Source organism: Cupriavidus sp. AU9028 (genome assembly GCF_019795295.1).
Classification (GTDB): domain Bacteria; phylum Pseudomonadota; class Gammaproteobacteria; order Burkholderiales; family Burkholderiaceae; genus Cupriavidus.
Window position 1 is genome coordinate 55572 of the sequence record NZ_JAIMCG010000006.1, and the last position, 57671, is coordinate 113242.

General features: G+C 64.7%; 45 protein-coding genes (2 of these 45 cut by a window edge). 21 read left to right on the forward strand and 24 right to left on the reverse strand.

All coding sequences use genetic code 11. From position 1 onward, the window contains the following. The 3 genes from K6V06_RS08640 to K6V06_RS08650 all read right to left on the reverse strand — a co-directional run. Positions 1-474 carry the 5' portion of a TetR/AcrR family transcriptional regulator gene (locus K6V06_RS08640; RefSeq protein WP_222242182.1) on the reverse strand. The gene continues 153 nt to the left of window position 1, outside the view, so 474 of the gene's 627 nt are visible here — the first part of the coding sequence; its start codon is at positions 472-474; its stop codon lies beyond the left edge, outside the window. 168 nt (positions 475-642) lie between these two features. Further along, the gene (locus tag K6V06_RS08645; protein ID WP_222242184.1) at positions 643-1794 is read right to left on the reverse strand and encodes a thiolase family protein; all 1152 of its coding nucleotides are present in this window, start codon (positions 1792-1794) and stop codon (positions 643-645) included. Continuing rightward, the gene (locus K6V06_RS08650) at positions 1791-2249 is read right to left on the reverse strand and encodes a Zn-ribbon domain-containing OB-fold protein (RefSeq protein ID WP_222242187.1); all 459 of its coding nucleotides are present in this window, start codon (positions 2247-2249) and stop codon (positions 1791-1793) included. Before K6V06_RS08650 ends, K6V06_RS08645 begins: the two co-directional genes overlap by 4 nt. Before the next feature lie 146 nt (positions 2250-2395). Here K6V06_RS08650 and K6V06_RS08655 point away from each other — a divergent pair, with 146 nt between their 5' ends. The 8 genes from K6V06_RS08655 (at position 2396) to K6V06_RS08690 (ending at position 11058) form a co-directional block, all read left to right on the forward strand. Further along, positions 2396-3943 carry a class I adenylate-forming enzyme family protein gene (locus K6V06_RS08655; RefSeq protein ID WP_222242189.1) on the forward strand — a complete coding sequence of 516 codons (1548 nt, stop codon included), beginning with the start codon at positions 2396-2398 and terminating at the stop codon, positions 3941-3943. After that, complete coding sequence (locus K6V06_RS08660; protein WP_222242191.1) at positions 3940-4728, forward strand: SDR family NAD(P)-dependent oxidoreductase; 789 nt, start codon at positions 3940-3942, stop codon at positions 4726-4728. The genes K6V06_RS08655 and K6V06_RS08660 overlap by 4 nt, the downstream gene beginning before the upstream one ends. Positions 4729-4735: 7 nt before the next feature. Continuing rightward, on the forward strand, positions 4736-5506 hold the full coding sequence (locus K6V06_RS08665) for a crotonase/enoyl-CoA hydratase family protein (protein WP_222242193.1): 771 nt from the start codon (positions 4736-4738) through the stop codon (positions 5504-5506). Positions 5507-5611: 105 nt separating this feature from the next. Further along, the gene (locus K6V06_RS08670) at positions 5612-7189 is read left to right on the forward strand and encodes an ABC transporter substrate-binding protein (RefSeq protein WP_222242195.1); all 1578 of its coding nucleotides are present in this window, start codon (positions 5612-5614) and stop codon (positions 7187-7189) included. Between the two features lie 2 nt (positions 7190-7191). Further along, positions 7192-8148: an ABC transporter permease gene (locus K6V06_RS08675; protein ID WP_222242197.1), complete on the forward strand. Its 957-nt coding sequence runs from the start codon at positions 7192-7194 to the stop codon at positions 8146-8148. Next, entirely contained in the window at positions 8145-9041 is an 897-nt protein-coding gene (locus tag K6V06_RS08680; RefSeq protein WP_222242199.1) for an ABC transporter permease, read from the forward strand. Before K6V06_RS08675 ends, K6V06_RS08680 begins: the two co-directional genes overlap by 4 nt. Further along, positions 9038-10042, forward strand: coding sequence for an ABC transporter ATP-binding protein (locus K6V06_RS08685; protein ID WP_255581715.1), 1005 nt, complete (start codon positions 9038-9040; stop codon positions 10040-10042). Before K6V06_RS08680 ends, K6V06_RS08685 begins: the two co-directional genes overlap by 4 nt. A gap of 11 nt (positions 10043-10053) precedes the next feature. Then, complete coding sequence (locus K6V06_RS08690) at positions 10054-11058, forward strand: ABC transporter ATP-binding protein (RefSeq protein WP_222242201.1); 1005 nt, start codon at positions 10054-10056, stop codon at positions 11056-11058. Positions 11059-11275: 217 nt separating this feature from the next. Here the strand turns inward: K6V06_RS08690 and K6V06_RS08695 are convergent, their stop codons facing one another. Continuing rightward, positions 11276-12364, reverse strand: coding sequence for an ATP-binding protein (locus tag K6V06_RS08695; RefSeq protein WP_222242203.1), 1089 nt, complete (start codon positions 12362-12364; stop codon positions 11276-11278). Further along, the gene (locus K6V06_RS08700; RefSeq protein WP_255581716.1) at positions 12361-13059 is read right to left on the reverse strand and encodes a response regulator; all 699 of its coding nucleotides are present in this window, start codon (positions 13057-13059) and stop codon (positions 12361-12363) included. Before K6V06_RS08700 ends, K6V06_RS08695 begins: the two co-directional genes overlap by 4 nt. A 165-nt stretch (positions 13060-13224) precedes the next feature. On the opposite strand from K6V06_RS08700, the gene K6V06_RS08705 reads away from it, so the two are divergent. The 4 genes from K6V06_RS08705 to K6V06_RS08720 are packed head-to-tail and all read left to right on the forward strand — an operon-like array spanning position 13225 to position 20295. Next, complete coding sequence (locus K6V06_RS08705; protein WP_222242205.1) at positions 13225-14412, forward strand: efflux RND transporter periplasmic adaptor subunit; 1188 nt, start codon at positions 13225-13227, stop codon at positions 14410-14412. Positions 14413-14426: 14 nt separating this feature from the next. Continuing rightward, positions 14427-17573: a multidrug efflux RND transporter permease subunit gene (locus tag K6V06_RS08710; protein WP_222242207.1), complete on the forward strand. Its 3147-nt coding sequence runs from the start codon at positions 14427-14429 to the stop codon at positions 17571-17573. 3 nt (positions 17574-17576) lie between these two features. After that, positions 17577-18977 carry an efflux transporter outer membrane subunit gene (locus K6V06_RS08715; RefSeq protein ID WP_222242209.1) on the forward strand — a complete coding sequence of 467 codons (1401 nt, stop codon included), beginning with the start codon at positions 17577-17579 and terminating at the stop codon, positions 18975-18977. A gap of 22 nt (positions 18978-18999) precedes the next feature. Then, positions 19000-20295: an MFS transporter gene (locus tag K6V06_RS08720; protein ID WP_222242211.1), complete on the forward strand. Its 1296-nt coding sequence runs from the start codon at positions 19000-19002 to the stop codon at positions 20293-20295. 5 nt (positions 20296-20300) lie between these two features. Here the strand turns inward: K6V06_RS08720 and K6V06_RS08725 are convergent, their stop codons facing one another. From K6V06_RS08725 to acnA, 8 genes are all read right to left on the reverse strand, one after another. After that, the gene (locus K6V06_RS08725; protein ID WP_222242213.1) at positions 20301-21365 is read right to left on the reverse strand and encodes an isocitrate/isopropylmalate dehydrogenase family protein; all 1065 of its coding nucleotides are present in this window, start codon (positions 21363-21365) and stop codon (positions 20301-20303) included. Between the two features lie 129 nt (positions 21366-21494). After that, positions 21495-22496 (reverse strand): tripartite tricarboxylate transporter substrate binding protein, encoded by a 1002-nt coding sequence (locus K6V06_RS08730; RefSeq protein WP_222242215.1) that lies wholly within the window; start codon positions 22494-22496, stop codon positions 21495-21497. Between the two features lie 69 nt (positions 22497-22565). Next, positions 22566-24065 carry a tripartite tricarboxylate transporter permease gene (locus tag K6V06_RS08735; protein ID WP_222242217.1) on the reverse strand — a complete coding sequence of 500 codons (1500 nt, stop codon included), beginning with the start codon at positions 24063-24065 and terminating at the stop codon, positions 22566-22568. Between the two features lie 11 nt (positions 24066-24076). Next, positions 24077-24595 carry a tripartite tricarboxylate transporter TctB family protein gene (locus tag K6V06_RS08740; RefSeq protein WP_255581728.1) on the reverse strand — a complete coding sequence of 173 codons (519 nt, stop codon included), beginning with the start codon at positions 24593-24595 and terminating at the stop codon, positions 24077-24079. A gap of 5 nt (positions 24596-24600) precedes the next feature. Next, positions 24601-25584, reverse strand: coding sequence for a tripartite tricarboxylate transporter substrate binding protein (locus tag K6V06_RS08745; protein WP_222242221.1), 984 nt, complete (start codon positions 25582-25584; stop codon positions 24601-24603). Between the two features lie 82 nt (positions 25585-25666). Beyond that, the gene (locus tag K6V06_RS08750; protein WP_222242223.1) at positions 25667-26407 is read right to left on the reverse strand and encodes an ABC transporter substrate-binding protein; all 741 of its coding nucleotides are present in this window, start codon (positions 26405-26407) and stop codon (positions 25667-25669) included. Continuing rightward, a complete protein-coding gene (locus K6V06_RS08755) occupies positions 26397-27314 on the reverse strand; it encodes a GntR family transcriptional regulator (RefSeq protein WP_222242225.1) in 918 nt (305 codons plus the stop codon). Before K6V06_RS08755 ends, K6V06_RS08750 begins: the two co-directional genes overlap by 11 nt. A gap of 29 nt (positions 27315-27343) precedes the next feature. Next, on the reverse strand, positions 27344-29968 hold the full coding sequence (gene acnA / locus K6V06_RS08760; protein ID WP_222242227.1) for an aconitate hydratase AcnA: 2625 nt from the start codon (positions 29966-29968) through the stop codon (positions 27344-27346). A 240-nt stretch (positions 29969-30208) separates the two neighbouring features. On the opposite strand from acnA, the gene K6V06_RS08765 reads away from it, so the two are divergent. The 3 genes from K6V06_RS08765 to K6V06_RS08775 all read left to right on the forward strand — a co-directional run bounded on the left by K6V06_RS08765 (position 30209) and on the right by K6V06_RS08775 (position 33844). Continuing rightward, on the forward strand, positions 30209-31270 hold the full coding sequence (locus tag K6V06_RS08765; protein ID WP_222242229.1) for a lactonase family protein: 1062 nt from the start codon (positions 30209-30211) through the stop codon (positions 31268-31270). Between the two features lie 57 nt (positions 31271-31327). Next, the gene (locus K6V06_RS08770) at positions 31328-32650 is read left to right on the forward strand and encodes an MFS transporter (protein WP_222242230.1); all 1323 of its coding nucleotides are present in this window, start codon (positions 31328-31330) and stop codon (positions 32648-32650) included. Positions 32651-32764: 114 nt separating this feature from the next. Further along, the gene (locus K6V06_RS08775) at positions 32765-33844 is read left to right on the forward strand and encodes a porin (protein ID WP_222242232.1); all 1080 of its coding nucleotides are present in this window, start codon (positions 32765-32767) and stop codon (positions 33842-33844) included. A gap of 73 nt (positions 33845-33917) precedes the next feature. On the opposite strand, the gene K6V06_RS08780 is transcribed toward K6V06_RS08775, so the two are convergent. From K6V06_RS08780 to K6V06_RS08790, 3 genes are all read right to left on the reverse strand, one after another. Next, positions 33918-34511: a TetR/AcrR family transcriptional regulator C-terminal ligand-binding domain-containing protein gene (locus K6V06_RS08780; protein ID WP_222242234.1), complete on the reverse strand. Its 594-nt coding sequence runs from the start codon at positions 34509-34511 to the stop codon at positions 33918-33920. Between the two features lie 150 nt (positions 34512-34661). Further along, entirely contained in the window at positions 34662-35675 is a 1014-nt protein-coding gene (locus K6V06_RS08785) for a carboxylesterase (protein ID WP_222242236.1), read from the reverse strand. Positions 35676-36066: 391 nt separating this feature from the next. Further along, on the reverse strand, positions 36067-36723 hold the full coding sequence (locus tag K6V06_RS08790; protein ID WP_222242246.1) for a TetR/AcrR family transcriptional regulator: 657 nt from the start codon (positions 36721-36723) through the stop codon (positions 36067-36069). A gap of 386 nt (positions 36724-37109) precedes the next feature. On the opposite strand from K6V06_RS08790, the gene K6V06_RS08795 reads away from it, so the two are divergent. The 5 genes from K6V06_RS08795 to K6V06_RS08815 all read left to right on the forward strand — a co-directional run bounded on the left by K6V06_RS08795 (position 37110) and on the right by K6V06_RS08815 (position 46366). After that, positions 37110-38084 carry a tripartite tricarboxylate transporter substrate binding protein gene (locus K6V06_RS08795; RefSeq protein WP_222242248.1) on the forward strand — a complete coding sequence of 325 codons (975 nt, stop codon included), beginning with the start codon at positions 37110-37112 and terminating at the stop codon, positions 38082-38084. 94 nt (positions 38085-38178) lie between these two features. Continuing rightward, on the forward strand, positions 38179-38655 hold the full coding sequence (locus K6V06_RS08800) for a cupin domain-containing protein (protein WP_255581717.1): 477 nt from the start codon (positions 38179-38181) through the stop codon (positions 38653-38655). A gap of 315 nt (positions 38656-38970) precedes the next feature. Next, the gene (locus tag K6V06_RS08805) at positions 38971-40704 is read left to right on the forward strand and encodes a phage integrase family protein (protein WP_222242252.1); all 1734 of its coding nucleotides are present in this window, start codon (positions 38971-38973) and stop codon (positions 40702-40704) included. 355 nt (positions 40705-41059) lie between these two features. Further along, complete coding sequence (locus K6V06_RS08810; RefSeq protein WP_222242254.1) at positions 41060-44146, forward strand: TrlF family AAA-like ATPase; 3087 nt, start codon at positions 41060-41062, stop codon at positions 44144-44146. Between the two features lie 855 nt (positions 44147-45001). Further along, positions 45002-46366, forward strand: a complete 1365-nt coding sequence (locus K6V06_RS08815; RefSeq protein ID WP_370637430.1) for an ISNCY family transposase — start codon at positions 45002-45004, stop codon at positions 46364-46366. Positions 46367-46546: 180 nt separating this feature from the next. Here the strand turns inward: K6V06_RS08815 and K6V06_RS08820 are convergent, their stop codons facing one another. The 4 genes from K6V06_RS08820 to K6V06_RS08835 form a co-directional block, all read right to left on the reverse strand. Further along, positions 46547-47545: a tripartite tricarboxylate transporter substrate binding protein gene (locus K6V06_RS08820; protein ID WP_222242258.1), complete on the reverse strand. Its 999-nt coding sequence runs from the start codon at positions 47543-47545 to the stop codon at positions 46547-46549. Positions 47546-47694: 149 nt separating this feature from the next. Next, positions 47695-49470, reverse strand: coding sequence for an NEL-type E3 ubiquitin ligase domain-containing protein (locus K6V06_RS08825; RefSeq protein WP_222242260.1), 1776 nt, complete (start codon positions 49468-49470; stop codon positions 47695-47697). A 188-nt stretch (positions 49471-49658) separates the two neighbouring features. After that, positions 49659-52229: a hypothetical protein gene (locus K6V06_RS08830; protein ID WP_222242262.1), complete on the reverse strand. Its 2571-nt coding sequence runs from the start codon at positions 52227-52229 to the stop codon at positions 49659-49661. A 170-nt stretch (positions 52230-52399) separates the two neighbouring features. Continuing rightward, positions 52400-53281: a LysR family transcriptional regulator gene (locus tag K6V06_RS08835; RefSeq protein ID WP_222242264.1), complete on the reverse strand. Its 882-nt coding sequence runs from the start codon at positions 53279-53281 to the stop codon at positions 52400-52402. Between the two features lie 112 nt (positions 53282-53393). On the opposite strand from K6V06_RS08835, the gene K6V06_RS08840 reads away from it, so the two are divergent. Continuing rightward, positions 53394-54263: an SDR family oxidoreductase gene (locus tag K6V06_RS08840; RefSeq protein ID WP_222242266.1), complete on the forward strand. Its 870-nt coding sequence runs from the start codon at positions 53394-53396 to the stop codon at positions 54261-54263. A 63-nt stretch (positions 54264-54326) separates the two neighbouring features. Here K6V06_RS08840 and K6V06_RS08845 read toward each other — a convergent pair whose 3' ends face one another. The 4 genes in view from K6V06_RS08845 to K6V06_RS08860 are tightly spaced (at most 32 nt apart) and all read right to left on the reverse strand, a layout consistent with a single transcriptional unit that may run on beyond the window. Next, positions 54327-55403, reverse strand: a complete 1077-nt coding sequence (locus tag K6V06_RS08845; protein WP_222242268.1) for an ABC transporter ATP-binding protein — start codon at positions 55401-55403, stop codon at positions 54327-54329. A 32-nt stretch (positions 55404-55435) separates the two neighbouring features. Beyond that, complete coding sequence (locus tag K6V06_RS08850) at positions 55436-56338, reverse strand: carbohydrate ABC transporter permease (RefSeq protein WP_370637420.1); 903 nt, start codon at positions 56336-56338, stop codon at positions 55436-55438. Further along, a complete protein-coding gene (locus K6V06_RS08855) occupies positions 56322-57254 on the reverse strand; it encodes a carbohydrate ABC transporter permease (RefSeq protein WP_222242272.1) in 933 nt (310 codons plus the stop codon). Before K6V06_RS08855 ends, K6V06_RS08850 begins: the two co-directional genes overlap by 17 nt. Then, positions 57254-57671, reverse strand: partial view of an ABC transporter substrate-binding protein gene (locus tag K6V06_RS08860; protein ID WP_255581718.1) — the 3' end only. The gene runs 986 nt beyond the window's last position; only the last 418 of its 1404 coding nucleotides appear in the window; its start codon lies off the right edge, out of view; the stop codon is at positions 57254-57256. Before K6V06_RS08860 ends, K6V06_RS08855 begins: the two co-directional genes overlap by 1 nt.

A 57671-nucleotide genomic window follows, 5' to 3' on the forward strand; every position in this document is an offset into this window, starting at 1 on the left:
CACGTCGCCGGCCGCGATGCCGATACGGATTTGCGCTGCGTAGAACTCCAGCGTCATGCGGGTGAATTCGGTCATGTCCGCCTGCAGGCTGCCGCCGAACAGCACGGCCTCGGTCAGCATGGCATTGATCGCGCGCGAATGCTCGCCCGGCTTGCTCAGATAGAGCTCGACACTCGCAATCAGCCGCTCCACGCCGGAGGGGCGCTTTGACTGGCCCTGTTCCGCATCGAGGAAGCGTTGGCGGACATGATTGGCCAAAGCCCTGACGAACAGTTCCTTGCTGCCGAAGTGATGGGCGACAATGCCGCGACTGTACCCCGCCAGCGTGCCGACGTCGTTCAAGGTCATGCCACTGACGCCCTTTTGCGCTACCAGTGCCAGCCCGGCATCGAGCAGGCGGCTCTCCGCTTCCTTGCGCCTTTCCTCCTGGGTGCGGCGGGTGGAGGCGGCGTTCTCGTTGGTACGGTTGGACATCGGCGTGGCTGGATCGGTCGGTGCGTGGTATCGAAGCGCGTGTGCGTTGCCCAGGGGTGCCAGGGTCGGCCCTGCACGCAAGCGGCAGGGGTGCGAGATGCCGCCCCTGCGGCTGAGCATTGTAATGGCAGCACCGCCGTCCCGACAGCGGACGTTTACGCGCCGCGCTCACTCCACGCGCTGCAGCACGTGACCAAAGCAGACCGCGCCGAGCCCGACCATATGCGCGAGCCCCGTGCGCGCACCCGGCTGTTGGCGCACGCCGGCCTCGCCGCGCAGTTGCTGTGCGATCTCGGCGATCTGCCCGATGCCGGTCGGCCCGATTGGATGGCCCATGCCGATCAGCCCCCCGGAGGGACTGACCGCGCAACGGCCGCCGATATCGAAGGCGCCATCGCGCAGCAAGCCCGCCGCCTCGCCCTCGGCGCATACGCCGATTGCCTCAAGATACTCGAGCTCTTCCACCGTGAAGGCGTCGTGCAGTTCGATCACGTCGAGATCGGCTGCGGCGATGCCGGCATCGCGCAACGCGCACTGGACCGTCTCCTGCGTCAGGCGGGTGTCATAGCGGGCAGGGTCGTCATAGACGCGCTGGCTTCGCGCCGCCGATGACATCACCCGCACCGCGCGGTCCTGGTCCAGACCGAGCCGGCGCAGCCCCTCGGCGGACGCCACGATCACCGCGGCCGCGCCTTCGCCGATCGGCGTGCATTGCAGGGCGGTGAATTGGCCGGACACCTTCTTGCCGCCCATCACCGCCTCCAACGTTTTCGCCTCCTGGCGCTGCGCGTGCGGATTCAGGCTGGCATTGTGCAGGTTCTTGACCGCGACCCGCGCGATGTCCTGGAACGAACAGCCGGTGCGGGCCACATAGGCATCGGCCAGCAGGGCGAAGTGCGTGAAGGGCACGATGGCGTCGTCGGCAAGGCTCGGAATCCCTGTCAGCGTTTCGGCTCGTGTGGTGACGGCGGGCTTGTCCACGCCCAGGGCGAGCGCGACGTCGCTGATCCCCGATGCGACCTCGATGCAGGCCTGCCGGAAGGCGGCCGATCCCGAGGCGGAGGCATTCTCGACATGGGTGATGGGCACGCCGGTAGCGCCGAGGTGGCGCAGCATCGGCCTGCCGATGGCCATCGGCAACAGCGCCCGCGCGACATAGGCGGACTCGACCGCCTCCCACGGCAGCCCCGCGTCGGCCAGCGCCGCCCGTGCGGCCGTGAGCCCCAGCGCCACATAGCTGGTCTCGCTCAGCGGCTGATAGCGGTGCAGCCCGACACCGACCACATAGACGGGCCTCAGCGCCCCCAGTGCGATGCTCATGCCAGTCCTCCTCGTGCCGATGCGCCGGCCGGCCCGGCGTCGATGGCGGCGAAACGCAGGTCGCGCACCAGGACCGCCGGCTCCGTCCCCGGCACTTCCACCAGCATTGCCCGCATGCGCGTTCCACAGGAGGGCGGCGCCGTGGGCGAGGCATCCAGCAACGTGCGCACGACCGGGCCATCGTCGAGCCGAACCGTGCCGATCACGAAGGGCGCGGTCCGCTCCGGCCGCGCGTGCATATGGACTGTCGCGCGCGCCAGCAGCGTTCCCGTCCCCGCCAGGGTGGCGGGGGCCAGGGCGTCGCCATGCGCTCCGCATTGCTCGCAGCCATAGCGCTGCAGCGGGAAGAAGACGTAGCCGCAGGCCAGGCAGCGCCCGCCCTTGAGGCTGGCGCTGCCGGTCGCGCCGGGGCCGCCAGCTTCGTACAGGGACGGCTTCAACAGAGGTGTCGTCATGTGGGGTTCCTTGTCACGGTGCTCCCATCGTAGGCGCGCACGTGGGCGACGCGAATACGGGAATCCACCAACTAGCTTGTCAACCAGCAAGTAAGTAGATTGCATTCCATCGACGTTATGCGGCCTCGGGCCGCGGGCACTTCCCCATGACGCAAGCACGCATTGGCGGCATCGAATACTGGGCGCAACACAAGCCCCATGAGGTGGCCTTTATCGAAGGCGAACGCGCGCTGACGTGGTCGCAACTGGACGAGCATGCCAACCGTCTTGCCGAGGGATTGCACCGGCGCGGCATCGGCGAGGGCGATATCGTCGCGGTCCGCACCCTGGTGCGGCTCGAGTGGGTCGTGACCGCCGGCGCGCTGGCAAAGCTGGATTGCGCGCTGCTCGGCGTCAACTGGCGCCTGACGGCCTCGGAGGCACAGCACTTGCTGGACGACAGTGGCGCCACCGCGCTGATCTGCGACGGCGCCGAACTGACCGAGGCGGCGATGGCCGTGCAGCGCGCCGGACTTAGCCTCGCCGTGTCGATCGACGCGCCGCATCCGGCTTTCGTCAGCTACGCCGACCTCATTGCGGCACCCGCCGTGCCACGCCAGTCGCAAGCCGAGCCGCGGCTGCTGATCTATACCTCGGGCACTACCGGCGTACCCAAGGGCGTGGCGATGGGGCAGGGGGACGGAACCGATCCCGCCGTGCTGCGCGAATACCGCGAAAGCATCGAGGCGGCGGCCGGCGTGGGAGAAGTGGGCGTCCAGCTCGTGACCATGCCGATGCACCATGCATCAGGGCCCAGTCAGGTCTGGGGTGCGATCCGCAAGGGTCGCCGTGTCGTGCTGATGCGCCGCTTCGAACCCGAAGCCGCGCTGCGGGCGATCCAGGACCATCGCGTGGAGATGTGGGCAGGCGTCCCCACCATGTTCAAGCGCCTGGCCGGGCTGCCGCCAGAGACCCTGAAGGGCTACGACTTGTCGTCGATCCGCCGGGTATCGGTGGGCGCGGCGCCGGTCCCCTATGCGCTGAAGCTATGGATGCTCGACACCTTCGGCCGCCATGCGCTGCAGGAGAACTATGGCGCGACGGAAGTCGGCATGGTGTGCGCGCTGACGCCGGAAATGCAGGAACGCAAGCCGGGCTCGAGCGGCAAGTTGTTCCGCCACGCGCAGGTGGAGGTGCGCGACGCGCAGGGCGGCTTGCTGCCGCGCGGCCAGATCGGCGAACTGTGGGTGAGGACCCCGGTGACCATCGCGCGCTATCTGAACGCTGGTCCGATGGACGCCGAGACCATGGACGCGCGCGGCTTCTTTCGCGTGGGCGACGTGGGCTACCTTGACGACGAGGACTATCTGTTCATCACCGATCGCGTCAAGGACATGATCATCTCCGGCGGCGTGAACATCTATCCGGCCGAGATCGAGGCTGCGCTGATGCGCCACGGGGCAATCGAAGACGTGGCCGTCATCGGCATTCCCCACGACGAGTTCGGCGAGCAGGTCATGGCCTTCTGCCAACTCAAGCCGGGCCGCTCGGCCCACGCCGCCGAACTGATGGCGCATTGCGCTCAGCACCTGGCCTCGTACAAGCGGCCACGACGATTCGAATTCGTCGCGGATCTGCCGCGCAACGGCATGGGCAAGGTGCTGAAGCGCGAATTGAGAGACCCCTACTGGATCGGAAAGGAACGCAAGGTATGAACGACATCCTCACTTTGACAGGCCGCGTGGCGCTGGTGACCGGCGCGGGCCAGGGCGTGGGACAGCAGGTGGCCGAGCATTTCGCCGCGCATGACGCCACCGTGATTGTCAACGACTATTTTGCGGAGCGCGCGCAGTCGGTGGCGGACGCGATCACCGCACGGGGCGGCAAGGCCTTCGCGGTACAGGCCGACGTGACGAGCCTGGAGAGCGTCAAGGCGATGTTCGCGCAAGCCCGCGAACTGGCCGGTCCCATCGATATCCTGGTCAATAACGCCGGCAATCTCGGCGCCACGCCGTCGCCCGATGCGCGCAAGCCGTTCTGGGAGCATGGCCCCGAGGTATGGGCTGGCGCCATCGACGTCAATCTGTACGGCGTGATCAATTGCACCAGCGCCGCCACGCCCGACATGATCGAGAGGCAGCGCGGTCGCATCATCACCATCATCTCCGATGCGGGGCGTGTGGGGGAAGCCGGCCTGGAGGTCTACTCCGCGGCGAAGGCGGGCGCTGCGGGCTTCATGCGCGCGGTTGCCCGATCGCTGGGACGCTATCAGGTGACGGCCAACTGCGTGGCGATCTCCGCGACCTTCACGCCGGCAATCGAGAAACGCCTGAAGGACAACCCCGAAATGCTGAAGAAGATGATGTCGAAGTACGTGATCCGCCGGCCGGGGAAGCCGACCGATGTGGCGAATATGGTGCTGTTCATCGCATCGGACGCGAGCGAGTGGATCACCGGGCAAACCTACCCGGTCAATGGCGGCTACGCCTTTGCGGTGTGAGGGAGCCATGAGCGAACAAGGCAGCATTCTTACCCGCCGCCAGGGAAATCTGCTGGTGATCACCATCAACCGTCCCGCGGCCCGCAATGCCTTCGACCGCGAGACCGCCGAGGGCATGGCGGCGGCGATGGACCAGCTCGATGCGGACCCAAGCCTTTTCGTCGGCATCATCACCGGCGCGGGCGGCACCTTCTGCGCCGGCGCCGACCTCAAGGCCGTAGCCCGCGGCGAGCGCGCCTCGGTGCCCGAACGCGGTGGCTTCGGCATGTTCGCGCGGCCGTCGACCAAGCCGCTGATTGCCGCGGTCGAGGGCTTTGCGGTCGGCGGCGGCCTGGAGCTGTGCCTCAGTTGCGATCTGGTGGTGGCCGCCAGCGACGCGCGCCTGGGCCTGCCCGAAGTGCGGCATGGCGTTGTCGCCATCGGCGGCGGCCTGTTCCGCCTGCCGCGACGCATGCCGCATCACCTCGCCATGGAACTGGCCCTGACAGGCGAACTGCGCGACGCCGAATTCTTCCATCGCCATGGCGTGATCAACCGGCTGGTGGCGCCGGGCACCGCGCTGGACGAAGCCATTGCCTGGGGCGAGGCGCTGCTGGTCAGCTCGCCACTGGCGATGGCGGCCAGCAAGGCCATCGTCGCGGGCGCGGCCGACTGGACCGAGCACGAGGCATGGCAAGCACAGATGCCCATTGCCGCCAAGGCGATCCAGTCCGAAGACCGGCACGAAGGCCTGCGGGCCTTCGCCGAGAAGCGGCGGCCCGACTGGAAGGGCCGCTGATCCGACCGCACGCCGTGCCACACGATGGCCCGGCGCCACCGTGACAAGAGGCGCTGCCACCGTAGCGCGCCCGCCGCACAGGCCAGGCAAGGCCAAGGAGACGACATGCAGATTGCCAAGCGAAGCAGCCCCGCGCCGCGGGGGCTTGCCGGCGTAGCCGCCGGCCTGACCATGGCCACCGCGCTGTTGTTCGGCAGTGGCGTGGCCGCGCAACCGCGGCCCGCCGCGACACCGAAGCCGGGCGGCACACTCACGATCGGCACCGAAGCCGACCCGTCGTCGCTGGACCCGCTGCGCATCGGCTCCTATGTCGAGCGGCAGTTCGCCATCGTCGTGTACGACACGCTGTTCGATGTCGATGTCCAGGGACGCATCGTCCCGAGCCTGGCCACCGGCTATCAGGTATCGCCCGATGGCAGGAAATACACCCTGTCGCTGCGCGAAGGCGTCAAGTTCCACGACGGCACGCCCTTCAACGCCGAAGCCGTGGTCTTCAATCTCGACCGCGTGCGCGATCCCGCCAACACCTGCCGCTGCCTGGGCAACGTGGCCGCAATCGAATCGGTCAAGGCGACCGGCCCCTACAAGGTCGAGATCCAGCTCAAGACGGCCTACGCTTCCTTTCCGGCGATCCTGACCGACGCGCCGGCGATGATGGCCTCGCCCACTGCTGTGCGCGCCGACCCCAAGGGCTACGGCAATGCGCCGGTCGGCACCGGCCCCTTCAAGCTGGTCGAATGGACCAAGGGCTCGCGCTTTATCGCCGAGAAGAATCCGCATTACTGGAAGGGGGGGCAGCCGTATCTGGACCGCGTGGTGCTGCGCGGGCTGCAGAACAGTGAGACGCGGGAAGCCACGATGCAGTCAGGCGCACTGGACGTGCTGACGCAGCCGCCGCCGAAGTTCGCCGCGGCGGTACGCAAGGACAAGCGCTTCGCCTATATCGATCCGACCGGCTTCGGCTCGATGTTCGTCGCGTTCAACCTGCAGAACGAGGCGTTGAAGGATGTGCGCGTGCGCATGGCCATCGCCCATGCGACGCAGCGCGAACTGCTGGTGAAGGCGATTTACCACGGCTTGCCCAAGGTCGCGACCACACCATTCGGCTATGGCTTGCCTGGGCTGTCGCAGGTCAAGGACTACCCGGAGTACAACCTCGCCAAGGCCAAGGCGCTGCTCGCCGAGTATGGCAAGCCGGTCAGCGTCAGCATTCTCGCGGACAACCAGCCCGTTGCACTGATGACGATCCAGGCCTTGCAGCAGATGTGGCAGAAGGCGGGCATCAAGGTCGAACTCAAGCTGGTCGACCAGGCGCGTCTGGTGCAGAACATGCTGTCGCACGAGTTCGATGCCGCGCTGTTCCGGTGGTCCGGCCGGCCCGACCCGGACCTGAACGTCTACGGCTTTTTCCATTCGTCGACGGCCTCGCGCAAGGTGTCGTCCAACTACGGGCAATACGCCAGCGCGGAAATGGACCGGCTGCTCGATGCCGGGCGCCAGGAACTCGATCCGGCCAAACGCGCCGTCATCTACAACGACGTGTCCAGGCTGCTGGCGCGCGACGTGCCTTACGTCTTCCTCAGCTATATCGCGGCGCCCATCATTGCCACCCACAAGGTGCGTGGTATCGACCCCGTGCCCGACTCGCTGGTGCGCGTGGCCTCGGTCTGGAAAGAGCAGTAGCCATGTGGCGACGTCTGCTGAAGGGCTTGCCCCCGGTCGCTGGCGTGCTGCTGGCGGTGTCGATGATCAGCTTCGCGCTGGTGGCCTTTCTGCCCGGCGATCTGGCGCTGGTCATGCTCGGCGACTCCGCCACGCCGGAAACGCTGGCCATCGCGCGGCGCGAGATGGGCCTGGACCGGCCGCTGCACGAGCGCTATCTGCAGTGGCTCGGCAATGCCCTCCAGGGCGACTTCGGCCGGTCCATGCGTTCGGGGGAGCCGGTGACCGACGCCATCCTGGCCCGCCTGCCGGTCACCCTCGAACTGATGTTGCTCACCATTGCGCTGGCATTGGTGCTGTCCATCCCGCTCGGCGTATGGACCGCATATCGGCGCGAGGGGTGGGTCGATCGGGCCGCGATGAGCCTGTCGCTGGTGTTCCTGTCGACGCCGTCCTTCCTGATGGGCGTGTTGCTGGTCTACTTCGTCGCGCTGCAACTGCAGTGGCTGCCGGCCACCGGCTATATCCCCGTCAGCGAGAGCGTCACGGGCAATCTGCAACTGATGGTGCTGCCGGTGCTGGCGCTCGCGCTGCATGACGTGCCCATCTATCTGCGCGTGCTGCGCAGCGAGATGATCCAGACGCTGCAGCAGAACTTCATCCTGCTGGCGCGCGGGATGGGCCTGCCAGTCGCAACCATCCTGGTACGCAATGCCCTGCGCCCCGCCTCGCTGAACCTGGTGACCACGGTGGGTCTGACCATCGGTCGCCTGCTCGGCGGCGCGCTGACCATCGAAGTCCTGTTCGGCCTGCCCGGCCTGGGCCAGTTGCTGGTGGAGTCGGTCTACCAGAAGGAGTATCAGATGATGCAGGCAATCGTGCTCTTCGTCGCCATCGGCTTCGTGGTGATCAACCTGCTGGTGGACCTGCTGTACGTGGTACTGGACCCGCGCCTGCGCGACGACAGGACGGCATCATGAGCGCCGGTCAGACCATCGACATGGCGGCGGCTCCCGACGCCTTGCTTCCCCGTCCTCCTCGCCGGCGCGACGCGCTGACGGCCCGCAAGCTCTTCGGCCTGATTCTCCCTTGCGCATGGCTGGCCCTGGCGCTGCTCGCCGCGCTGCTGGCCCCATGGCTGCCGATCGCCGATCCAACCGAGCAGGACCTGTTGCGCATGCTGCAGCCGCCCGAAGCCGGCCTGTGGTTCGGCGCGGATTCGCTGGGTCGCGATGTGCTGGCGCGCACGCTGTTCGGGCTGCGCGTCACGTTCGCCGTGGCGGTGGGCGCGGTCGCGCTCGGCGTGGCGCTGGGTGGACTGGCGGGCATGCTGGCGGGATATTTCCGGGGCAACGTCGAGCGCCTGATCCTCGCCTGCAACAACGTGCTGATGGCCTTCCCGCCCATCGTCCTGACGGTGGCGCTGATGGCCTATCCCGGCGCGCCGCTGCCCAAGGTAATACTCGCCCTGGGTCTGGTCTTCGCCAGCGCCTTCACCCGCATCACGCGGGTCAACACCATGATGTTCGCGCAGCAGGACTTCGTGACGGCGGCGCGCGCCATCGGCATGCGCGATATGCGGATCATGGCCCAGGAGATCGTGCCCAACCTGGTCACCCCCTTGCTGGTATTCGCGCTGCTGATGGTGGCGGTGGCAGCGGTGGCGGAAGGCACGCTGAGTTTTCTTGGGCTGAGCGTGCCGCCGCCCACACCGACGCTCGGCGGCATGATCGCCTCCGAGGTGGGCAGCATGCGCGAGGCACCCCACGCCGTGTTCTTCCCCGCGGCCATCTTCTTCCTGACCATCTTTGCCCTCAACCGGGTGGGCGAGTATGTGCAGCGACAACTCGACGTTCGGGAGAGTTCGGCATGAGCACGACCATGGATGCGGTGCCGCCGCCAGCGGCTGCGCCCGCGCTCGACGTGCGCGAGCTGCGCACGTGCTTCGCCTCGCCACGCGGACTGGTGCGCGCCGTGGATGGCGTCTCCTTCGCCCTGAGGGCCGGGGAAACACTTGGCATCGTCGGCGAGTCGGGCTCGGGCAAGTCGGTGCTCGCGCGCAGCCTGATGGGCCTGTTGCCACGCGCGCCCTATACCCAGCGCAGCGGGCAGGTTCTGTTGAACGGGCGGGACCTGGCGGGCATGAGCGAGAAGGCGCTATCCCGCGTGCGAGGCCGCGATATCGCGATGGTATTCCAGGACCCGATGACCTCGCTCAATCCGGTGCTGACCATCGGCCGCCAGATCGTGCAGGTACTGCGGCAGCACGGCGAACTCGATGCCCGCGACGCCAGGGACCGCGCGATAGAGCTCCTGGAGCAGGTCAATATCCCGGCCGCGCGCAAGCGGATGGACGAGCATCCGCATCAGCTATCCGGCGGCATGCGACAACGCGCCGTGATCGCCATCGCGCTGGCCTGCGGGCCCAGGGTGCTGATTGCCGACGAGCCGACCACGGCGCTCGACGTCACGGTACAGGCGCAGATCCTGCAGCTGCTGCGCGCGCTGCAACAGAAGCACGGCATGGCGCTAGTGCTGATCAGCCATAACCTTGGCGTGGTCGCCGGCATGTGCGACCGCGTCGCGGTGATGTATGCCGGGCGCATCGTCGAAGAGGCGCCGGTGCGCGCGGTGTTCGCCGCGCCGCGCATGCGCTATACCGAGGCGCTGATGAAGTCGATGCCGCGCCTCGATGCCGCGAGCCATGCGCCGCTGCATGTGATCGGCGGCCGCCCGCCCAACCTGGCTGATCCGCCGCCCGGCTGCGGTTTCGCGCCGCGCTGCCGCGCCGCGTTGCCGCAATGCCAGCGCGAGGCGCCAGCGGTCACCTGGCAATCGGGCGAGCACCGCTTCGCCTGCTGGAACCCTTTGTAAGGAGAGACACCATGGCCGGAAGCGGGACGAGCCAGTTGCGCGAAAGCGGGCAGGCGCTGCTGCGCGTGGAACACCTGGTGCGGACCTATCGCAATGCCAGGGGCCACCGCGTGCATGCGGTTTCGGACGTGTCATTCGATGTGCAACGCGGCGAGACGCTCGGCATTGTCGGTGAGTCGGGCTGCGGCAAGTCGACCCTCGCCAAATCGCTGATGATGTTGCCGCCGCCGAGCTCGGGGGCAATCCATTTCGAGCAGGTTGACCTGACGCGCCAGCCGGCGCACGCCCTGCGCGCGCTGCGCCCGCGGGTGCAGATGGTGTTCCAGGATCCCGTGTCTTCGCTCAATCCTCGCCATACGGTGATGCGGATCGTCGAGACGCCGCTGATCGTCAACGGCATCGGTGGTGCGGCAGAGCGCGCCGCGCGCGTACGCGAGACGCTGCAGGCGGTGGGGCTGGATGCCGAAATGGTGGGCGAGCGCCGCCCGCACGAATTGTCGGGCGGGCAATGCCAGCGCGTCAGCATCGCGCGTGCGCTGGTGCTGCGGCCGGCGCTGCTGGTCTGCGACGAGCCAGTGTCGGCGCTGGACGTATCGGTGCAGGCGCAGGTCATCAATCTGCTGGAGCAGGCCAAGCTCGATTTCGAGCTTACCGTCCTGTTCATCTCTCACGACCTCGCCGTGGTCAAGTCGATCAGCGATCGGGTCATGGTGATGTATCTGGGCAAGGTCTGCGAGATCGGACCGGCGGACGCGTTGTACCGCAATCCCCGCCATCCCTATACGGCCTCGCTGCTCGAAGCCATCCCCATCCCCGATCCCGCACGCGCCAACGTGCTGCGCAGCAGCCTGAGCGGCGAAACGCCTTCGCCGCTGGATATCCCGTCGGGTTGCCGCTTCCATACGCGCTGCCCCAATGCCATCCCGCAGTGTTCGCGGCAGGAGCCGGAACTGCGCACCGAGGGCGATGGGCAGTACTTCGCCTGCCACCGCCCGATGCTGACCGCGGCGAACTGAACGAAGTCCGACCGTGGCGCGGCAGCCCGTCGCCGCGCGCCCGGGCTCTCACGATTGTTGTTGCCGTTTATGCGTTGCCATTCCCGGTGCGGTCCGGGCGAGGGAAGGTCGTCAACGTCGACATCGTGGCCCATCCACTGGTGGATGCGTTGCCGGCCGAGCTGGTCTGCTCGCTTGCCGAGCGGCTCCCCATGCGGGCTCTCAACGGAAGCTGCTCTCAGATCGCGCGTTCCGCGTCGGGAGTGGCACGGCGTTCCTCGGGCCATTGGATCTCGAAAGCGGTCCCCCCAGAGGCGGAGGCCCGGCACAACGCGCCTCCTCCGTGGGCATGCGCAATGGCGGCGACGACCGCCAGCCCCAGGCCGCTGGATCGTTCACCGCGGTCGCGGATTTCGCCTGCGCGCCGGAACGCCTCGAAGACGTGAGGAGCGAGATCCGGCGCCACTCCTGGGCCTTCATCCTCGACTCTGATGTAGTACACGCCTGCGTTGACCCCGCTCGTGACGGTGATGTTGCCCGGCACGGCGTACCGCCTGGCGTTGTCCAGTAGCGCCATCACGGCTTGCCGGATGCGGATCGGATCGCACCACACCCTCACGGAAGACAACTCTAGCGATACAGTCTGTCCCACGGCTTCGGACTGGCTCCTGAACGAATCGGCGGCATCGCCGATGTCGGGCTCGAGGTTGACGTGTTGCCACCGCATATCGAGATGGCCACTTTCGGCCAGACTGATCGCACGCAGGTCCTCGACGAGGCGGCCAAGCCCTTCAATCTGCCCCAACAGCTTGCGGAACTGGGTCTGGTCCGGTTCGAAGACACCATCGGCCAGGCCTTGCAGTCGGCCTCTGAGCACGGTCACCGGCGTTCGAAGCTCGTGTGCGATGGCAGCGTTCCAGAAGGCACGCTCCTCCGTCATGCGTTGCAGCTCCCCGGCTAGCCGGTTGAAGTCCTCGACGAGCACCGCCGCTTCGGCGAGCGGGCGATCGGTGGCAGCGGCCCGAGCGGTCAGGTCGCCAGCGGCCACGCTGCGCATTGCTTTTGCCACGGAGTTCAGCGGCAGCAGGATGCGCTTGGCCAGGTGCCCCGCCACCAGTACCGCCAGGGCAACGCCCGCGAGCGTCGTGGCAGTCAGCCAGATCCATTCGGCCAGGGTCGGCGCCAATTCTTGAGGGTACTGCCCGGGCCACAGCCTGAAGGCGAAGTAGTAAAAGACGAAAGACGTGAGCACCAGGAGCGCTGCGACTCCCAGCGCGATGGCCCCCATCGCGAACGCCAACTGGCGGCTGATACCGACGAGTTTCAAGCCTCGATCCCCAGCTTGTAGCCCACCCCTCTGACGCTCGCCGGGATGCCGTTCAAGCCCAGGTCTTCCAGCTTGCGCCTGAGCTTGCTGACGTGGCTGTCCACGGTTCTCTCCAGCGCGTCTCCTTCGGGCAGGCAGGTAGTGAGCAGCTCCGCCCGGCTGAATACCCGCCTTGGCACCCGCACCATCTCGGCCAGCAGCTTGAATTCGGTCAAGGTCAGATCGAGGGTTGCATGTTGCCCGGCAGTATTGACAGCGACGTGGTGGCGTTCCAGGTCCACCTCGAAGGGTCCGGCGCGCAGCACGGAGACTTCCGATCGCGCTGCGCGGGGCCCGGCACGTCGCAGCACCGCCTCGGCCCGCGCCACGACCTCCGCGGGATTGAACGGCTTGACGACATAGTCGTCGGCGCCGATCCGAAGACCTGTGAGCTTGTCGATATCCTGGTCCATCGCGGTGAGCATGATCACCGGCGTATCGCCCCGTGAGCGGACCGATGCCAACACTTGCCAGCCATCGACGAGTGGCATCTGCACGTCCAGCAGAAGCAGTGCCGGCTTCAACGCCAGATGCAAGTCGAGCGCCTGGCGGCCGTCCCGGGCGTGGACAGCGCGCATGCCGCTTCGTTGGAAATAGGCCGAGAGAATGTCGAAAATCTCCGGCTCGTCTTCGGCGATCAAGATCAGGTGCGTCATTGCCGTAAATGGGTCGTGCCTCTCGGGACACATGTTACTCCCATGATGGGCCGCCATATCGGCCTCCACCAAATCTCCACATTCCTGCGACGTGCACTCAACGCATCTAGGCCACAGTCCCACGTGTCCGTGGTGGCCACCGTCGCGTCGCCCGAAAGGTCCCGAATGAAACTACCGAACATAAGCGTCCATATTGGACTTGCCGCGTGCGTCCTGTCTGCGCTGGCAGGCTGTGGCCAAAGCATGCCGGACATGACCACGCCACCGCCGTCCGTAGGGGTCATGGTAGTCGCCCCGACGCCGCTGCAGCACGCCGTCGAACTTCCCGGGCGGGTGTCTGCGGTGCGCACCGCGGAGATCCGGCCGCAGGTAGGCGGCATCGTCCTGCGCCGCCTGTTCGAGCAGGGTACCGAGGTAAAAGCCGGTCAACCGCTCTTTCAAATCAACCCGGCGCCGTTCAAGGCGGAGGTCGATACCGCTGCGGCGTCGTTGCAACGTGCCGAGGCGGTGCTGGCGCGGGCCAGCACGCAAGCCGGACGTCTCAAGCCACTGGTGGAAACGGAGGCGATCAGCCAGCAGGCCTACGATGATGCCCGCTCGCAACAGGAGCAGGCCGCAGCGGAGGTCGCCCAGGCTCGCGCCGAGCTGGCGCGCCGCCGCCTCGATCTGAAGTTCGCCACCATCGACGCCCCGATCAGCGGTCGGATCGATCAGGCCCAGGTCACCGAGGGGGCGCTCGTAACCCCCAGCGACACCAATCCCCTGGCCCGCATTCAGCAGATCGACCAGGTCTACGTCGATGTTCGCCAGCCTGCCGGCTCCCTGGAGGCGTTGCACCGCGCGGTGGATGCCGGAAGGCAGAGCGGCAAAGGGGTGAAGGTCGATATCCTGCGTAGCAACGGCGAGTCCTTCCACTTGACGGGGAAATTGCTGTTCTCCGGGATCACCGTTGACGAGGGAACCGGTGACGTCCTGGTGCGCGTGCTCGTCGACAACCCGGGACGCCGGCTGCTTCCCGGCATGTTCGTGCGGGCCCGCGTCACGCTGGCCGAATACCCGCAAGCGCTGTCCATCCCGCAGCAGGCGGTCGCCAGGAAGGGCGCGCAGACGCATGCATGGGTACTCGATGCCAACCACAAGGCCCACCAGGTGGCGGTCGAGCTTGGCGAGCTGGTCGAGCGCCGCTACCTGATCCGGGCGGGCCTCAAGGCAGGCGACCGGGTGGTCGTCGAGGGCCTTGACCGCATGGCCGAGGCAGCGCAGGTGACGCCGCGCGATTGGCAGGAAGGGAAGCCGGCCCCTGGCACGGAAGCCGGGGCGGCGGCCGCGGTCCCGGTGTCGCGTCAGGACTGAGGGAGCCACTGTTCATGCCTCAGTTCTTTATCCAGCGACCGGTCTTCGCCTGGGTGGTGGCGCTGTTCATCATTCTGTTCGGCCTGATCGCCATCCCGCAACTGCCCATTGCCCGCTATCCCTCCGTTGCGCCGCCGCAGGTGACCATCACCGCCGTGTATCCGGGCGCTACGCCGCAGACGATGAACGACTCGGTGCTGGGCCTGATCGAGCGGGAGCTGTCGAGCCTGAAGAGCCTGTTGTACTTCGAGTCCTCATCCGACACGACGGGCACGGCGACGATCACCGCGTCTTTCAAGCCCGGTACGGATCCGCAGCTCGCTCAGGTGGACGTGCAGAACCGCCTCAAGACCATCGAGGCACGACTGCCCCAGTCGGTACGCCAGAACGGGTTGATCGTGGAAGCCGCCTCGTCCGGCTTCCTGATGCTGGTCAGCCTGAAGTCGGACGATGGGCGCTTCGACGAGACACAGCTGGCGGACTACATGGCCAGAAACGTGCTGGAGGAACTGCGCCGGATCGATGGCGTAGGGCGAGTGCAGCTGTTCGGTGCCGAGCAGGCAATGCGGATCTGGGTCGATCCGGCCAGGATGGTGGCCATGAACGTCTCGATGGAAGACGTCACCGGTGCCGTCGGTCAACAGAACGTGCAGATTGCCCCTGGACGGCTCGGCGACCAGCCAGCAATACCAGGACAACGGGTCTCCGTCCCGCTGAGCGCGCAGGGGCAACTCGAATCGCCAGACCAGTTCGCAGCCATCGTCCTGCGCGCCAATCCGGACGGATCGAAGGTCGTCCTCGGCGACGTTGCCCGGGTGGAACTGGGTGCCCAGTCCTACGATTTCTCCACCCGCGAGGACGCCAAGGTGGCGACCGCGGCCGCCGTGCAGCTGGCGCCGGGGGCCAACGCCGTGCGCACGTCCGCGGCCGTGCTGGAGCGCATGAAGCAGCTTCAGCAGACGATGCCAGCCGGGATGAGCTATTCCGTGCCGTTCGACACCGCCCCGTTCGCCAAGATATCGATACAGAAGGTGGTGCAGACCCTGATCGAGGCGATGGTGCTGGTGTTCCTCGTCATGTTCGTCTTCCTGCAGAACATCCGCTACACGCTGATTCCGGCCATCGTCGCGCCGATTGCGCTGCTCGGCACCTTCGCGGTCATGCTGGCCGCCGGATTCTCGATCAACGTGCTGACGATGTTCGGGATGGTGCTTGCGATCGGCATCATTGTCGATGACGCCATCGTGGTGGTGGAAAACGTCGAGCGCATCATGGCGCGCGAAGGGCTCTCTCCGCGCGATGCCACCGTCAAGGCAATGAAGGAGATCACTGGCGCGATCATCGGCATCACACTGGTGTTGACGGCGGTCTTCATTCCGATGGCGCTTGCCAGTGGCTCGGTAGGGGTCATCTATCGGCAGTTCACGATGTCGATGGCAGTGTCCATCCTGTTCTCGGCGCTGCTAGCGCTGAGCTTGACCCCCGCGCTGTGCGCGACCTTGCTCAAGCCGGTGGATCACGGGCATGCGCCACGGCGCGGCTTCTTCGGCTGGTTCAACCGGCGTTTCGACAGCATGACGGAGCGCTACGAATCCCGCGTCGGCAGGCTCGTCAAGCGCTCCGGCCGGATGATGGCCGGCTTCGCGGCAATCGTCGCGGTGCTCGCCATCGCTTTCGGTCTACTTCCTTCGGCATTTCTGCCGGAGGAGGATCAGGGCTATTTCATTACCAGCATTCAGTTGCCCGCCGACGCCACCACCGAGCGGACCCTGGACGTGGTGAAAACCTATGAGGAGCACGTCGCCTCGCGCCCTGGCATCAAGTCCAATATCTCGATTCTCGGGTACGGTCTGTCCGGTTCCGGACCCAACGCCGCCGTCGGGTTCACCATGCTGAAAGACTGGGACCAGCGCGAGGGCGCGAATGCCTGGGAAGAGGTGTACTACGCCTATATGGCGATGGCCGAGAAAGTCAAGGAGGGGAGCATCTTCAGCCTGATGCCGCCCGCGATCGACGAGCTCGGCAACTCCTCGGGCTTCTCCATGCGGCTGGTTGACCGTGCCAACCAGGGCTACGCGGCGCTGCAGGCCGCGCAGGCCAAGCTCATCGAAATGGCGGCGAAGAGCAAGGTGGTGACCGGCGTCTACGTGGACGGTTTGCCAGCGGGCTCCGGCGTCAGCCTGAAAATCGACCGGACCAAGGCGGAAGCGATGGGTGTGCCGTTTACGGCCGTCAGCGAACTGATATCCACCGCGATGGGATCCAACTACATCAACGATTTCCCCAATCGCGGCCGCATGCAGCAGGTCATTGTCCAAGCGGACGCGGCTGCCCGCATGCAGCTCGACGACGTCCTCCGCCTGCGCGTGCGCAATGCGAATGGCGGCATGGTGCCGCTGTCCGAGATGGTGACGCCCGTGTGGGGCGATACCCCGCTGCAGATGATGCGCTACCAGGGCTTGCCCGCGGTCCGCATCGCGGGCAACGCGGCCCCTGGCGCATCCAGCGGCGAAGCGATGGACGAAATGGAACGCCTGGCAGCCCAACTGCCGCGCGGGTTCGACGTCGCCTGGACCGGGCAGTCGCTGCAGGAGCGGCAATCGGCGCAGCAGGCTCCCATGCTGATGGCCTTGTCGATGCTCGTCGTCTTCCTGGTCCTCGCGGCGCTGTACGAGAGTTGGGCCATCCCGCTGTCCGTCATGCTGGTCGTGCCGCTCGGACTGCTTGGAGCAGTGGGCGCGGTGCTGCTGCTTGGCATGCCCAATGACGTCTTCTTCAAGGTCGGGATGATTACCGTCATCGGGCTGTCGGCGAAGAACGCGATCCTGATCGTCGAGTTCGCCAAGCAGCTCCGGGAGGAGGGCAAGAGCCTGCTCGAGGCCGCAGTGACCGCGTCCACCCTGCGCCTGCGCCCGATCCTGATGACATCGCTCGCCTTCGGCCTTGGTGTCGTTCCGCTCATCTTCGCCTCGGGTGCAAGTGCCGAGACCCAGGCTGCCCTCGGCGTGGGCGTCTTCGGCGGCATGGTCACCGCCACCGTGCTTGCCATCTTCTTCGTGCCGGCCTTCTTCGTATTCGTGCTAGGGATCCGCGACCGGCTCCGGACGTGGCGCAAGCCCCGGGGCCCCCGCGCCTCCGGCCCCGACGCGCTGGAGAACTGATCCATGCGACTGACCGTCATTACCTTAGCGCTCGCCTTGTCGGCATGCTCCATGACCCCCGAGTTCGTCCGTCCGGATGCACCGGTCCCATCGCGCTATCCCGACCATGCGAGCCAGGCGGACATGCCCTCGGCGGCGCTGGTCGGATGGCGCTCGATGTTCGGCGACCCCCGGCTCCAGGCGTTGATCGAGACCGCGTTGCACAACAACCGGGACCTGCGCATTGCGATGCTGAACGTGGAGGCCACCCGGGCCCAGTACCGCATCCAGCGCTCCGAGCAGTTCCCTGCGATCGGGGCGACCGCCGGCATGACGCGGGAGCGATCCCGCTCCCTCTCTCCGGATCCGACGGTCCAGCGCCAGGTCAGTGCCGGACTCGGCGTAACGGCTTTCGAGCTTGACCTGTGGGGCCGTGCGCGCTCGATGTCCGAAGCCGCCTTCTCGCGTTACCTTGCCAGCGAAGAGGCTCGCCGCGCCGCGAAGGTCTCGCTGGTGGCCAGCGTCGCGGATGCCTATTTTGCCGAACGGCTGGCCGCGGAACAGGAGGCGCTGGCGCGACGCACGCTTGCCAATTGGAAAGAGCAGCGCGACCTGGCGCTGCAGCTGAGGAAGGCGTTGCAGAATAGCGGCATTGACGTCGCGCAGGCAGAAGGACAAGTGGCGCGCGCCGAAGCAGAGGTCGAGGCGCGACATCGTGACGTCCTCCGTGCCAGGAATGCGCTCGTCCAACTGGTGGCGGCCGACCTCGATACCGTGGATCTGCCGGAGGCCATTTCGCTGGAGCGGCAACCGGTCAGAACGCAGCTACCCGCCGGTCTTCCGTCGGATCTGCTGATCCATCGGCCCGACATTCGACAGGCCGAGCAAGTATTGCGCGCGGCCAACGCAGACATCGGCGCCGCCCGGGCCGCTTTCTTTCCGCGGGTATCGCTGACGACCACGCTGGGCTTCGCCAGCCCCGACTTCGGGGGGCTGTTCCGCGGCGACAACCGCGTCTGGTCCTTTGCGCCATCGATCACGCAACCGCTGTTCGACGCCGGGCGACTCCGCGCGGAACTGAGGCTGTCGGAGTTGCGCAAGTCCGTGGCCGTGGCGCAGTACGAGCAGGCCATCCAGGTCGCCTTCCGGGAAGTCGCCGATGGACTCGCTGGATCGGAAACTTACGCATTGCAGAGCGGGGCACAGGAGCGGGTAGTCGCCGAGGAGCAACGACGTGCGGAACTGGCCGGGCAGCGCTATCGCGCGGGTGTGGACGGGCGGCTGGAATGGCTGGACGCGCAGCGCGAATTGTTTGCCGCCCAGCTCGAGCTGCTCGCGCTGCGCCGGGATGCGCTGGGGAATGCCACCGGGCTCTACAAGGCGCTGGGAGGCGGGGCTTTTCATACCGACGACACGGGATCCTGAGGTCAATTGACGATTCGAGCGCATGAACAACATCGTTCCAGTCCGGCCCGACGATGGTCTGACGCAGCCACTGCCGCAGTCCGCGGAGTACGATCCCGGCCCTGATTGGCGCTGGCGATTCTGGTCCGTGTTCAGCGGCCAAGCCCTGTCGCTGATAGGGTCCGCACTGACGCAGTTCGTGCTGCTCTGGTGGATCACCGACACGACGGGCAGCCTCTCCGCGCTGGCAACCGCCGGCATGGCCGCGTTGCTGCCCCAGGCATTGCTGGCGCCGCTGGGCGGAACGCTGGCGGACCGCTACAGCCGTCGGATCATCATGATCGTCGCCGACGTCATCAGCGCGCTGTGCATGGCCGTGCTGATCGCGCTGTTTCTCACCGGCGACGTCGATCTGACCCACGTCTACGTGATGATGGCCATTCGCAGTGCGATGCAGGCCTTCCAGTCGCCGGCGGCGGCGGCGAGTGTGGCCATGCTGGTCCCGCGCCCGTTCCTGACTCGCGCTGCGGGGCTGAATCAGGCCGTGCAAAGCATGACGGTCGTGGCAGCGGCCCCGTTAGGTGCCTTCGCGCTTGGCGTGATGCCGATCGGCTGGGCACTGGCTATCGACGTGGCAACGGCGATTGCGGGCATCGTACCGTTGCTGTTCGTGGCCATCCCGCAGCCGTCAGTGCGCACTGTTCCGCGTGGCGCACTGGCCGTGAGCCTGTGGGCAGAGTTCCGGGAGGGCGTGGCCCTCGTGTGGTCTTCGCCCGGCCTGCGCCCGCTCTATGCGGTGCTGGCGGGCGTCGTGCTGGTCATCATGCCGGCATTCACGCTCGTTCCCTTGCTGGTCAAGGATCATTTCGGCGGTGGCGCCGCCGAGGTGGCCTTGATGGAGGGGCTGTCGGGAGTCGGTATGCTGCTCGGCGGTCTGCTGGTGGCCGCGATGGCGCCGCGGCGACACATTGTGTGGATCCTGTTCGGATTCGCTGCTTCCTGCCTATCCCTTGCGCTGACCGCACTCGTACCCAGGGACATGTTCGGAGCCGCCATCACCTGGTGGTTCCTCTGCGGTGTCACCTTTGTCTTCGGCAATGCTCCCCTGATGGCGCTTCTGCAAGCCGTCGTGCCGCACCATCTTCAAGGACGCGCGCTGTCACTGCTGAACGCCATCATGGGTCTTGCCGCGCCAGTCAGTCTTGCCGTCGTATCGCCCTTGGGCGAGATCATCGACGTCAGCACGCTGTTTGTCGTCATCGGCGTGTCAGGCGCGGCGGTGAGTCTGAGCGGTTTGCTCTCGCGCCCTCTGCTGGCGTTGAGGGCTGAGCAGACATAGCCGAATCACGCGGCTTTCACGCTGGCCGCGACGGCTTGTCCGAACGCCGTGCAGCCCATCGAGCCACCAAGGTCCGCGGTGCGCGTCGCCGGGTCCGCCAGGACCTTGTCCACAGCGGCGTCGATCGCTTGCGCGGCTGCGATGAAATGAGGCATGTCGCGGTGTTCACCCAGCCACTGGACCAACATGGCGACGGATAGAATCATCGAGGTTGGATTGGCTTTGTCCTGGCCCTGGATGTCGGGGGCCGAACCATGCTGCGCCTGCGCGCAGCACAAACCGTCGCCGGCCATGATGGAGCCGCCCAGGCCCAGGCTTCCCGACAATTCGCTGGCAAGGTCGGACAGAATGTCGCCATAGAAATTGGTGGCGACGATCACGTCGAAGCGGGAAGGATCCCGTACCAGGTGGGCTGCCGACGCGTCGACAAGCATGTCGTCGAGCCGCACCTGCGGATACTCGGAGGCAACCTTCCGGACCTCGCGCAGGAACAGTCCGTCAGTCATATGAAAACTGTTGGCCTTGTGGATGGCGGTGACGTGCTTCCGGCGCTTGCTTGCCAGCTCAAAAGCCCGTCGCGCGATGCGTTCCGAGCAATGTGCGGTGATCTTTCTGATCGAGATCGCCATGTCCTTCGAAGGCATCATCTCGCCCCAACCCTCGTACATGTTGCGGTCGGGGTAGAACCCTTCCGTGGCTTCGCGCATGATGACCAGATCCATGTTCGCTGCGCCGCGGCCAAGGAAGGGGCGAGATCGCGCGGGACGCACGTTCGCGTACAGATCCAGATCGCAGCGAAAAGCCGCGGAGATGTTGCGGCCGCCCTGGCCAGGGGGCGGGTAGTCGGCATGGGACTGCGTGCCGAGAATGACGCCATCATAGGATGGTGCCTTGTCCAGAATTTCCTGGCGTAACGTGGTGCCGAACTCGGCCAGACTGGGGAAGCCCACGCTTTCGTATTCGAAGTTCAGGCCCAGATCGAACACCTTGTCGGCAGCTTTCAGGACTTCAATGGACGAAGCCACGATCTCCGGGCCGATGCCGTCGCCGGGAAGAACAAGGATGCGCATGCTGGATTCTCCGAATTCAGGTGTGGATGTGTGTCGCCGGCCGATTCCGGCCGGGGTCGTGCGGCGCGAAGCGTTGCCGTGGCGCCTTCGGTGAGCGCCGTCCGAAACGCCCGCGTTGACGTGGTACGTCTAGTTGTCCGGGGTGATATTCGATTCTTCGACAATACGCTTGAACAGCCCCGATTCATGCTGGATAAAGGTCTTGAACTGCTCGGGTGAACCGGGGCTCGGGAAGCCACCGAGATCCCGCAGCCTTGCGTCGAGCTTCGGATCCTTCAGCGCCTCGGCAACCGCCGCGTTCAGGCGCGTCACGATCTGCGGCGGCGTACCTTTCGGCGCAAACAGGCCGAACCAGTTCTCCAGGGCATAGCCCTTCAGACTGGTCGAGTCCGAAATGGCGGGAATATCCGGCGCAAGAGGGCTCTTGCCCAGCGACGTGATGCCGATGGCCCGCACCTTTCCATCCTTGATGAACGGGCGTGCGCCGGCGAGGCTCACGAAGGTCATTTCGATATTGCCGCCAATCACGTCAAGCAGTTGGTTCGAGGCGCCTCGGTAAGGTACGTTGGTCAGCTGCACGCCGGCCTTCTTTGCCATCAGCTCGCCGGACAGATGCTGCGGGTTGCCGACGCCGCTGGTGCCATAGCGCACTGCACCGGGATTGGCGCGAGCGAAGGCAATCATCTCATCGACGGTCTTGTACGGCAGCTTCGGGTTGACCACCAGGACATTGGGCACCTTGACGATCAGGCTCACCGGTACGAGGTCGGTCTGGGGCGCATATTGCATCCGGCTCTTGTAGACGAACGGGTTGATCGCCGTCTCTCCTGCCGAGCCCATCAACAGTGTGTAGCCATCGGCCGGCGCCTTGACTACAGCTTGCGCGCCGATCATGCCGCTGCCCCCTCCCTTGTTTTCCACAACGACGGGCTGGCCCAGTACCGTTCGCAGTTTTTCGGCGACGACGCGCGCCATCGCGTCGACGCCGCCTCCGGCCGAGAAGGGCACCACGATTGTGACCGGACGAGCCGGGTAACTGGGCTGCGCCAGCGCGGCCCCTGCGGCCAGGCTGGCCAACGCCGCGGCGGCGCCCTTGAACGGTAGTCCTTTGTCAAACGAAATTCTTTTCATGCTGTCTTCCTCCTGCCTGTCACGCTCTCGCGTCCGGGATGCGTAGGCCGCATCCTTATCCTGTGTCACTCATTCATCCGCGCCGCCCATCCTGCGTAGCCCCTTGAATACGAAAGGCGCGACCAAAGCCGCCGCCGCGAGCGCCAGAAGGGCCGCGGAACCCGGATGGCTGACGAACACCCATGGATCGCCGAAGCTCATCTGCATGGCGCGGCGGAACTGGCTTTCGGCCATGGGGCCCAGAATCAGGCCGACGATCATCGGTGCCACCGGGTAGTCGAGCCATCGCATGGCGAAGCCCACCAGGCCGAAGACGACCAGCATCGCCAGTTCCACGATGGAGGGATTCGCTGCCAGGGTCCCCATGGCCGCGAAGACCAGGATGCCGGCGTACAGCCAGGGCTGTGGCAGTTTGAGCAATCGCACCCAGATGCCGATCAAGGGCAAATTCAGCACCAGCAGCATCACGTTGCCGATGAAGAGGCTGGCCACCAGCCCCCATACCAGGTCCGGCTTGTCGGCGAACAGCAGCGGACCTGGTACCAGCCCGTACTGCTGAAAGCCCGCCAGCATCATCGCGGCGGTGGCCGACGTGGGCAGCCCCAGCGTCAGCAACGGCACCAGGGTCCCGGTGGCGGCGGCATTGTTGGCTGCCTCCGGTCCTGCGACGCCCTCGATGGCGCCGCGGCCAAACTCTTGCTGGTGACGCGTCAACTTGCGCTCGACGGTGTACGACAGCAGCGTGGGTACCTCGGCGCCCCCGGCAGGCAGCGCACCGATCGGAAAGCCGAGCGCGGTACCGCGCAGCCATGCCTTCCAGGAGCGCTTCCAGTCCGATCGCGTCATGTGCAGCCCGCCTTTGACCGGTTCGACCTTGTCGTGTGTCCCCGTGAATCTGGAAGCGGTGAAGAACGTCTCGCCCATTGCGAACAGGCCGACCGCTAGCGTGGTCACCTGGATGCCGTCGAGCATCTCGGGCAGGCCAAACGTCAGCCGCGCCTGGCCGGTGAGCTTGTCGATACCGATCAGCCCCAGGCCGATGCCCAGGGCCAGGCTGGTGAGCCCGCGCAGCGTGGAGTCGCCGAAAGTGGCCGACACGGTAACGAAGGCAAGCACCATCAGGGCGAAGTAGTCCCATGGTCCGAACTGCACCGCCACCTCCACGAGTACGGGCGCCAGCAGTGCCAGCCCCACGGTGGCGAGCGTGCCCGCCACGAAGGAGCCGATGGCCGCAGTCGCAAGCGCCTGGCCTGCTCGGCCGGCCCTTGCCATGCGATGGCCTTCGATAGCGGTGGCGATGGAGGCCGCTTCCCCTGGGGTGTTGATGAGGATTGCAGTGGTTGAACTGCCGTACATGCCGCCGAAGTAGATGCCGGCGAACATGATCAGGGAGCCGGTTGGGTCGAGCTTGAACGTGACCGGCAGCAATAGCGCCACGGTCAGCGACGGGCTGATGCCCGGCAGGATTCCCACCAGCGTGCCAAGCAACACGCCGATGCCGGCGAAAAGCAGGTTGCCAGGCTGTGCCGCGACGGCAAGGCCTTGTGCCAGATAGCTGAAGACGTCCATGACTACTCCGTTCAACCAAACACGAGACGTTCCAGCGGCCCGGCCGGCAGCGCCAGCGACAGGGCCTTGGCGAAGAACGCATACACCGCCAGGTTCAGTGCCACGCCGATGACAGCCGACAGAAGGAGCCGTCTCTCGCCGAAAGCCAGCGATGTTGCGATGAACAGCAGCGTCGCGCCGGCGATGAACCCCAGTTGCAGCTTCAGCACGAACATGAGCGCGAGCAGGCCACCAAGCACGAGGCTGACGGGCTTCCAGCGCATGAGCGGCGTCGCGGCCGGCTCTGACGGCGCCGTCGCGCCGGGGCGGCGCGCGGCGGTGATCAGATGCACGGCGCCGAGGACGGCGAGCAATCCAGCAACAAACAGCATCCCGGCGGACGGACCGATACCCGCCGCCGGCCCCGGCCGCAGTTGGCCGGCATCGGCGAACACCACGAGGGCCAGCAGCAGCAGAAGGGCGCCCACGACAATCCTGGGCATATCCAAACGTCCCGCCGCGCCCGCCTTGCGTTGAACATGTGAAGTCATGGCGTTCACTTCGCGAGGCCGATCGATCCGAGAATGTCACGCACCCGCGCCTGCTCGGACTTCAGGTATGCCCCGAACTTTTCGGCGGGCAGGTAGGCGTCATCCCAACCGCGCGCCTTCAGGATCTTTTGCCATTCTGCGGATTTCACCGCCTTTTCCACCGCGCCGGCCAATGCCGCGGCCTGCTGTGGCGACACGTTGGGCGGCGCAACGATGCCGCGCCAATTGAGCAGTTCCACATCGAGCCCTTGCTCCTTCAGCGTCGGCACCGCAATGCCTGGCATGCGCTGCGAGGATGAAATCGCCAACGCGCGCAGCTTGCCGGTCTTGATCTGGCTTTCGAACTCGTTGTAGCCGGATACGCCGGCGGTGACGCGCCCGCCCAGCATTTCGGCCAGCGCCTCCCCACCGCCGGAGAACGGCACGTAGTTCAGCCGCGCCGTGTTGCCGCCAGCTGCCTTTACCACCAATGCCGCCAGCATATGGTCGGCACCGCCGGCCGAGCCACCGGCCCATACCACCTTGCCGGCATCGGCCTTCAGCGCGGCTGCAAGGTCCTGAATGGTCTTGTGCGGCGAATTGGCCGGCACCACCACCACCAGGGCGTCGGCCGTCAGACGCGCGATCGGCGTGACCGTGTCGAGGCTGACCGGCGCCTTGTTGGTGACGACTGCACCGAGCATGGTGATGCCCATGGTCATCAATTGGCTACCATCTCCCTTGGCGTTGTTGACGAACTGCGCCAGCCCAACCGTGCCGCCCGCTCCGGGAATGTTGTTGACCTGCACGCTCTTGGCCGCACCGCTGGCGACCATGGCCTGCTGTAGCGAGCGTGATGCGCCGTCCCAGCCGCCACCGGGCGCCGCAGGTGCAGTGATCTTGAGCTCGAGTGGGGCTGGCGCCTGTGCATGGGCATGGTGCAGGGGAGCGGCGGCGCCCAGCAATGCCAGCGCAGCCGTGGCAGCAATACGGTTCAGAGTGGTCAGCATGTTGTCTCCTGTTGTCGATATGTCTGCGGCGCCGCGCAAACGATGCTGCGACGCGCGCTGGGTCAAGCGGTCGTTACGGTAGTCAGTCCGCGGTTTCCTGCGGCGCCACCGACGCACCAGTGATCCCGTGGCGCTTCAAGGACTGGGCAACGAACCCATTGGCCTTCATGTCCTCCACGAAGGCATGCAGGTACGCAGCGGCGGCGCTGCCTCGGCTCTGCGGCAGGCCCATCGCCTGCCGAATCACCATGAAGCGCTCGTTCAGCAGACGCAGGCCGTCGTACCTTGTGGCATCGGCTTCCAGCTGCTGGCGTACTCCCGCGGCGACCTCCAACTCCTGCTCGATGAAGGTCTGCACCACGGTCGGGGAAGTCGGCGCCCGCACGATCTGCGCGGCTTTCAGTTCCCGCGTCAGATACAGGTCGTAAGCACTGCCGTGGCCCACGGCGACCCGAATGCCGGGCGCGTCCACGTCGGCATTCGATCGAAGCGGCGACGTGTCCCGCACCATGTACCAACCTTCGATCAGCACATATGGCGGCGTGAAATGGATCGTTGCGGCGCGCTTGGGATCGATGGCGAAGAAGCCGACGTCTGCCTCTTCGTTGGACACCACTTCAACGGACTTGCCCGCGGCGTCTACCACCACCAGCTGCAACGGCAGCTCGAGCCGCTGCGCCAGCGCGCGCGCCAGGTCCACGGACACACCGCCCGGCTGGCCGTCTTCCCCGCGGTTGGCGAGAATGGGATTGCCAAGATTGATCGAGGCACGGAGAAGCCCGGTCGGGGCGAAAGCTGCGATGATGTCTGGGTCAGGGCGCATGTTGGTTCGCTTCAGGATTCAGGATGTTTGCAATGCTGGCCAGCGCGTCCAGCGTATGGCGCAAGTGCTCTCGCATGAAGTCCGCCGCCTCCTCGTTCTTCTCGCGCTCCAGCAGTGCGAGAATGTGCAGATGCTGGCGGGCGTGTTCCGGATAGCGCTCGCGATCGCGCATCGAGCGGTATGACAGCAGGCGGCGCACACGGTTGACACTCCGGATGGCGTTGGCGAAGAATGGGTTGTTCGATGCCTCCACCAGCGATTCATGGAAGCGCACCCCACGATCGTGCAACTGGTCGGCGGTGTCGGTCGCAATGCCGCCGTCAAGCAAATGCAACTCGGCCGCGCGCAGGCGCTGCAGCACGTTCGGCTCCAGTCGATAGCCCGGTTCGAGCAACGCCGCGGGCTCCAGCGCCAGGCGCATGCGGTACGACTGCAGCAGGCTGCCTGGCGTGGTCAGCATCGCGGAGAACTCCCAGCCGTAACCGGGCTTGCGCTCGGCCCAGCCTTCCTGGGCGATTCTCTTGAGCACGGCATTCAGCTGCGTCGCGGTCAGTCCGTATTGCTGGCGCAGTGACTGCTCGGTGATTTCATGAGGCAGTACGCCCTTGAGCAGGTCGTCTGCGATCTGAAAGTAGGCTTGCGTTACCGGGTCCGCCTCGGCGAGCCCAAGCTGTCGTGCGATATCCCCGGCGAGTGTGTCGATCGGTCGGGCCACGAAGAAGCCGCGGTTTCGCTCACGCGCGAGCACGCCTTTTTCATGCAGCAGTGCCAGCGCATCGTTGACAGGAGTCCGGGACACCCGCAAACGGTCCGCCAGCATCTGGGCCGGCAAGTGCGTACCGACGGCCATGCCCTCGGCCTGGATCAGTTCGACGATGCGGGTCGCGATCGACTTGTCGTATGGCATGGCGCTTGAGGTTGTAGCGATTGGCAATGTCAGGCGGTCGCCTGACCGAGGGTCTTGTGCAGGATCATCGGAATCACACCACCGTGGCGCAGCAGTTCCACTTCGAGCTGTGTTTCAACCGCCGCCGTCGCATCGATGTCTTCCATCGCGCCGCTGGCCCGGACGATACGAAGGGGGATCCGGGCGCGCGGTGCGATCGCATGCGCCGGCGCCTCTATCTGAATACGGTCGCCTGGCTTGATGTGCAGGGAGTGCGGTCCGCTGCCACGGGGCAGCCGCACCGGCAGGATGCCCATGCCGATCAGATTGGAGCGGTGAATGCGCTCGAAGCTGGGTGCGATCACCGCGCGAACGCCGAGCAGACGCTGCCCCTTCGCGGCCCAGTCGCGCGATGAGCCGGTGCCGTAGCGCTCGCCGGCGACAATCACCACGGCGTCGCCGGCAACGCGATAGCGCTCCGCGACTTCGAATATCGTCTGCACATCGCCGCTGGGGACATGCAGCGTGTGTCCCACCGGCGCGCCGGGATGCAGCAGATTGACCAGAGACTTGTTGTAGAACGCGGCTCGGACCATGACTTCCCAGTTCCCGCGCCGGGAGGCGAACACGTTCAGATCGTCGCGGTCGTCGCCGCATGCGACCAGGAAATCCGCGATGAAGCTGTCTTTCGGGATCGCGCTGGCCGGCGAGATATGATCGGTGGTGATGTCATCGCCGAGGACCATCAGCGGAAAGGCCGTATAGCTGCCCAGCTGACTGCCCTGGTCGGCGGAGGCGAATGGCGGACGACGCAGCGCGGTCGACGCCGGGTCCCACGGGTAACGGGGGCTGTCTGCAGACGGAAGGGCGTGCCACAGCGGATTGGCCGTCGCCACGCGAAATGCGTCGCGGTAGTCGCCAGCGTCAGTACCGCGCGCCACCAGCGCATCGATTTCTTCACGGGTGGGCCATAGATCTTTCAGGTAGACGGGAGTGCCGTCCGGAGTCGTCTGTACCGGATCGCGGCTCAGGTCCGCTGCGGCATTGCCGGCCAACGCGAATGCCACCACGAGGGGGGGCGACATGATGAAGCCCAGGCCAAGGTCTGGATGGACCCGGCCCGGGAAGTTGCGGTTGCCAGAGAGAATCGCCACCGGCTGTGCGCTGCCGTCGGCAATGGCGTCCGCGATCGGTTGCGTAAGCGGTCCCGAATTGCCGATGCACGTTGTGCAGCCGTAACCGACGATGTCGAAGCCGACGGCCGAGAGGTCATCGATCAGTCCGGCGCGTTCCAGGTAGCGGGCCGCGGCCGGTGACCCGGGCGCCATCGAAGTCTTGATCCAGGGGGGCACGCGCAACCCCAGGGTGCGTGCCTTGCGCGCGACCAGTGCGGCGGCCACGAGCAATGCCGGGTCGGTAGTGTTCGTGCAACTGGTGATCGCCGCCAATGCGACGCGATGCTTCGGCATTGCCGGATGCGCATGCGAGGGCGTGAAAGCCGTGGCACCCAGTGCCAGGGCAGTGTCGGCATAGTCGAGAAGATCTTGCGGCCGACGCGGACCTGCCACGTGCATGCCGACGGTACCCAGGTCCAGCTCCAGCACGCGGGTGTAGCGCGGCCGCGCCGCGGGGTCGAACCAAAGCCCCACCCGACGCGCGTAGGCCTCGATCAGCTCGATCGCGGCGTGGTCGCGGCCGGTGCCACGCAGGTACTGCAAGGTGTTCGCATCCACAGGGAAATAACCGGTGGTCGCGCCGTACTCGGGCGCCATGTTGGCGACCACCGCACGTTCGCCGGCTGTCAGCGTGGCCACGCCCGGCCCGAAGAACTCCACGAATTCCCCCGAGACCCCCAGATCGCGCAGGCGCTTGGTAACCGTCAGCGCCAGGTCCGTCGCGAGCACGCCAGCCCGCAGCTTCCCGGTCAGACGTACGCCGATCACATCGGGAATGCGCTGCATCACGGGCATGCCGAACATCACCGTCTGCGCTTCCAGCCCGCCGACGCCCCAGCCGAGCACACCGATGCCGTTGACCATCGGCGTATGGCTGTCAGTGCCAATCATCATGTCCGGCACCACCCAATCTTCCCCTTCGCGACGCTCGTGCGTGACCACGGTCGCCAACTGTTCGAGGTTGATGGTGTGCATGATGCCGGTGCCGGGTGGGTGGATGCGCACCCGATGCAGGGCGTTGGATGCCCACCGCAAGAAGCCGTAGCGCTCGGCATTGCGGCGCGTCTCGGTTTCCAGATTGCGCGGGACGGCGTCACGCTGCGCGTAGTACTCCACTGCCAGCGAGTGGTCGACCGACGAATCCACGGGAAGCACGGGATTGAGCAGGGCGGGATCATGGCCGGCCTCTGCGACGGCATCGCGCATGGCGGCCACGTCTACCAGTGCCGGCGTGCTGGTGGTGTCGTGCATCAGCACGCGTCCCGGCTGGTAAGCGATTTCAGCTTCGCTGGTGCCGTGCTCAAGCCACGCCAGGATGCCCGCGACAGCATCGTCGCGCTCGGCGCCGTCCGCATTGCGGACGACGTTTTCGAGCAGCAAACGCAAGACGACCGGCAAGCGCTCGAGGTCCGGACCTGCGATGGCCGGCAGATCAACGATTCGATAAGTGACGCCGCCGACGCTTAGCGTGGCCGTCAGGCCGGAGTTAGTGTTTTCCATAGGTGAATTTTTGCATGTGTTTACGCAAAAATGCAATCAAGTGAAAACCCCAACCCGGATGAATTGCGTTTGCCAAATGCCTTGAACCCGCCCATCACGGCCAGTTCGCGCCGTCGCAACCTGCTTCACTGTGCCGCGGCCGCCGTCGCATGGATCGGCCTGGGAGGTCGCCCTCGACCGGTCGGCGCGGCACCCAGGGCCACAACGGACAAACCAGTTCATCGAATGAAAGGACAGTGCATGTACGCCTATGTCGGGTCCAGGACCACCCGTGAGCGCAACGCCCGAGGAGAGGGCATCAGCGTGTATCGCATGGATACGGACAGCGGTGCTCTGGAGCCCGTGCAAGTCGTGGGCGATCTGGTCAATCCATCTTTCCTGGCATTGAATCGCCGCGGCGATCGCCTTTACAGCGTGCATGGGGATATGAGCGACATCAGCGCGTTCGCGGTGGATGCCAGCAGTGGCCGGCTGCAGTTGATCAACCGACAGAGCACAGGAGGCAAGAATCCGGTGCACCTCGCACTGGACCCCAGCGAACGCTTTGTGATCGTGTCCAACCACATTGGGGCGAGCCTTGCCGTGTTGCCGCTGCAGGCCGATGGCGCGATTGGCGAACTCACGCAGCTGGTCAAGCTGGAAGGGCCAATTGGTCCGCACCGGATCGAGCAGAAGCAGGCGAAGCCCCATTTCAATCCGTTCGATCCATCGGGCAGGTTCGTGATCGTGCCGGACAAGGGACTGGATCGCACGTTCGCGTTCCGGTTCGAAGACGGCAGGCTGACGCCCGCGATGCCGAGCTTCGTCGAGTCCCGGGAGGCGGCTGGCCCGCGCCATGTCGTGTTTCATCCCAACGGCCGGTATGCCTACGTCGTCAACGAGCTGGACTCGACGGTGACCACGTATTCCTATAGCCCGACGACGGCACAGATGCGGCCGCTGCAGGTGTTGTCCACCTTGCCCGACACCTTCACCGGCAACAGCCGGGCGGCCGGGATCCAGGTGGACCGCAGCGGGCGCTTCGTCTACGCCTCCAACCGCGGTCACGACAGCATCGCGGTGTTCAGCATCGACCCGCGAACGAGCCTGCTTCGCTTCAGCGGCGCCGACCTGTCGCTCGGCCGCACGCCGCGCTTCTTCACGGCAGACCCCACCGGCCGACTGCTGTATGCACTGAACGAGGATAGCGACACGATCGTGGCTTTCCACATCAACCAAGGCTCCGGTCGGCTCTGTCCGGCTGGCTTCAGTGTGCGCACGGGCAGCCCAGTGTGCATGGTGTTCTCGCCGCCCCAGGCTTGAGCCCGCTTTCCGCAACCAACGAGAGAACCCAGCGCCAACGGCGCCGGGCACGACTGTATGCAACCGAACCACACGCATGACGAGCGGGCCATCGTCCGCAAGATTTCCTGGCGCATCATCCCGTTTGTCTTCGTCCTGTACATCATTTCGTACCTGGATCGCGCCAATATTGGCTATGCGGCCCTGCAGATGAACAAGGAACTGGCGCTGACCAGCGAGGCCTTCGGCTTTGTATCCGGCATCTTCTTCATCGGCTATTTCCTGTTCGAAGTGCCGAGCAACGTGATGCTGAACAAGTTCGGGGCAAGGCGTTGGATCGCACGGATTCTCCTGACATGGGGAGCGGTCGCCGTAATGTCCGCGTTCGTGCAGAACGCCACGCAGCTCTACGTGCTGCGCTTCCTGCTGGGGGTGGCCGAGGCCGGGTTCTTCCCGGGCATCATCGTGTATCTGACCGCATGGTTCCGGGCGAAGGAACTGGCCACCACGGTGGCGCTGTTCACTGCGGCAATTCCTGTCTCGTACATCATCGGCGCACCGCTCAGCACCTGGATCATGGACAACGTTCACTGGTTCGAATGGAGCGGATGGCGCTGGATGCTGCTGCTCGAGGGAGCGCCGGCAATTATTGGCGGCATTCTTTGCTACGTCTTCCTGACGGACCGGCCGGCGGACGCCAAGTGGCTGAGCCCGTCGGAGAAGCAGTGGATCGCCAGTGAGCTCGAGCGCGACCGTCTGATGAGGCCGGCAGCGGCGCATCTGAGCACGCTGAAGGTCATGCGTAATCCGAAGGTGCTCTACCTCGCCTTCATCTACTTCGTCTACCAGTGCGGCAGCCTGGGCGTCGGCTACTGGATGCCGCAGATCATTCAGGGGTTCTCCGCGAGCCTGAGCCATACCCAGATCGGGCTGATCGCCATGTTCCCGTATGCCTTCGCCACCGTCGCGATGATCCTGTGGTCCCGCAGTTCGGACCGTAACAACGAGCGGCGGGTCCATTCGGCGGTGCCGCTGGCCGTCGCTGGCCTGGCCCTGTTTGGCGCGGGACTGTTCAACGAGCCCTACGTCGCGATCGCATTGATCAGCCTCAGCATGGCGGGACTGTATGCGTTCAAGTCGCCGTTCTGGGCGCTCCCCACGTTGTTCCTCACGCGCTCCACCGCTGCAGTGTCGATTGCCGTGATCAATTCCATCGGCAATCTTGGCGGCTTCGTCGGTCCCTATGCGATCGGCTATATCAAGAGCCAGACGCAACGGCCGGCCACCGGGCTGCTGTTTCTGGCGGCGCTGCTGGTAATCGCCTTCCTGATGACGTTCTTCATTCGCATCGACGAAGGCGGGCAGGGCGCCGAAGGCGAAGTCGCCGCCCGCCATCCCTGAACGCCTTCACTTCCGTTACACCAGTCGGCGCTGCTGCCGGCGAACATCACGGGCGCCACCGCTGCCAGTCGGCGGCGGATCAGAAAGCGCCCTCTCATCCAGGAGGAGTTACGAATGAATCGTACGCATTGCGCCGTACTGATGTTGCTCGCCGGTAGCGGCGTTGCACATGCACAATCCAGTGTGACGCTTTATGGCGTGGCCGACGTCGGCATCGAGTTCGTCAACAACCGGCCGACGGCACAGGGAGGGAGCGCGAGCCAATTCCGCATGCAGCCTGGCAACCAGTCCGGATCGCGCTTCGGCATTCGTGGCATCGAGGACCTCGGCGGCGGAATGAAGGCGCTCTTCCTGCTGGAGAATGGCACCAACCTCGACAGCGGCACCCTGGCGAACGGCACCGGTTCCACGTCCCGGCTGTTTGGACGCAGCGCCTACATAGGCCTGCAGCACGCCTGGGGTACCTTGACGCTGGGGCGCCAGGACGCACCCATCTATGACTTTGCAAAGATCTACGATCCCAACGGCGTCAGCGCCCGGTATTCCATCACGTCGATGGACCCGGTGTTCTCGCAGCGCATAGATAATTCGGCCAAGTACCTCGGCAAGTTCGGCGGCTTGCTGGTGGAAGCGACCTACAGCACCGGCTGGGACGCCGGCCTCGGTGGGGAAGTCGCGGGCGCCAGCCGCGCAGGTCGACAGATCGGTGGACAAGTCGGCTACTCCTTTGGCGGGACAAGCATCGCAGTGGCATACGACCAGACCCAGGGCTCGTCGGCAGTCTCGCAGGGGTTGGCCAACAAGAACGTTGCCCTTGGTGCCGTGTCGGCGTTCGGCCCCGTCAAGATGTACGCCGGCTATCGGTGGAATCGACTTCAGTATGCGAATGGCAGCACCGCGCTCGCAGCAACCACCCGCTCGGATATGTACTGGCTTGGCGCCTCCTACAACATCACGCAAGCATTGCAACTGACGGGGTCTGCGTACTACCTGAATGCCCGCGACACCAGCCAGGATCCGTGGCTGTTCATCGCGACGCTCGAATATGCGCTGTCCAAGCGCACAGACCTGTACCTGTCGACCGCCTACGCGATGAACCGCAATGGATCCGATCTGGCCGTTGGATCTGGAAACACTGTCGTGGGTGGGCGCAGCCAGGCGGGCGCCGTGCTGGGCATGCGGCACAAGTTCTGACCCCGGCAATGCCGGCAATGCCGGCAATGCCGGCAAGGCCGGCGATACCTGGCGGAGCAGGACTGGCGGGGATTCAGGGCGCTGACTGGCCGGTGGTCGCGCGAAGCAACGCGATCGCCGGCATCAGCGAAGAGGTATCCATCGAGCGGCCATGATCCGCTGCCACAGACGAAATGGAGCCGAACAGCGTGCGCCCGATAATCTCGGCCCAAACGCCCGGGTCAAGATTCGGGTCGCACTCTCCGGCAGCGCTGGCGCGTTGCAGAATTCGCCTGACCACATCGATGACCCGACGTGCCTCTTGATGGAGGGCATGTCGAGCGCCCGAACCGACTTCCGAACGACCGGCATCCATCAAGGCATTGCCAAAAGCCCGGCGCGCCAGCTCGTTGTCAAGCACCTCGGAAAGGTACCGTCGCATACAGGTCCCCAGCGGCTTCAGATACGGACCCGAGCCATTGAGCACCTGTTCGAGAGACGGGAACAGGCAGTTCCGACTGCGTTCCATGGCGGTGCGCAGGATTGCCGTACTGTTCAGGAGTTGTCGGTCGCCATTCGGAGCAACCCTTGCATGCCTCGATGTCCCCTGGGCGCCAAGGTTGAGCGGGGTTGGATCGAACTCATGGTCCAGTGCCGGTTTGGCGTCGTCCGGAGGTTGCTGTTTCATCGCTTTGTCGAACTATCTTGGTATTGAATCAGCGGATTGCCCGCCCCGCTCAGCAGCGCTCGCTTGGCCAGTGTCGCCAGGCTGGCGTGGGCGACGCGTCCACGCCGTTCGCCATCTAGTTGTCCCAGCACCAACGACGCCCATACGTATTCAGGCGACCAATGCGCCCGCGAGGCGCGTGGAGCGCGTTGTTCTGTCTGCAGCTTGCAGGAAGGAAACCACATGTTGCGCGACATCTTCATTCTCATTGTCGATGCATATCATGTGGAAACTGTCCGTCAGGACCTTCAGCCTTACCCTGGTATCGCGACGTCCGTGGTTCACCACGTCCCTGATATGGCGCGCCGACTCAATGCTGGTGAGCTCGTCGTCCAGAGCCTGAACGATCAGGGTCTTGTGTTCCAACCGCTGCAGGCCTCTTCTCACTTTTCGCCGCAGTCTGTCCAACTCCCGAATCGCAGTGAGTGGGACCCAGGCGTAATGAAACGGATCCGCATTGAGAAACTTGCGCTCGATAATGCGGCGAAGACGAGTGTTCTTGACGCCGTAGGGCTCGGATTCCTTGATCCTGATCCATCGTGGTATGAGAGGAAGCCGATAGGCCACGTGTCTTAACCATCTGAGCTTCGGGAGAGCCCAACCGTCGAGGAAGATGGGCGGCGCAAGCAGGATCAGGCAGTCCTGGCCGTTATGCTCGACGCTAAGTTCTTTGGCGATCTCGAGGGCAAGCAGGGCCCCCATGCACATCCCAACGATGTGAACAATGGCAAACTGTTCCCGAAGGCGAACGATCTCCGAGCGAACCGCGGACAACCATTCGTCGCAGTTCACGTCCTTCAGGATTTCCGGGCTCATTTCACCATGGCCGGGCAACGTCAATGTGGACGTCGCCATCCCGGCCGTCGCCAGTCGTGCCCCAAGGCGCCCCAGGTCGGCCGGCGTGCCTCCGAGACCATGGATCAATAGTACGACGGAGCTTGAGCGTCGGTCCATGACAGGGGCCCGCCCACCGGCAAGGACGAGGGGCTCCTTCCCGGCCGACAACATGCCTGCCGGACGCAAAGCTGGCGCATCGCGCGACGATCGGGTGAGGGTTCTTGCATCCATGCGTGCCCAGCGGTGAACTGACCGTTCGCCGATCGATCCCGGCAGGCTGACGGCCATATTAGGTCGGAGAGAACCCAGCCCCGAGGAGCACCTTGCTGGTGACGGCACGACCGATGCGAATGCAGACGAACGTACCGCTGAATGTTAGCCGACGGCGGTCAGGCTCCCGATCCCGGATTCCCTATGCGCGAGGGCCCGGCAAAACGCTCCCAGCCGGCCCTCACGAGTACGAAGCTTGCCGGTTCAACGTGGATGGGGAATCTACATTTCATGGAGGTTGGATGGAGATAATCGGACTCCATTCGAGCAGCATGTCGTCAGTGAAAAGCGGACCCATTTGAGAGCGATGACCCGCTATCCCGCGGGCCGACACGGCGCCCATACGCTCCGGCCGCCGCACGCCCGCCGTTCACCCCAACGGCGGCAACCAGGCGGAACTTCGGCGCCATCATGGCGTCTGCGACGAGGCGGCGGTGTCGACCGCGCGGAATGCCCCGGTCAGGAAGGTTGCAAGCAACTCTACGAGTTCCGTTATGTCGTCGGCATTGTGCCGGCCGCCTGAGAGCGTTCGTACCCGACCGGCGGGCGATATGGCCGACACCATTGCCCCGACAGCGAAAAGGTAGCACCAGGTCAATGTCTTTTCGTCCATGTGCGGCAGCGCCATGGCCAGAACTCTGATTGTTTGTCGGGCGATCGGATCCATGTGTTCTCTTGAGACCCGCCGTGCGTGGGGCTGCGGATCGTTGCTGATCTGCGCGATAAGTTGGGCATAGTGCGGCCCCCCCTGCGCCTGATCTCGGGAGAACAGCAGAGTCGGCTCGAGGAAGGCACGCAGCACGTCTTCCAGACGTGGCCTGCCAGCGTCGGAACGCTGCTCCACGGCGTCGAGGCGGCTCAAACGCTCATGATTGATTACCGCGATTCGCCGACCCAGGACCGCGCCGAACAGTTCCTCCTTGTTCGTAAAGTGGTACTGGACCAGGGAGACGGCAAGGTTCGCTTCCTGGGCGATCTGGCGCAGGGAGACACCGTGGTAGCCCCGTTGTGCAAACAACGCCTCCGCGGCGTCCAAGACCCTCGTCGGTGCTTCGCCTCGACTCATTTCGCTACTCCACGGCACGCTGTTTTGATCATCTGTCCTATTGTATGCCGGGACGGAATTTTCTTAGTCCGCGTCGTCCACTGTCGGGCGGGACAGTGTGCAGGGTTTCCCCCAGTCCGGCACTATTGGCGATCTAGTACAGTTGACCAACTCGCGGGGAGAGGCGTTGATCAGGGCGTCACGAAAAAATTGACAGGCGAGGGCCGCGGGCCAACCCGGAGCCGGTGCCGCCCGCAATGGTGTCGCCCAGACGGGGATGAGGACATGCTCTGCGGGCGGTGTCTGACTGCAGGCACTGTACCGACCGGTATTCGCGCGTGTGCTTAGCGTGTGTCCATCGCAGGTGTGACAGCACGCAGCGCACATCGTCATCAAGGAGACAACCCATGAAAACAGCGGCCGTGAGAAGCCTGCGTGCAAGCGCAACGGGCTTTATCCTCGCTATGTTCGGCACCACGTCCGCCATTGCGCAAGCCGGCGCCTACCCTGGCAAGCCTGTGGAGACGATCGTGCCCTATTCGGTCGGTGGCGGCGTTGCCGCCATGGCACGGGCGTTCGCGGCGGAAGCCGCCAAGGACACCGGACAGCAGTGGGTGGTGAGTGCGCGCGAAGGGGCGGGCGGAGTGGTGGGCTTCTCGTTCCTCGCCCGCGCGAAGCCGGACGGGTACACCGTGGTGTTTTCACCCGCGTCGCCCATGACGAATGCGCCGTTCGTCAACGCCCGCATGCCGTTCACCAACGACCAGATCGAGCCGGTCTGTCAGGTCTTCGAGAATGTTTTCGCGATTGCTGTCCGGCAGGAATCCCCTATCCAGACGTTCGCGGGGTTGATGACGATGGCGCGTCAGGCGCCCGGTGGCGTGTCGTATGGCCATGCGGGTCCCGGCAGCGTAGCCCATCTGTCGATGGCGGCGGTCGAGCGCGCCATGAAAGTCAGATTCAACGCGATCGGTTACCGTGGCGATGGACCGCTGCTGACGGACGCCATGGGTGGCACGCTGGATTTCAGCGTGCCTGCAATATCGTCATTGGCCGGGAAGAACCTCCGTATCCTGGCCGTCCTTTCTGACCGGCGACATCCCGCCTTCCCAAATGTTCCATCTATTGCGGAGCTTGGCGTCCCGCCCGTCACGCCCGGGCTGAATGGACTGTTCGTTCCTGCAGGCACACCTGCAACGATCGTCTCCCAGATGGAGCGCATCTGCGAAAAGGTCACCAACTCCAGCGCTTTCGCGGAAAGCGCCAAGGTGCTTCACCAGGTTCCCAAGTTCCTTGGCTCAGCTGCATTCAAGGAGCGCATTGCAGCGACCTACAATTTCAATGCCGCCTTGGTGCCCGACCTGAAACTCGAGAAAAACTGATCCTTCCCCGCCACCCCACGCTCATCCAGCTATGGCCGATACTCTGCCCCCCATTCGTCGAATACTGACTGGCCGCAATACGAATGGCCGCTCCATGATCGAGATCGACGGTCCGTCGCCCGCGCAAAAGATCGTTCCCGAACGCCCCGGCTACAGGGTTACCAACCTCTGGCGGACCTCACCCGGCGATGCGATCGACGCGCCGGACTCCATCGCGGAACACCGGGGAGTGCTTCCGCCCCCCGGTGGCACCGTGGTCCGGATCGTCGAGTGGCCCGCGGAGCCCCAGGATCCGGCGGAACTTCGCCGGCTGATGGACGCAACGTTCCAGTTGATGTATCCGGACGCTCACCGCGACGTGCAAGCCGGCGAGCACCCTGGCATGCACCAGACCGATACGGTCGACTACGCCATCGTGCTCGAGGGCGAAGTGGTCGCCATCATGGACGAAGGTGAAACCGTCATGCGGGCAGGCGATGTGCTGATCCAGCGGGGTACCAACCACGCCTGGGCGAACCGCTCGGGGAAGCCCGTCAAGGTCGCCTTCATTCTGGTCGATCCAACGCGCTGAAGGCGAGCAGGTAGGCGCTGGAAGCGTGTCGCGCAACCTGAAGCTCCATTGCGACCGCTTCATCGTTAAGCGGCACAGCTCATCAGCATGCGCCGGCAAACGGAAAGCTCGGGCGTCTCGGTACGAGCATGCTGAAAGTCCCACGTCGATATCGTGAAGGCCGGCACGTGGACGCAATGGTAGGGCACTTACAGTACGGATATTTCCAAACTACCGTCCTCACGCCTGATCGTTGCCGCCTCGCGTCAGCGTGGCGCGCTATTGCGATAACTAACCTTATCGTAATAGCCATTTCGGTGCGCTAAACTGGCGCCCATGAAATCGCGCTTGAGTCCATCGACACCCGCCTCCGGCACCAGCCCCCGCATTGCGCTGATCCCCGACGCGGGATCGGCAGACTTCCCGGATGCCGCCTCGCTGGCCGCATTGCGCGCCTGGCATGCTGGCCTCGGCACGCGGCGGGCTGTCGCGCAATACCTCGGAGAGCAGAGGGCGCATGGCCAATCCTCCCGCGCCATCCTCGGCCGCGTCCGGCGACAGCTCGCGGCAATCGCCCGGTTGCGGGGGCGCGAGGATCTTGCCGCGTTGTTTGAAATCCCGGCATCGATACGCGTAGAGCAGGGCAGGGCGGCGGATCACGCCGTGGAAGTGTTGCGCCGGCTCCCGGTTCCGCGGCCAGCGATCACCGACGATATCGGGCGGTGGCTGCCGGCACGGACGGCGGCAGCCCTCCGCGCCCACGGCGTCGACACGCTGGCGGCGCTCACCGTACGCGTGCCGAGGCGTCGACGCTGGTGGGCAGCCATCCCTGGCCTCGGTGCGACGGGTGCCAAGCAGGTCGAGGCGTTTTTTGCCGCGCATCCCGAGCTTACTGAACGCGCACGTGCGTTGGTCGCTCAAGAGCGCCTCAGCGTCGTCGTGCCATGGGAACAGTTGCGGCTACCGCATCAGGTCGACGGCTCCGAAGGGCGCTTCCGCGCCCCGCGCGCGACCTGCACGCTGACGGCAGACAACGACTACGAGGCGGTGCAGGCCTGGCTCGAGTTGCACGAGTCGCCGGCTACCCATCGCACCTATCGCAAGGAGGCCGAGCGGCTGATTCTGTGGGCGATCGTGGAGCAGCAGCGGCCGCTATCGTCCCTGACCACCGAAGACGCCGTGGCCTACCGCGCCTTTCTGCGCCTGCCTTCACCTCGCGACCGGTGGGTTGGGCCGGCACGCCCCCGCACGTCGCCAGATTGGCGGCCCTTTACCGGGGCACTGTCGGCACGCTCCGTAGCCCATTCATTGTCTATCCTCGGGGCGATGTTCCGCTGGCTGGTGCAGCAGCGCTACGTCCTGGCCAACCCCTTCGCCGGCATCAAAGTCCGCGGCGGTGGCCGCACCGCCGCGTTGGACAACTCGCATGCCTTCACCGACGGCGAATGGCAGCTCGTGCGAACCATCGCCGACGGGCTCGAGTGGTCCTACGGCTGGGACGCCGCGGCCGCACAGCGCCTGCGGTTCGTGCTGGATTTCGGCTACGCGACCGGACTGCGGGCCAGCGAGCTGGTCGCCGCGAGATTGAAAGATATTCGAACGGACGGGCAGGGCGACGAATGGCTCCAACTGACGGGGAAGGGTGGGCGCGCGGGAAAAGTCGCCATGCCGCCGCTGGCGCGGCGCGCTTTGGAGCGTTACCTGATGGAGCGGGGCCTGTCGGTCAGTAGGAGCCTATGGCGTCCGGACTTGCCGCTGATCGGCGACCTGACCGTCAAGTCCGATACGGGGATCACCAGTACCCGGCTATGGCATGTCGTCAAGCGGTTCTTCACGCTGGCCGCGGATGTCATTGCAGCGGACCATCCTTCGTTAGCGGAGAAATTACGCCGCGCTAGTCCGCACTGGATGCGGCATACGCATGCCACACATGCGTTGGCGCGCGGCGTGGAATTGACCATCGTTCGGGACAATTTGCGTCATGCGTCGGTGTCAACGACGTCGGTTTATCTGCATAGCGATGAGGTGAAGCGGGCTCGTCAGATAAGCGAGGCGTTTGGTGCAACGTAGCCCTGTCCCTTGCAGGTTGATTGCTTCGACGTGGCCCGCCAAACGGTAGTTCGCGACTCGCCTACGAAGGGACGAAGGCGAGCAGCCTGTTCGGCAAATGGCAACTCGCCGCGAGCAAGGCGCTCCCGCCGAGTTCATGATGGGATCTCGCATTGCAGCCTATGGCCGGTCAATGTCTTCCGAAGCTGGTGCAGAATTGCCGCCGAGGTCATCAATCCCTACGATCGTAGGGTCAGCGTCTACGAGTAATTCCGCTACATTGATCGATTCGCTGTGGAGGCTTGGCGACTCATGGGTCGACAAAGCATGTTTCTAACGCTCGGCAGGCAGATCGCCTGTGATCAGACGACCAACTATGAGTGACAACAGCTATAGCCGCGGATCTGAGTGGCGGCAGTGGGATCTCCATGTTCACACGCCGGCGTCGTTTCACTGGGATGGCCAGCGATTCGACGACGATCTGTCCTCCCCCACAACCAAAGTGCTCGTTGACCAAATGATCGCAGCGATGAACGCGGCCGAGCCCGCGGTCTTCGCGCTGATGGACTACTGGACGTTCAATGGATGGTTCGCCTTGCGGCAGCGGTTGAAGGACGCCGATGCTCCCAAGCTCACTAAGACTGTCTTTCCTGGGATAGAACTTCGCCTGTCCGCGCCGACAGAGATCCGCCTGAATGCGCACGTACTGTTCTCGAATGACATCGAGGATCAGGTCCTCAACGACTTCAGATCCGCCCTGAAACTGGAACTTCTGGACCGTCCGTTGTCGGATGCCGCACTGATGGCCCTCGGGCGCCACGTCGGCGCAGACTTGTTGGTCGCACGCGGTCTGAACAAGGCCGAGGTGGACGCCGATGACGCCAAGGCACTGCGCGCTGGTTCGATGCTAGCGGAGATCAACTGCGACAGCTATAAGAGCGCCATCTCGAAGGTCCCCGATGGGCTCGCGATCGGCTTCATGCCATATGATACAAGTGACGGGCTCACCGAGGTGAAGTGGCAGAACCACTATGCCTACTTTCTGGGCCTGTTCCGGACGTCACCGATTTTTGAGTCGCGCAATACGGTCTTGCGCGACGCATTTGTCGGCGAGAAGTCGCCGGCTAACGCCAAGTTCTTCGACAATTTCCAGGCAGGGCTGCAGCATATTCCGCGACTTGTCGTATCAGGTAGCGACGCACATCGTTTCGTCGGGCGAGCGGGTGATAACGATAGGCGCGGCTACGGCGACTTTCCTTCGGGCAAGATTACTTGGATTAAGGCGGATCCGACCTTCCAAGGCCTCAAGCAGGCGATCATGGAACCAGCGAAGCGCTCCTTCATTGGAGAGCGGCCGCCGAAGCACATCGAGGTCAACGCCAACAAACCGTACTTTATCGACACCATAGAGATTAAGCGGCTGACCAGTAGTCCAGCGGCGGGCACGTGGCTCGACGGCGTGACACTACCGATGAACGCCGATCTGGTCGCGATCATCGGCAACAAGGGAAGCGGCAAGAGCGCCTTGGCGGACGTCATCGCATTGCTTGGCAACTCGCGGCAGAAGGCACACTTCTCCTTCTTGAAGAAGGACCGCTTCCGCGGCAAGTCGGGCGATCCGGCACGGCATTTCGAAGGCCGCCTGACGTGGCTCGATGGCAGCACGGAATCGCGCGGGCTCAATGATGATCCGGCGGACGACAAGGTCGAGCTGGTGCGCTACATCCCCCAAGGGCACTTCGAGGAGCTTTGTAATGCGCACGTCAGTGGGAAGTCAGACGCGTTCGAGAACGAGTTGCGCGCCGTGATCTTCTCTCACGCCGGGGATGATATTCGCCTCGGTGCGTTGGATTTCAACCAGCTGATTGACCAGCAAGAGACGACCTATCGCGCTCAGCTCAATGAGCTGCGCAAGGAATTGCGCGCGTTAAATCAGACGATCGCTGGCTGCGAGGCGCAACTCCAGCCAGATGTGAAGAAGGGACTTCAGGAACAGCTTGCATTCAAGGAGCGTCAGCGCGACGAGCACGACAGGCTTCGCCCATTGGAGATCGCCAAGCCGACAGACGAACTGTCGTCGGACCAGCGAGCCGCAGAAGGCGAGTTGGAAGCGCTGTCCGCGCGGTTGTACGCACTGGATGAAGCCAGTGTCAAGGCGACAGGAGATCTGTCGGCACTCGCCGCGAAGGTTAAGGCCGTTCAGAACGCACGCGAGCATGCGCGCTTGCTGGAGCGGGCGCACAAGCAGTTCCTGGAGGATTCCGCCAAGGACCTGGCGCTGCTCGGCATGGAACCGACCGACGTGGTCAGTTTCGCCATCTCCACGCAGCCTCTGGACGCCATGCTTGCCCAGACGGCAGAGGACCAGGCGAAGCTTCGGGAGATCGTGGATGCAAGCCGCAAGGATCGCGAATCGCTATCGAAAGAGCAGGGCATGCTGCAGGCACGGCTGAATGCGCCACAGCTTCAATACCAGCAGTTTTTGCAGAGTCTTTCCGAGTGGAACGCAAGGCTTGCCGAGTTGACCGGCTCGCCGGAGGCACCCGACTCGCTCGAGGGCCTAAGGGCCCGGATAGCGCAGTTGGAGGCGTTGCCAAAGGTCCTCGATACCCATCGAGCCAAGCGTGTCGCACTGGCTGGCGAGATCTACGATATCCTCGATGCGCAGCGGCGAGCGCGAGAAGCACTGTTCAAGCCCGTACAGGACCTGATTCAGAGTGACCGGCTGATCCGCGACGACTACAAGCTGCAATTTCAAGCCACGCTCGGCGGCTCGGTTGATCCGTTGTCGGCCAGTCTCTTCGCTCTCATTAAACAGAACGCGGGAGAATTTCGTGGCGGTGACGACGAAAGCTTCGGAACTGTTCGCAGGTTGGCGGAGCAGTTCAACTTCAACCACCGCGCCGATGCGCTGGCGTTCGTCACTGCGCTACATGACAAGGTCGTCGAGGCGGCGAACGCCAGCAAGCTTTCGGCCGGTATCGCAGCGGTCTTGCGCAAGGACAAGGCGCCCAGCGACGTATACGACCTGTTGTTCGGATTGACGTTTCTTGAGCCGCGTTACTCGTTGCAATTCCAAGATGCCTTGATTGAGCAGTTGTCGCCGGGGCAGCGGGGTGCGCTGCTTCTGATCTTCTATCTGCTTGTGGATAAGGGCAGGAATCCCATCATCCTCGACCAGCCCGAGGAGAACCTAGATAACGAGACCGTGGTCAGTCTGCTCGTGCCGGTACTGACTCAGGCAAAGCAGCGTAGGCAGATCATCATGGTGACGCACAATCCGAATCTGGCCGTGGTGTGTGACGCGGAGCAAATTGTGTGGGCAACTTTCGACCGCAAGGATGGCTCGAAAATCTCGTACACGGCGGGCGCCATCGAGAATCCAGCAATCAACCGGCAGGTCGTCAACGTGCTCGAGGGCACGAAGCCTGCGTTCAACAACAGGCGTGTGAAATACCATTAGCAGAAAAGGCGCGGGCGCTGAGCGTCGGGCCTGTCCACAAAGCCGCAGCCGTCGCATCGGCCACGCCGGGCCGGCACACCGTAACTGCACGGCGCGCGAACTCGAGAGCGTTGCCCGGTGGTGAGAATCGATGACCGGTAACTTTATGACGGCCGTCACCCCTAATCGTGGGACTCAAGTGAGAAGGCCTTCTTTCAGCTTATGAGAACCGCTGTGTCAAGGCTATCTGCAAGCACACTGGTAACAAATTGCGCACACAACTGCAACAGCTTTACTAGGCGCGAACCTGGCTCGTCCTGTGGGTCAGGCGCCGGGTACTTGTGTGCGCGTTCCCTGGGTCGACTCGTTCTTCGTTGCCTTATCGCGGGCAAAGAAACGCGACATCCTTCTTTTCTGCGAACAGTGCGGACTGCGAGATCGCGTGTGTGGACTGTACCAATTGGCGGACGCTCATTCTGAGGGGTAAGCGCAGAATGAGTTGCACATCCGATCGATTGGGGGCGTGTTGGCTACCGGACGCTGGTTAGCCACAGACCAAAAAGCCATGCTCAAAATGCCGAGTCCATGCTCATGACAGAACCATCTTCACAAGATGGCAAAATGCCGGCTCGCTCACGCATTGGTGCTTTCTACGGTTGAACGTGCACGGCTCTACGTACGAGCACTGGCGTTCGCGGATGTAGCCATAACCTTCGTAATACCACTTAACATAAGAAAGATTATCGGCAGCGAGGCTGTTGAGGCCAGATGCTAATGTCCTGAACCAGCTAGATAGAAATGTCCGAGTAGCGCTGTCAAGGTACCTCTCTTGCCACGGCACGAGAGGCTTCGATGACTAACCGCGGGTTGGTGACCATGAGCACGCGCGAGCTGGACCGATGCAAGCTGATCGAGGCGGTGGTTCGAGGGGAACTGAAGCCATGGCGAGCCGCAGAGAAGCTGCGCTTGAGTACTCGGCAGATCGGGCGCTTGGCGGCTCGATTCCGGGCCGAAGGTGCGGCAGGCCTGGTGTCACGCAAGCGTGGCTGTATGCCGGGAAATCGGGCGCTGCCACGAGGCTTGGAAGCCAAAGTGCGCGGCTTGATCCGCGACACCTACGCCGACTTCGGTCCCACTCTGGCGTGCGAGAAGCTGCGCGAGCGCCACGGCATTGATCTCGCAAAGGAAACCGTACGCCGGATCATGATCGATGCCGGCTTCTGGGTCCCGAGGAAGCTGCGCCCGCCCAAGGTCCACCAGCCGCGGCACCGCCGCGCCTGCCTGGGCGAGTTGATCCAGATCGATGGCAGCGACCACCGCTGGTTCGAGGAGCGGGCGCCGGCCTGCACGCTCCTGGTCTATGTCGATGACGCCACCGGTCAGCTGATGCAGCTGCACTTCGTGCCGACCGAATCGACTTTCGCTTACTTCGAGGCGACCCGCAGCTATATCGAGCGGCACGGCAAGCCGGTCGCGTTCTACAGCGACAAGGCGGGCATCTTCCGGGTCAATGCCAAGGATGGGCCTGATGGACGGGGTTATACGCAGTTTGGGCGGGCACTGTTCGAGCTGAGCATCGACATCCTGTGCGCGAACTCGAGCCAGGCGAAGGGCCGCGTGGAGCGGATGAATGGCGTGCTGCAGGACCGGCTGGTCAAGGAGCTGCGGCTGCGCGGCATCCACACCCTGGAGGCGGCCAATGCGTTTGCGGCGATCTTCATGGCCGAGTTCAATGCGCGCTTTGCCAAGGTGCCGCGCAGCGACTTCGATGCGCACCGACCGGTGCGCGGCGATGAAGACCTGGACCGGATCTTTACCTGGCGCGAATGGCGCAAGGTGTCGCAGAGCCTGACGTTGCAGTACGACAAGGTGGTGTACCTGCTGCAGAACAGTCCACAGTACCGCGGGCTGATTGGCCGCACCATCGAGGTAGCCGAGTACCCGGATGGCCGGATCGAGCTATGGGCCGATGGCGCTGCCCTGCCCTACAGCGTGTTCGATTCGCGAGAAACCATTCGGCAAGGGGACATCGTTGCGCACAAGCGGCTGGGGCACGTGCTGGACGTCGCGGCGAAGGTGCAGGCGCTCAGAGATGACCGGCAGACCGCGGGGCCGTCGCGCACGCTCAGTGGCCAGGCCCCGACGTCAACCAAGGCGGCACCCCATACCAAGCGCAAGCGGCAGATCAATCGGCTAGATCTGGAACGGGCGATCCAAAGTGCGACCGCCCCACCCTGTTGAGACGGCATCGAGCGCCGGCCAGCTTGACTGCCCCACATCACAAAAAGCACGTTCGGACTGACATTTGAATTTAGCCAGCGGCCAGACCTTTAAGAACCGCCTAAACAAAGAAGGATCGCTCGAAGCGGTAGCACCGGCACCGCGTCCGGGATGGGCAAATAGCGATAGCTGGAAGCAGACCTAGGTTCCGCCGACCTTGAAGCCGATCTCCTCGATGAACTTGCCCCAGCGGGCATGATCGTTCCTGATCTGCGTGGCGAAGGTTTCCGGCGTGACGGCCTGTGGCGGCAGCACCCCCACGCCAGCCAGGCGCTTGTGATAAGCCGGGTCCGCCAGGACTTTGCGTACCGCGGCGGATACCGCCTCCACTGTCTCCCTGGGCATCGCCTTGGGACCAAACAGCGCGAAATAGCCGCTCAGCTGCTCCATTTCGGGAAAGCCTAGCTCTCTGAACGTCGGTGCCCCGGGCGCGAGATCGGAGCGCTCCGGAATCGTGGTGGCCAGCACCTTCGTCTTGCCGGCCTGATATAGCGGCACGCCGGTGGTCAGCCCATCGATCATCAGCGGCACCACGCCGCCAACCAGATCCTGGGTGGCCGGGGCAGAGCCCTTGTACAGCACCGGCTCGATATGGGTGCCGGAGAGCCGGTTGAACAGCAGCGGCCCGAAGTGCGACGAGGTGCCGGGGCCGTAGGAGGCCGAATGCAGCGGCTTGTCCGGATTGGCCTTGGACCAGGCGATCAATTCCTTCAGCGACGAGAATGGCGCGTCCTTGTTCGCCACCATCACGACCGGGGCTTTGCCGAGTTCCGCCAACGCGGTCAGATCGGTCAGCGGGTCGTAAGGCACGCGGTTGATATGCGCGCCAGAGGTGGCCGACGAGCCAAGCGTCGCCAGAAGCGTATGGCCATCGTTCTTCGCGCGGATGATGTCCTGCGTGGCGGGGATTGTCGCCCCGCCGGGCTTGTTCTCCACCACGACCGACTGGCCGATGACCTTGGCGAAGTAGTCGGCGAACAGGCGCGCGACCACGTCGGTACCGCCGCCGGGCGGATAGGCGACCACCAGGCGGATCGGCCGGCTTGGCCAATCGGCCGCCCATGCTTGTGGCGCCAGACCGCTTGCCGCCAGCGTTGCGGTGGCGCAGGCCGCCGCGCCGAGGAACTGTCGTCGATCCATGCTGATGTCTCCGGCTGTCGTTTTGGCTCCGCTGCTACCGGTTCATCTTAGTGGCTGTTCCAGACCCCGACATGTTGGGGTTTTCCGCCATTCTCAGCGTTGCGGAGCGACGACGTCCCGGAGGGTCGGCGACCTGCCTGCGGGAGCCGTCAAGCGTCTTGCGCCCCCGGCTGCAGTCCCGCCAATGGCCGCGGCGCCGGCTGCTTGCCATCCCTCCAGATGCGATGTACCAGCCTGCAAAGCATGTGGAAGGACTGGTCCGGATCCAGTGGCGTCGGCATGCGCGGGTTCTCCGCGGCGATTACCCCGGGCAGTCGCGCAATTGCCGTGGCGACATGCGGGGGAAGAACGCTCCCCGGCGCGGCGGATCCAGCGGCCACCCAGGCCTGCATGCGGCGCACATACTGTTGCCAAGGTCGCCAGTCGGCCATATGAAGATCCAGCCCATCGAGCTCCTGGAGCGCCTCCCTTGCCAGCACCGCGTCTCGCAGACGAGTCAGGTTTTCCTCGGACAATACCGCTGCCGACTCAATGACTGGCCGTGTTTGCCCCGGAAGGTCCAAGGCATCGGCGAGCAGCATGCGACAGACCAGTGGTCCGGCCTGGATTGCCGGCTCGCCGCCCACGCCCTCCTCGATTGCGGTCTCCAGCAACTGCCGCCGATACAGGCTCCTGCCTGTGGCCGCGAGGCGCTCGATGCCGAAATCGAAGTGTTCGAGCAGATGTTCGACCACCATGATTTCCATCTCGTCGAGCGCCTCTAGCACGCCCTCGTCGCCCTGGGATAGCATCGCGCGGCCTGCGTGTACGCATCGGTGGGCGAGGTCGATATCGGTGGCCATCCAGCGGTGCAGCAGTTCCAGGCGGTACTGCAGGATATTCGTGGCCCTTGCCTGCCCGGCCGGCACATCGCACAGGCTCTTGCGGATGGCACGCATGAGGGAGCCGGCTTTCTCCTCGGCGGCTGCCGAGCGGTCCGTGACGGCAAGCACGGTACTGCCCGTCCAGCTGCCGCTGGCGTGAAGAAGCGGAACAAGGCAGCCATGCAATCCCGGTCCGGGCGCAGGCAGCAGCGACCGGTTCCATAGAGACCGAGTGGAGCAAGTCATGCTGTCGTGGTAGACCGGAGCCTCTGTCGCATGCGTCCAGAAATGCGGCAGCATGCCGACCGTGTCAGCGGACAAGGGGTTGCCCCAGGCGACGCACTCGAAGTGATAGGCGCTGGAGAACGGCAGTTCGGTGATCCGGTTGCCATCGATCCATAGCGCCGCGCAGCGATGCAACGAGAACACCGCGTCCGGGAATGTCGTCAGCCGATTGCCGCTGAGCGACAACACCCGTAGACCCGCGAGCTTGCGCAACCAGGGCGGAAGCTCGCATAGGAGATTCTGCTGAAGTTCCAGCACTTCGAGACCCCGCAGTGCCTCGATCACAGGAGGAACGGCATCGAGGCGGTTGCCTCCCAGGCGCAGCACGCGCAGATGCGTTAGCTCGGACAGTGCCATGGGCAAGGTGCCGAGCCCCAATCCGCGCAGGTCCAGCTCCGCTGCTCCGGCGGCAAGGCAGTCCCGGATCCGCTCGACTGCTTCAATGCGCGAGCCGGCGCCGGTGTTCCGCCATATCGACAGGGCGATCTCGAAGCAACGACGCCTCGCCGCGGGGTCTTCCGCCAGGGCACGAGTCATTCGGCTGGAATACGAGGCGAGCGTTCCCTCCCCCAAACGCCGCCGCAGGAGCGAGGAAAGCCGCTCGGGCGCCGCGTCCGTGCACCGCACCCGAGGACCGGATGCGACCCAGCAGAGTTGATACTGGCGCTGCGCAACCAGGAACTGTCCGCCAGTGCCGACAGCCGCCGCGCCCTGGTCGGAGCGCACGAAATCGATGAAGGAGGCAATGTCTGGATATGCCGCGGGATCCGTGCGCATGGTGGTGTCTCGTTGCGGTCGTCAGGAGGATTCCAGCCGCGGCAACGCGTGCCGTACCGAGTCGCGCAGCTGGCGAAGCCGGACCGCCACCATGGCCTCATCGTTTCTCAAGGAAGGAAGAGCTGGCTGGCGCGCCCGATGCCGCATGATGGCGTGCGCGCCGTGCCTGGCTTCTCTCTTCCATTGCGTCATATCGATTTTAGCGGGGCCGGCGGCTCGGCATCGTCGCGCATAGGTCCCGGGTGCGCGATCGCTTCGAACTCGCCGTCCTCCCGGTAAACCAGCATGGGCCCATTGACCTGCCGTTCATCCCCATCGGCATTGGCGATGGCATCCTCGTCAAGGTGGCCCGAATGCGTGCGCAACAGGTGCATGGCCATGGCTTGAGCCGGGTTGGTGGCGCGATAGACCGGCAAGCGCGCGACCGGCTCCTCGCTGCTGCCGTTGCCCTGCTCAGAGGAGCCTGATGATTGCTCGAGCAACGCATATCGCCTCTCGTTGCGCTCCCACCGCTCGAAGTCGCCGAGCGTCGCACGGCCGACGGCGACCAGATCCAGCCGGCTTCGCAGCATGGACTCCTGTTCGTTCACGGCGGCGTCATGCCAGACGAAGCCGGTCGAGGCCTGGAGCAGAAAGCGGACGATGGGGTCGGAGTCCTTCCCGGGCGGGTCCTTGCGCACAAGACCGCCCGCGACGGCCCGTCTGGCGGCATCGGTGAATCCATCTTGCCCCAATAAACTGTCCAGCCTCTGTTCGAGCCGCATACCGGCAAGCCGCAACGCCTGCTCGGCATCGCCCGCCCTCGCGCGCGCCTTCGCCTCGGCGATCGCCGCGTCGCTGGCCATCCTGTCCACGTGGTAGGGGCCAATCTCCGCCAGCATCCCTTTGCTCGGGTTGCGCGACGCGGATTGCCATGCCCCATTCTCCTTATCGGCGATGACCAGTTCGTCGGCTGCCCGGCTGGATTCGGCACGCTTGCACAGCCAGTCGTATACAACATCACAGGTGGCGGCCACCTCTTCCCCCGGGGTTCCAGCAGGAAGCAATGTCTGCAATGCCGGCGTCATGTTCCTGGCGAACGCCGCCCTCTCCTGCTTGTGCAGCGACTCTCGGAGGTTCTGGACGGCGTTGTCCACTGACTTGCGGACTTCCGGAAGTACCAGCCGATGCGCCTTGTCGTCGGCCACGCTGCCGGCGAACCAGTTCAGGAACGCTGGAAGCTCCTGATAGACCTGGGTGGCCGCCAGGTCGGGGATCCTCGCCGTTCCCATCAGCCCCTTGTTCGCTGGCACAGGAGGACGAAGGGAAGGCACGAACTGATTCATTAAAACGGTCTGTTGCTCGATCAGCCGTCCAGTAAGACGGGAGCGCAGGTACGACCTTCCGTCCTTGCCCTTGAGCGGCAGGTGCAGAACGCTGCCGACTCCCTTGCGCAGCCGCAGCCAGATATCGCGCAATACGCTGGTTCGATTCTGGCACGCGACGAGGCATGTGCCGGGGGGAAGCGGCTCGATATTGTCGGACTTCACGTAAACGGAATGCGCTACCCCTTTTCGCTGATCCGGCTTCACCGTTTCGTTGGCCCAGCGCTTCCCCTTGCGTCGCAGCAGCCGCAGCGCGGACGCGTTGGGCGCAAGCTCTCGCTGGAGAACGCCGGCAAAGGCTTCGGGGCGATGCGCCTGGAAGCCAAGCCATTGTGCTTGCCGAATGTCCCGCATTGCGGCAAGGGTGCAGCCGTCAAGGTGTTGTCGGTCGACCGATGCCGGCGCCCTCTGCGCCGCCCCATCCAGTGCCCATTCGCCACGAAGGCGGGCTTCCTCCGCGCACCGCGCGTTCAGCCGCTGCACCGCCATCTGAACTGGTCGGTCCAGAGGGTCACCTTTGTATGATCCGTCCTTCATGGGAACGGGAAGAAAGAGGTCGAACTCGCCCGCCATCGCGGGCCGCTCCTCCAGCGTGACCTTCGTCGGTACCGCGTTCCTGCGGGGCGCCCGGGCGCTGACCTCCTGAAGCAGCAGGTCTGGCGCTTCCAGTTCGACATGCTGGCGCAGGCATTGCGTCATCAACTCGCGCAGGTTCCGGTAACCGCCGAAGCGCTGTGTCGGACCGCCGTCCTTGCCGCACAACACTTCTTCCATGGCTTGCCGGTATGCCTTGCGCGTCTTCTCCTTCCACCTGAATTCCAGGCGCAGCGGAATGCCATCCTTCATGAAGGTCAGCGACACCTGCTTCTTTGTGATGCGGGAGCGGGCGCGGTCCAGATTTGCGAGGCTGAATACGTCTGCTTGGCCAGGATCGGACAGCCAACCTGCAAGAATTTCCTTGGGAACAGAAGGCGTGAGGCGGAGCTGATCGATTGCCTTTTCAAGCGGCACGTTCGGCCAGATTTGCGCGACGACGCCAGGCACCTTTTTCTCAAGGCTTGCCTCGATCGAGCGCGCCGCGCCTTCGGCGCCGATGACCTCCTGCTGGACTGCCTTCAGCCCGCGCGGGCCCCACAGGTTGTAGGCCATCCGGATCGGCTTCCACGCCCAGGATACGGGGGAATCCTGAATCTGCGTGACCGTTGGCACCGCGTACTGGCTGCTTGCAGCGGACGCAAATTCGAGTTTGAAGGTGACGTTGCCCTCCAGCCGCCCGCGATCCTTGAACTTGAACAGGCCATCGTGTTCGCGGATCAGCGAATCGAACTTGCCGTTCCTGTTCTTTCCATGCAGGGCCTCATGCAGATGCCCCACGCTCCTGAACTCCATCACCATCTTGAATTCCCTGCTCGACCGGATTGAGCGCCGATAGTACAAACCGCAAGGAAATGCATCTTCTGAAAAGCACCGCCGACTATTGGAATCGGGCGGTAACGCAGGCGCCTGCTCGCATTGCGCCGATCCCCTTCCCCGCCCGTCCCGCGCACCGCGTCGCAGGCCTCAAGTCAAGGCGACAGGGTGAACGAACCAGCCGCGTACTCGTTGCACAGGAACTCCACAAACGCGCGGACCTTCGGGCTCTGCAAACGCCTGGAGGTATGCAACGCCCATAGCTCGACGTCGTCACCCGCGACTCCCCACGTCACCAGCTCACCCTTTTCCAGCAGGCTTCCAACAATAGACTGCGGCAACATTGCTACTCCGGCGCCAGCGGCGACGGCATCGCGGACCATCAACAGAGAGGACAGCCGTAACACGGGCTGCGGCTCGATGGTGAATCGTCCATCGCGAACGGACCAGGATTCGCCATCCCTGTGGTTCGTCATGACGACCGCAGGGACCGGGTATGGCTTGTTGCTGCGCCCTTTTGGCATCCGAACGGATGGCGCCGCAGCAAGGACCAGCCTGTCCTTGGCAAAGCACCTGCCCACCAGTGCGCTGTCCTTGCGGGGATTGACGCGAATCGCGATATCGAAATGCTCCTCGACCAGATCGACCAGCCGGTCCTCCGCCACGGCTTCGATCTGCACTTCCGGATAGCTGGCCAGGAATCTAGCCGCAATCCTCCCCAGCGCCAGTTGCGAGAACAGCAGCGGTGCGGCGATACGCAGCCGGCCCCGAGGGGCGGCGACCCCATCCCTCGCCGCCCTCACCGCTTCGAGGACCTCATGCATCGGGCCCGTCGTTCGGCTCAGCAACAACTGGCCGGCCTCGGTCAACTCGAGGCGATGCGTGCCGCGTTCGATGAGCCGGATAGACAGTGCGTCTTCCAGATCGGCGACCCGCCGCGACAGCGTTGCTTTGGACCGGCCGCTGGCGCGGCTGGCTCTGCCAAAGCCCCCGTGGGTGGCTACCAGCTGGAAATCCTCGAGAGCGTTCAAGTCCATGGCGTCTCATTATTGATACGGCGTGTCTTGATTCTAAGGGCTGTGTTTCGATTATGGAATGCCCTATTGTGTGGCTGTACACCACTCAAACCTGAATCAAGGAGTCCCCATCATGACAATTCTCGTGACCGGCGCTACCGGCACCGTTGGCCGTCAAGTCGTCGAACAACTCGTGCTCCGCGGCGCCGATGTTCGCGCATTGGTGCGCGACCCAGCCAAGGCCGAGTTCCGGGCGGGCGTCGCTGTCGTCCAGGGCGACCTGCTCGATGTCGACTCGGTGCGGCGCGCCTTCTCTGGAATATCGACGCTCTTCCTGCTCAATGCCGTAGTGCCGGACGAATTCACACAAGCCCTGATCGCGCTCAATGTCGCGCGCGAAGCGGGCATCAAGCGCGTCGTCTACCTGTCGGTAATCCATAGCGACCGCTACGTGAACGTGCCGCACTTCGCGGGCAAGTTCGGGGTCGAGCGCATGATAGAGACGATGGGGGTGCCTGCCACCATCTTGCGTCCCGCCTACTTCATGGGCAACGATCTCACCATCAAGGACGTGGTGTCTGACCATGGCGTATATCCGATGCCGATCGGCGACAAGGGGCTGGCAATGGTGGATACCCGGGACATCGCGGAGGTCGCCGCTATCGAGCTGATGGGCCGGGGGCGCGCCTCTGACGCGCCTGGAATCGACCGGATCAACCTGGTCGGGCCGGACACGCTAACGGGCGCGGATGTCGCGGCCATCTGGACGGAGGTGCTAGGCCGGCCGGTTGCCTATCCGGGCGATGATCCCGCCGGCTTCGAGCAGAACCTGCGGCAATTCATGCCGCACTGGATGGCATACGATATGCGCCTGATGAGCGAGCGTTTCCTGTCGGACGGAATGATCCCCGAGGCCGGGGATGTCGAGCGCCTGACGGCGCTGCTGGGGCGACCCCTTAGGTCATATCGCGGCTTTGCTGTCGAGGCAACCGTTTCGATATGACGGCGGACCAATAACGTGCCCCAGCGCGGCATGGAGGCGACTCAGGGCCGCAAGAGCAAATCGTCAGTTCAACCGCCGCCCCGACGCCGCATCGAACAGATGGACATGCTCGACCCGTGGCCGCAGCCGCAGTGCAGTGCCGGGACGCGCATCCACGCGATCGCGGAAGGCCGCGACCACGGGGTGGGCGCCCAGCGTCGCGGCAATCAGGGTCTCGGAGCCGGTCGGCTCCACCACCACGACGCCCGCCTCGAGGGCGCCGCCCTCCCCGCCCTCCCCGACCGTGAAATGCTCCGGCCGCAGGCCGTACAGGACCTCATGCCCGTGCGCCGTCTCGGGGACGCTGCCGAGCGGCAGCCGCAGCCCGTCGTCGGTCAGGATAGCCGGCGTACCATCGCGTTGCACGCGCCCGCGGATGAAGTTCATCGCCGGCGAGCCGATGAAGCCGGCGACAAAGGCGTTGCGTGGCCGGTCGTAGAGCTCCAGCGGCGCGCCGGATTGCTCCACGACTCCGTCCTTGAGCACGACGATGCGGTCGGCCATGGTCATCGCCTCGACCTGGTCGTGGGTGACATAGAGCGTGGTGGTCCCCAGCCGCTGGTGCAACGCCTTGATCTCGGTGCGCATCTGCACGCGCAGCTTGGCGTCGAGATTGGATAGCGGCTCGTCGAACAGGAACGCGTGCGGCTGACGCACGATGGCGCGTCCCATGGCGACGCGCTGGCGCTGCCCGCCAGACAGGCGGCGCGGCGTACGATCGAGCAAGGCGTCGAGGCCCAGCGTCCGCGCGACCTCCTGTACGCGCTGCTCGATCTCAGCCCGCGCCAGCCCTTGCAGCTTCAGCGCGAAGCCTAGATTCTGCGCCACCGTCATGTGGGGATACAACGCATAGTTCTGGAACACCATGGCGATATTGCGCTCGCGCGGCGCGACGTCGTTGATCACGCGATCGCCAAGACGGATCTCGCCGCCGCTGATCGGTTCGAGTCCGGCCACCATGCGCAGCAGCGTGGATTTGCCGCAGCCGGACGGTCCCACCAGCGCGACAAACTCGCCATCGCCGATATCGATCGACAGGTCGTGAATGACATCGGTGCTGCCGTAGGCCTTGCGCAGATGTCGCAGAGAGATGGAAGCCATGAGTCGGTCCAGGTCGAGATGCCAGCGGGCTGTCAGTCCTTGACGCCGCCGGCGGTGAGTCCGCGCACCAGGTATTTGCGCACCAGCAGCGTGAATGCCACCACCGGCAGCATCACCAGCGTGCCGCCGGCCGCGATCTTCGTCCATTCCCAGCCTTCGTACTGCAGGAAATTGACGATCGCGACCGGGGCAGTGACGGCATTGGTTCGGGTCAGGATCAACGCGTAGAAGAAGTCGTTCCAGGAGAAGATGAAGCACAGCACGGCGGTCGCCGCCACGCCGGGCGCGGCAAGCGGCAGGGTGACTCGCCAGAATGCCCCCCACACGCCGCAGCCGTCGATCCAGGCCGCTTCTTCCAGCGCCGCCGGCACCGCTTCGAAGAAGCCCTGCATCAGCCAGATCACGACGGCCAGGTTGAACGTCAGGTAGACCAGCGCCAGCCCCCAGACGGTATCGAGCAGCCCGATCCAGCGATACGCGAGGAAGAACGGGATGGTGAACGCAATCGGCGGGGCCATCCGCGTGATCAGGATCCACAGGGCTACCCGATGCCGAGAGCGGAAACGCCAGCGTGTCAGCGCATAGGCCGCCGGCACGCCGAACGCCAGCGACAGCAAGGTAGACAGCGAGCTGACCAGCAGGCTGTTGACGAACGAGCCGGCGAAGTTGCCTTGCAGCAGCGCCTGAAAGGCTTCGAGGGTCGGAGCAAACAGCAGGCTGTCGTCGAACGCCGCGTCGGCTGGCCGGAAGGCCATCTGTACCAGCCACAGGAAGGGGAACATCAGAACGAGCAGCATCGCCATCGCGAAGGCCACGCGAGCGTGGCGGCGCATCCAGGCCGGGAGCCGCGCGAGCGACTGCGGGAGCGCTGGCGTGCGGTCCTGGATCGGATGGCGGTCCCGTGGCAACTCCAGCGTGTCAGTCGTGGCGGTCATGCGCATCGCTCCCCTTGAGCCGGCTGATGGACCAGCTGATGATGAAGACGGCGGCCAGCATCACCACCGCGATTGCACTGGCATAGCCCCAGTACGAGAAGTTGAACGCCTGGATGAAGCCGTAGAAGTTGGTGACTTCGGTGACCGTGCCCGGCCCGCCATTGGTCAGCACGTAGATCAGCGGGAAGGCCTTGAAGCTGTCGATCAGCCGGAACAACGCGCACACCACGAGCACCGGCCGCAGATGCGGCAGCACGATGTAGCGGAACAGCTGCCACCGATTGGCGCCATCGATCCGCGCTGCTTCCAGCGGCTCGTCCGGGATCATCTGCAGTGCGGCCAGCACCATCAGCATCGTGAACGGAAACCACTGCCAGGTCTCGGCAACGCTGATGGCCCACAGCGCGGTATCGGGATTGGCGATCAGCGAGCGTATCGGCAGGCCGATCTGTTCCAGCGCCCGGTGCAGCGGGCTGACATCGGGCGTGTACAGGATCTTCCAGATCAGCGCGACCACGATCGGGGGCAGCACCATCGGGATCAGGAAGGCCGACCGGATTGCGGCCAGCACGCGCGAGTTGGCATTCAGCAACAGCGCGATCGCCAGGCCAAGCGCCAGTTGCAAGGTCACGCTGGACAGCGACAGGCGCACCTGCACCCAGAGCGAGCCGACGAAGCGGGGGTCGTCGAGCAGTTGCCGGTAGTTGGCCAGCGGATCGTCGAAGCGAAACGTGCCTACGGGATCAAGCAGGTTCAGCGGCGTCAGGCTGATCAGCAGCAGCGTCACGGCCGGCACGAGCGTGATGGCGCCCAGAATCAGCAGCGACGGCGCGAGGCCGAACTGGAAGGCGCGGCGGCGCTCTGCCTCCCAGCCAGCCGGCGCACCCGCTCGCGCGATGAAAACAGAGTCCGCCATCAGAGCGCCACACCCGCACGCTTGAGTTCCGCGATGGTGGCGGCCTGCGCCTGCTTCATCGCGCCGGCCGCGCTCTGCTGACCCGAGACGATCAGCTCGATCGCCTTGTTCAGCTGCTGGTCGACCTGTGGGTAGACCGAGACGGTGCGGTATTTCATATGCCCCTGTTTGCCGGACAGCTCGATGGAGTCGGTGCATAGCTTGGCGATGTCATACCCATTGACGACCTGCCGCTTGCGGAACACGTCGGCATCGATGTCCGAGCGGCGCGACGGCGAACCATAGCCGGCAGCGACCGCGCGGCGTGTGATCGTCTTCGAGGTGGCCCAGACGATGAACTGCCAGGCGGCGTCCTTGTTCTTGCTGCCAACCGGAATACCGTACCCATGCACCGCGGTCCCCGGAAAACGGCCCGCC

Bases quoted from the DNA above. Each gene is read 5' to 3' on its own strand.
- K6V06_RS08645 (WP_222242184.1), bottom strand. From the start codon at position 1,794: ATGAGCATCGCACTGGGGGCGCTGAGGCCCGTCTATGTGGTCGGTGTC.
- K6V06_RS08650 (WP_222242187.1), bottom strand. From the start codon at position 2,249: ATGACGACACCTCTGTTGAAGCCGTCCCTGTACGAAGCTGGCGGCCCC.
- K6V06_RS08655 (WP_222242189.1), top strand. From the start codon at position 2,396: ATGACGCAAGCACGCATTGGCGGCATCGAATACTGGGCGCAACACAAG.
- K6V06_RS08660 (WP_222242191.1), top strand. From the start codon at position 3,940: ATGAACGACATCCTCACTTTGACAGGCCGCGTGGCGCTGGTGACCGGC.
- K6V06_RS08665 (WP_222242193.1), top strand. From the start codon at position 4,736: ATGAGCGAACAAGGCAGCATTCTTACCCGCCGCCAGGGAAATCTGCTG.
- K6V06_RS08670 (WP_222242195.1), top strand. From the start codon at position 5,612: ATGCAGATTGCCAAGCGAAGCAGCCCCGCGCCGCGGGGGCTTGCCGGC.
- K6V06_RS08675 (WP_222242197.1), top strand. From the start codon at position 7,192: ATGTGGCGACGTCTGCTGAAGGGCTTGCCCCCGGTCGCTGGCGTGCTG.
- K6V06_RS08680 (WP_222242199.1), top strand. From the start codon at position 8,145: ATGAGCGCCGGTCAGACCATCGACATGGCGGCGGCTCCCGACGCCTTG.
- K6V06_RS08685 (WP_255581715.1), top strand. From the start codon at position 9,038: ATGAGCACGACCATGGATGCGGTGCCGCCGCCAGCGGCTGCGCCCGCG.
- K6V06_RS08690 (WP_222242201.1), top strand. From the start codon at position 10,054: ATGGCCGGAAGCGGGACGAGCCAGTTGCGCGAAAGCGGGCAGGCGCTG.
- K6V06_RS08700 (WP_255581716.1), bottom strand. From the start codon at position 13,059: ATGACGCACCTGATCTTGATCGCCGAAGACGAGCCGGAGATTTTCGAC.
- K6V06_RS08705 (WP_222242205.1), top strand. From the start codon at position 13,225: ATGAAACTACCGAACATAAGCGTCCATATTGGACTTGCCGCGTGCGTC.
- K6V06_RS08710 (WP_222242207.1), top strand. From the start codon at position 14,427: ATGCCTCAGTTCTTTATCCAGCGACCGGTCTTCGCCTGGGTGGTGGCG.
- K6V06_RS08715 (WP_222242209.1), top strand. From the start codon at position 17,577: ATGCGACTGACCGTCATTACCTTAGCGCTCGCCTTGTCGGCATGCTCC.
- K6V06_RS08720 (WP_222242211.1), top strand. From the start codon at position 19,000: ATGAACAACATCGTTCCAGTCCGGCCCGACGATGGTCTGACGCAGCCA.
- K6V06_RS08725 (WP_222242213.1), bottom strand. From the start codon at position 21,365: ATGCGCATCCTTGTTCTTCCCGGCGACGGCATCGGCCCGGAGATCGTG.
- K6V06_RS08730 (WP_222242215.1), bottom strand. From the start codon at position 22,496: ATGAAAAGAATTTCGTTTGACAAAGGACTACCGTTCAAGGGCGCCGCC.
- K6V06_RS08735 (WP_222242217.1), bottom strand. From the start codon at position 24,065: ATGGACGTCTTCAGCTATCTGGCACAAGGCCTTGCCGTCGCGGCACAG.
- K6V06_RS08740 (WP_255581728.1), bottom strand. From the start codon at position 24,595: ATGACTTCACATGTTCAACGCAAGGCGGGCGCGGCGGGACGTTTGGAT.
- K6V06_RS08745 (WP_222242221.1), bottom strand. From the start codon at position 25,584: ATGCTGACCACTCTGAACCGTATTGCTGCCACGGCTGCGCTGGCATTG.
- K6V06_RS08750 (WP_222242223.1), bottom strand. From the start codon at position 26,407: ATGCGCCCTGACCCAGACATCATCGCAGCTTTCGCCCCGACCGGGCTT.
- K6V06_RS08755 (WP_222242225.1), bottom strand. From the start codon at position 27,314: ATGCCATACGACAAGTCGATCGCGACCCGCATCGTCGAACTGATCCAG.
- acnA (WP_222242227.1), bottom strand. From the start codon at position 29,968: ATGGAAAACACTAACTCCGGCCTGACGGCCACGCTAAGCGTCGGCGGC.
- K6V06_RS08765 (WP_222242229.1), top strand. From the start codon at position 30,209: ATGTACGCCTATGTCGGGTCCAGGACCACCCGTGAGCGCAACGCCCGA.
- K6V06_RS08770 (WP_222242230.1), top strand. From the start codon at position 31,328: ATGCAACCGAACCACACGCATGACGAGCGGGCCATCGTCCGCAAGATT.
- K6V06_RS08775 (WP_222242232.1), top strand. From the start codon at position 32,765: ATGAATCGTACGCATTGCGCCGTACTGATGTTGCTCGCCGGTAGCGGC.
- K6V06_RS08780 (WP_222242234.1), bottom strand. From the start codon at position 34,511: ATGAAACAGCAACCTCCGGACGACGCCAAACCGGCACTGGACCATGAG.
- K6V06_RS08785 (WP_222242236.1), bottom strand. From the start codon at position 35,675: ATGGCCGTCAGCCTGCCGGGATCGATCGGCGAACGGTCAGTTCACCGC.
- K6V06_RS08790 (WP_222242246.1), bottom strand. From the start codon at position 36,723: ATGAGTCGAGGCGAAGCACCGACGAGGGTCTTGGACGCCGCGGAGGCG.
- K6V06_RS08795 (WP_222242248.1), top strand. From the start codon at position 37,110: ATGAAAACAGCGGCCGTGAGAAGCCTGCGTGCAAGCGCAACGGGCTTT.
- K6V06_RS08800 (WP_255581717.1), top strand. From the start codon at position 38,179: ATGATCGAGATCGACGGTCCGTCGCCCGCGCAAAAGATCGTTCCCGAA.
- K6V06_RS08805 (WP_222242252.1), top strand. From the start codon at position 38,971: ATGAAATCGCGCTTGAGTCCATCGACACCCGCCTCCGGCACCAGCCCC.
- K6V06_RS08810 (WP_222242254.1), top strand. From the start codon at position 41,060: ATGAGTGACAACAGCTATAGCCGCGGATCTGAGTGGCGGCAGTGGGAT.
- K6V06_RS08815 (WP_370637430.1), top strand. From the start codon at position 45,002: ATGAGCACGCGCGAGCTGGACCGATGCAAGCTGATCGAGGCGGTGGTT.
- K6V06_RS08820 (WP_222242258.1), bottom strand. From the start codon at position 47,545: ATGGATCGACGACAGTTCCTCGGCGCGGCGGCCTGCGCCACCGCAACG.
- K6V06_RS08825 (WP_222242260.1), bottom strand. From the start codon at position 49,470: ATGCGCACGGATCCCGCGGCATATCCAGACATTGCCTCCTTCATCGAT.
- K6V06_RS08830 (WP_222242262.1), bottom strand. From the start codon at position 52,229: ATGGTGATGGAGTTCAGGAGCGTGGGGCATCTGCATGAGGCCCTGCAT.
- K6V06_RS08835 (WP_222242264.1), bottom strand. From the start codon at position 53,281: ATGGACTTGAACGCTCTCGAGGATTTCCAGCTGGTAGCCACCCACGGG.
- K6V06_RS08840 (WP_222242266.1), top strand. From the start codon at position 53,394: ATGACAATTCTCGTGACCGGCGCTACCGGCACCGTTGGCCGTCAAGTC.
- K6V06_RS08845 (WP_222242268.1), bottom strand. From the start codon at position 55,403: ATGGCTTCCATCTCTCTGCGACATCTGCGCAAGGCCTACGGCAGCACC.
- K6V06_RS08850 (WP_370637420.1), bottom strand. From the start codon at position 56,338: ATGACCGCCACGACTGACACGCTGGAGTTGCCACGGGACCGCCATCCG.
- K6V06_RS08855 (WP_222242272.1), bottom strand. From the start codon at position 57,254: ATGGCGGACTCTGTTTTCATCGCGCGAGCGGGTGCGCCGGCTGGCTGG.